Raw genomic sequence first — 57671 nt, 5'->3', positions numbered from 1 at the left:
AGGCGTCGTGGGTGCCCGGTTCACAGGCGCACGGCGGGTAGGTCTCGGCCCAGTCGTACGGGCGCAGGGTGTGCTCCAGGACGTCCTCGGAGACCTCGTCCCAGAGCTCCAGGGCGCGCTCCAGCATCCGCAGTTGCTCGGCGAAGGCGTTCCGGCGGCGGGCGGCCCGGGCGGCTTCCAGGGCGGCCGGCAGGGCCCGGGCCGGGTCGTGCGCGTGGTACCAGTAGTTGGCCAGCCGGGCGGGCCGCGCGTCGCAGCCGACCAGCGACGGGTCCTCTTCCAGCACGGCGGCGAAGCGGCGGTTGATCCGGTGCCGCTCGCCCGGCAGCAGGTCGTCGGAGACCGCCTCGCGGACCAGGGCGTGCCGGAAGCAGTAGCCCTCGCCGTCCGGGTCCGGCCGCAGGATGTTGGCGCCGACGGCGGTGCGCAGGGCCTCGATCAGCGGCTCCTCGCCCTCGTCCAGGACGGCCGCCAGCAGCTCGTGCTCGATGCAGGAGCCGCCCTCGGCGGCGAATCTGATCACCTGCTGGGCCTCGTCGGGCAGCGCCTCGACCCGGACCAGCAGGATGTCCCGCAGCGAGTCGGTCATCCCGGCCGGACAGCCCTGCTGGTGGGCGGTGGCGAGCTCCTCGACGAAGAACGGGTTGCCCTCGGAGCGGCGGTGGATCCGGTCCACCAGCGCGCGGTCCGGCGCCCCGGTGCCGAGGATGCCGGCCAGCTGGGCGGCCACCTCGCCCTGCCCGAAGCGGTCCAGCTCCAGCCGCTGGACGGTGCGCAGCCGGTCGAGCTCGGCCAGGAAGGGGCGCAGCGGATGGCGGCGGTGCAGGTCGTCGCTGCGGTAGGTGGTGACGATCAGGACCCGGGAGCGGTGCAGGGTGCGGATCAGGTAGGCGAGCAGCTCCCGGGTGGAGCGGTCGGACCAGTGCAGGTCCTCCACCGCGAGCACCAACGTCCGTTCGGCGCCCAGCCGTTCGAAGAGCCGGGCGGTGTGCTCGAAGAGCCTGGCCCGGCCGAACTCGTCGTTCGGCTCGCCGTCGACCTCGCCGAAGCCCGGCAGCAGGCGCGCCAGATGGCCTTCCATTCCGGCCGCCGCCTGCTCCAACTCCCGCCCCAGCAGCCGGTGCAGGCGCCGCAGCGCGGTGGCCAGCGGGGCGTACGGCAGGCCCTCGGCGCCGATCTCCAGGCACCCGCCGAGCGTGGTGACCGCGCCCTGTGCGGCCGCACTGCCGAGGAACTCCTCCACCAGCCGGGTCTTGCCCACCCCGGCCTCTCCCCCGATCAGCACGGTCTGCGGCGCACCGGCCTCGGCGCGGCGCAGGGCCGCGGCCAGAAGGTCGGTCTCGCTGCTGCGCCCGACGAAGACCGGGCTGACCGATATCTGCTCCATGTCGGCGAGCATGCCACAGGGCGGCGACCCCGGCCGAGGCGTTATCCGGGGGTCCGGACGGCCCGAAGGGGAGGCGCCCGAGGCGTCCTCCCCTTCTGTCCCGGTACCGGCACCCGGGATGTGCCGCTCTGTCAGCATTCGCCGAGGCGCGCGGCCCGGACGGTGCCGGCGCCGGCCACGGCGCCGTCGGTGCGGCGTACGCTGCGGGCGAACCGCGCCCGCAGCCCGGAGCGGGCGGCCGGCGCCGCCGCGGCCCGGGCCTCGCGGACCAGCCGGGCGTGCTCGGCGTCCTGCTGGAGCTGCTGCTGGCGCTGGCGGATGAGCTCGTACTCGAACATGGTGGTGGTGTCCCCCTGGTCAGGACGCTTCCCGGCCTCGGTCGGCCGGTCCGTCGTCCGAGGTCCACCATTCCGTCCCAGCCGGGGCCGGGGCATCGGCAGCATGCCTGATCTTCCGGGGCCCGAGTGCCTTAGAGACCTTCCCTTCGAAGCCGTCAGGCCCGCCCGCACCCCATGAGCAGGGGTAGGGACGGGCCTGACGGTCTAAGGCGGCCCGAAGGCGCCTAAGGGGTCCTCAGGACAGCCGGGCCAGCAGCAGGTCCTTGACCTTGGCCGCGTCGGCCTGGCCGCGGGTGGTCTTCATGACCGCGCCGACCAGCGCGCCGATCGCCTGGACCTTGCCGTCGCGGATCTTGGCGGCGATGGCCGGGTTGTCGGCGATGGCCTGGTCGACGGCCGCACCGAGCGCGGAGTCGTCCGAGACCACGGCGAGGCCGCGCCGCTCGACGACCGCGTCCGGCTCACCCTCGCCGGCCAGCACGCCCTCGATCACCTGGCGGGCCAGCTTGTCGTTCAGCTTGCCCTCGGCGACCAGCGCGCACACCCGGGCCACCTGGGCCGGGGTGATCGGCTGCTCGGCCAGTTCGGTGCCGGTCTCGTTGGCCCGGCGGGCCAGCTCGCCCAGCCACCACTTGCGGGCCTGGTCGGCCGGCGCACCGGCGGCGATGGTCTGCTCCAGCAGCTCGACCGCGCCGGCGTTCAGCACCGACTGCATGTCCTGGTCGGACAGCGCCCACTCGGCCTGCAGCCGGGCCCGGCGCACCCGGGGCAGCTCGGGCAGCGCGGCCCGCAGCTCCTCGACCCACGCGCGGGCGGGGGCGACCGGCACCAGGTCCGGCTCCGGGAAGTAGCGGTAGTCCTCGGCGTTGTCCTTGATCCGGCCCGCCGTGGTGCTGCCGTTGTCCTCGTGGAAGTGCCGGGTCTCCTGGACGATCGTCCCGCCGTCGGTCAGCACCGTGGCATGGCGCTGGATCTCGAACCGGGCCGCCCGCTCGACGCTGCGCAGCGAGTTGACGTTCTTGGTCTCCGAGCGGGTGCCGAACGTCGAGGTGCCGTTCGGGCGCAGCGACAGGTTGACGTCGCAGCGCATCTGGCCCTTGTCCATCCGGGCCTCGGAGACGCCCAGCGCCCGGATCAGCTCGCGCAGCTCGGCCACGTACGCCTTGGCGACCTCGGGGGCCCGCTCGCCGGCGCCCTCGATCGGCTTGGTGACGATCTCGATCAGCGGGATGCCGGCCCGGTTGTAGTCCAGCAGCGAGTGCGAGGCGCCGTGGATGCGGCCGGTCGCGCCACCGATGTGCGAGGACTTGCCGGTGTCCTCCTCCATGTGGGCGCGCTCGATCTCGACCCGGAAGGTCGAGCCGTCCTCCAGCTGCACGTCGAGGTAGCCGTTGAAGGCGATCGGCTCGTCGTACTGCGAGGTCTGGAAGTTCTTCGGCATGTCCGGGTAGAAGTAGTTCTTCCGGGCGAACCGGCACCACTCGGCGATCTCGCAGTTCAGCGCCAGGCCGATCTTGATCGCGGACTCCACGCCGATCGCGTTGACCACCGGCAGCGAGCCGGGCAGGCCGAGGCAGGTCGGGCAGGTCTGCGAGTTGGGCTCGGCGCCCAGCTCGGTCGAGCAGCCGCAGAACATCTTGGTCTTCGTACCCAGCTCGACGTGGACCTCAAGGCCCATCACCGGGTCGTACGAGGCGAGAGCGTCCTCGTACGAGACCAGACTGATGACGCTCACAGCGTCCCCTTCACTTGAGTCTTGGAGGTCCGTCAGCCCAGCAGCACGTCGTCGTCCCCGAGCCGCTTGAGCTCACGGACGAGGAGCGCGGTGCCGGTGATCAGCGCGGCGGCGCCGACCAGGGCGTTGATCAGCTTGAGGGTGTCGTTGTCGCCACGCGCCTTCTTGACGTCCTTGACGATCGAGACCGCGCCGAAGGCGCTCGTCCCGATGGACAGCCACAGGCCGGGCTTGGAGTGCCTGAACCCTTTTGCCTTCGCAACGGTGCTCACAGTGCCGGTGCCTCCTCCAGCAGGGGGTGTCCCCACTTGTCGTTGAGTGCGGCCTCGACGGCGCCGCCCACCCGGTACAGGCGGTCGTCCGCCATCGCGGGAGCGATGATCTGCAGGCCGACCGGGAGATTGTCCTCCGGGGCCAGGCCGCAGGGCAGCGACATGGCCGCGTTGCCCGCCAGGTTCGACGGGATGGTGCACAGGTCGGCCAGGTACATCGCCATCGGGTCGTCGGCGCGCTCGCCGATCGGGAAGGCGGTGGTCGGCGTGGTCGGCGAGATCAGCACGTCGACCCCGGCGAAGGCGGCGTCGAAGTCGCGCGAGATCAGGGTGCGGACCTTCTGGGCCGAGCCGTAGTAGGCGTCGTAGTAGCCCGAGGACAGCGCGTAGGTGCCCAGGATGATCCGACGCTTGACCTCGTCGCCGAAGCCGGCCTCGCGGGTGAGCGCGGTGACCTCCTCGGCCGAGCGGGTGCCGTCGTCGCCGACCCGCAGGCCGTAGCGCATGGCGTCGAAGCGGGCCAGGTTGGAGGAGGCCTCGCTCGGCGCGATCAGGTAGTACGCCGGCAGCGCCAGGGTGAACGACGGGCAGGAGACCTCGACGACCTCGGCGCCCAGCTCGCGCAGCAGCTCCACCGACTCGTCGAAGCGCTGCATCACGCCGGCCTGGTAGCCCTCACCGGCGAACTCCTTGACCACGCCGATCCGCATGCCGCGGATGTCGCGCATCGTGGCCGCCGCGACCACGGCCGGCACCGGCGCGTCGATCGAGGTGGAGTCCAGCGGGTCGTGGCCGGCGATCGCCTCGTGCAGCAGGGCCGCGTCCAGCACCGTACGGGCGCACGGGCCGCCCTGGTCCAGCGAGGAGGAGAAGGCGACCAGGCCGTAGCGGGAGACCGAGCCGTAGGTCGGCTTCACGCCGACCGTGCCGGTCACGGCGCCGGGCTGGCGGATCGAGCCACCGGTGTCGGTGCCGATCGCCAGCGGGGCCTCGTACGCGGCCAGGGCCGCCGCCGAGCCGCCGCCGGAACCACCGGGGATCCGGCTGAGGTCCCAGGGGTTGCCGGTCGGGCCGTAGGCGGAGTTCTCGGTGGAGGACCCCATGGCGAACTCGTCCATGTTGGTCTTGCCGAGGATGACCACGCCGGCGTCCTTCAGACGCTTGGTCAGGGTCGCGTCGTAGGGCGGGATCCAGCCTTCGAGGATCTTCGAGCCGCAGGTGGTCGGGATGCCCTCGGTGGTGAAGACGTCCTTCAGCGCGAGCGGGACGCCGGCCAGCGGGCCCAGCTCCTCGCCCTTGGCGCGCTTGTCGTCGACCGCGCGGGCGGCCCGCAGCGCACCCTCGGTGTCGACGTGCAGGAAGGCGTTGACCTTCTTGTCGACGGCGTCGATCCGGTCCAGGTGGGCCTGGGCGACCTCGACGGCGGACACCTGGCCGCCGGCGATCGCGGCGGCGGTCTCGGCGGCGGTGTAGCGGATGAGCTCGGTCACGGGTCAGTCCTCCCCGAGGATCTGGGGCACGCGGAAACGCTGCTCCTCGCTGGCCGGGGCGCCGGACAGCGCCTGCTCCGGGGTGAGCGAGGGCCGCACCTCGTCCGCGCGCATGACATTGGTCAGCGGCAGCGGGTGGGAGGTCGGCGGGACGTCCTGTCCGGCGACCTCGGAAACGCGGGCGACCGCGCCGATGATCACGTCGAGCTGCTCGGCGAAGTGGTCCAGCTCTTCGGCCTGCAACTCAAGACGCGACAGCCGGGCGAGGTGGGCGACCTCCTCGCGCGTGATGCCAGGCATGCAGCGATCCTCAAGGTGAGTTCTGGTGAGGCCGGAACGCGCTGTCGCGGTGCCCGGCCCGGACGGGCGGGCGCCGGGCGCACCCCGTCCTCATGGTCTGTGGCCCCATCCTATGGGGCGCGGCCCGGCCACCGGCCACGCCGATCGGGCGACCGGGGGGAAAGCGGGCCGCCGGGCGCGCGCGAACGCCGCGCCCCGCCCACCCGATCGAGGGGTGGACGGGGCGCGGCGGGCGGGTCACTGCTGGCTGGTCGGGGCCCCCAGCTCCGGCTTGGCCTTCGCCCCCGGGCGGATCTGCGGCGCCGGGCGCACCTGGGTCGCCGTCAGCCGCTCGACCGACGGCGCGCCGGTGCTGTGCACCATCAGCCAGGCGGTGGCCTGGTCGGCCGGCAGCGCGGCCGACACCAGCCAGCCCTGGACGGCGTCCACCCCCATGTCCTGCAACCGCTCCCAGGTCTCGTCGTCCTCCACGCCCTCGGCGACCACGGTCAGCCCCAGCGAGTGCGCCAGCTCGACCGAGCAGCGCACCACCGCGGCGTCGTGGTCGTCGGCGACCATCCGGGAGACGAAGGACCGGTCGATCTTCAGCTCACCGACCGGCAGGCTGCGCAGCCGCACCAGCGAGGAGTGCCCGGTGCCGAAGTCGTCCAGCGACATCCGCACGCCGTAGCGGCGCAGCTCGTCCAGCGTGTCGGCGGCCCGGCGGGAGTCGTCCAGCAGCAGCCGTTCGGTGATCTCCAGCTGGAGCGCGTCGGCCGGCACCTGGTTCCGGTCGAGGTGGCCGGCCACCCGGGCGGCGAAGCCCGGGTTGAGCACGTCCCGGGGCGAGACGTTGACCGCCACCGGCACCTTGAGGCCCTGGGCCCGCCAGATCGCCAGCTGGCCGACGGCCGACTCCAGCACGTAGTCGGTGAGCCGGGGCATCAGCCCGCTGGACTCGGCCAGGCTGATGAACTCGTCCGGCGCGACCCGGCCCTGGCCGGCCCGCTCCCAGCGCAGCAGCGCCTCCAGGCCGACCACCCGGCCGTCGAAGGCCACCTTCGGCTGGTAATGGAGCTTGACCTCGGAGGTCTCCAGCGCCCGCCGCAGATCGCCGAGCAGTCCGATCCGGTACGGGGTGTCGATGTCCCGTGCCTCGTCGTACTGCTCGACCCCGCTGCGGCTGCGCTGGGCGTGGGCCATCGCCACGTCGGCCCGGCGGAGCAACGATTCGGCGTCCTGCGCGTGGGTCGGGTAGACGCAGACCCCGGCGCTGGCCTCCAGGACCAGCAGCAGCCCGTCCAGGCGGATCGGCGCGGCGAGCTCCACGATCAGGGCCTTGGCCACCCGCTCCATGGTCTCCGGGCTGCCCACCCCGGGCAGCAGGACGGCGAACTCGTCGCCGCCCATCCGGGCCACCACGGCCTGCCCGCTGCGCTGCACCGACGGGGGCAGGGCGGCGAACACGTCCTCGGAGGTGTCCGGGGCGCCGGGGCGCACCGGGGCGGACTGCGGCGCCGGTCCGGAGCGCAGCGCGCGGTTCAGCCGGCGGGCGATGTGCACCAGCAGCCGGTCGCCCGCGGTGTGGCCGAGGGCGTCGTTGAGCGAGCGGAACCGGTCGAGGTCGAGCAGGATCAGCCCGACGCTGTAGCCGTCCTCCCCGTCGTGCTGGGCGATCGCCTCCTGGGCCGCGAGCAGCAGGGCCTGTCGGTTGGGCAGGTCGGTGAGCGGGTCGGTGAGCTGGTCCCTGGCCCGGTCGCGGGCGATCCGCCAGGCCGCCACCAGGACGGCCAGCGGGACCGCGAACAGCGGCAGCAGCTCGGGTTCGTAGCGGTAGACCAGGACGGCGAGCGGGATGAGCGGCGCGGCCCCGGCCAGCACAACGCCGAGCAGCAGGACCGCACCTGCCACCCCCTGCGGCGGGCGTGTGGGCGCACCGCCGGTCGTACGATCCATAAGCCCTGTCCTCCGTCGGGCCCGCCCCGTCAGGCCGCCTTACGGTGAGGCACCGTACTGGTGCCGATGGACGTCAGGCGACGGGGTGTCCCCACGGGCGCCGGCCGAGACCGGAGCCACCCACCCCTGCTGACTCTCTGTTGCGCTCCAGGGTATGCCGGGGCCGACCGGGAGGGCAGACTTTCGGACATCCCTGAGCGCGCCACCGGCCGGACTTCCCCGCCAGGAGAGGCCGACACTGCCGCACAGTGACAGAATGCCCGAATTCCTGCGGGTGGACCCCGGTGACGCCGCATCAGGAGCATAACGACCGAGGGGTGGACAGCCCGTCACCGGTCGGCGGTGCTCTCCTGCCCGGTGTCCGCGGCGGGTGCGGCGACCGGCTCCGGGGGAAGGCCGAGGTGCGCCCTGGCCGCTTCGGGGCCCTGCTCCAGCAGCACGGTGAAGCCCGCGTCGTCCAGCACCGGCAGGCCGAGCTGGACGGCCTTGTCGTACTTGGAGCCCGGGTTGTCGCCGGCCACCACGAAGTGGGTCTTCTTCGACACCGAGCCGGTCACCTTGGCTCCGCGCGAGGTCAGCGCCTCCTTGGCGCCGTCCCGGGTGTGGCCGGCGAGCGTGCCGGTGACCACCACGGTCAGGCCCTCCAGCGGCCGGGGGCCCTGCTCCTCGGCGCCCTCCTCGACGAAGCGGACGCCGGCGGCGCGCCACTTCTCCAGGACCTCGCGGTGCCACTCCTCCTCGTACCACTCCTTGACGGAGCGGGCGATGGTCGGGCCGACGCCCTCGGCGGCGGCCAGCTCCTCCTCGGTGGCGGCGAAGATCCTGTCCAGATCGCGGAACTCCCGGGCGAGTGCCTGGGCGGCGACCGGGCCGACGTGACGGATCGACAGACCGTTGACGAACCGCCAGAGCGGACGGTCGCGGACGGCCGCGAGGTTGTCCAGCAGGAGGGTCAGGGACTTCTTCGGCTCGCCCCGCAGATTGGCGAAGAAGGCGACCACCTTCTCCTCGCCGGTGCGGTCGTCCAGCTTCGGCATGCCGGTCTTCGGCTCGCGCACCAGCACCTTGATGGGGAGCAGCTGCTCGACGGTGAGGCCGAAGATGTCCCCCTCGTTCTTGACCGGCGGATCGGCCGGCTCCAGCGGCTGGGTGAGCGCGGTGGCCGCGACGTAGCCGAGGCCGTCGATGTCCAGCGACTCGCGGCCGCCGAGGTAGGCGATCCGCTCGCGCACCTGGGCCGGGCAGAACTGCGCGTTGGGGCAGCGCAGGTCGATGTCGCCCTCGGACATCGGCCGCAGCTCGGTGCCGCACTCGTGGCAGTGCGAGGGCATCACGAACTCCTGCTCGGTGCCGTCGCGCAGGTCCTCGACCGGGCCGAGGATCTCCGGGATGACGTCACCGGCCTTGCGCAGCACCACCGTGTCGCCCAGCAGCACGCCCTTGGCCTTGACCACCTGCTGGTTGTGCAGCGTGGCGTACTGGACCATCGAGCCGGCCACCTTCACCGGCTCGGCCAGCACCGCGTACGGCGTGGCCCGGCCGGTGCGGCCGATCCCGACCTTGATGCTGGCCAGCCTGGCGGTGACCTCCTCCGGCGGGTACTTCCAGGCGATCGCCCAGCGCGGGGACTTGGAGGTGGCGCCGAGCCGGCCCTGGAGCGCGATCTCGTCCACCTTGACGACCACGCCGTCGATCTCGTGCTCGACCGAGTGCCGCTGCTCGCCGAACTGCCGGATGAAATCCCGCACTTCGTCCAGCGTCCCGACCACCCGGTTGTGCCGGGCGGTGGGCAGACCCCAGTCGCGCAGCAGCTGGTAGGCGTGCGACTGGCAGTCGATGTCGAAGCCGACCCGGGCGCCGATGCCGTGCACCACCATGTGCAGCGGGCGGGAGGCGGTGACCTGGGTGTCCTTCTGCCGCAGCGAACCGGCCGCGGCGTTGCGCGGGTTGGCGAACAGCTTCAGCAGCGCCTGCGGGCGCTTGCCCGTCTTCTCCCGCTCGGCGTTCTCCGCCTTGCGGCGCTCGTTCTCCGCGGCCAGCGAGGCGTTCAGCTCGGCGAAGGCCTCGGTGGGCAGGTACACCTCGCCGCGGATCTCCACCAGCTCGGGGATGTGCTCGCCCTGCAGCTGGTGCGGGATCTCCTTGATGGTGCGGACGTTGGCGGTGATGTCCTCACCGATCCGGCCGGTGCCCCGGGTGGCGGCCAGCACCAGCCGGCCGCGCTCGTAGGTGAGGTTGACGGCCAGTCCGTCGACCTTCAGCTCGCACAGGTAGTGGTAGTCGATCCCGGAGAGCTCGCCGGCGACCCGCTCGGCCCAGGCGGCCAGCTCCTCGTCGTCCATCGCGTTGTCCAGGCTGAGCAGCCGCTCCCGGTGCTCGACCTTGGCGAAGCCCTCGGTGGCGGTGCCGCCGACCTTCTGGGTGGGCGAGTCGGGGGTGACCAGGGCCGGGTGCTCGGCCTCCAGGGCCTCCAACTGCCGCATCAGCCGGTCGAACTCGGCGTCGCTGACGGTCGGGGCGTCCTGGTCGTAGTACCGGACCCGGTGCTCCTCGATCTCGGCCGCCAGCTCGGCGTGCCGCGTCCGCACCTCGGCCGGGATCTCCTCCCAGCCCTCAACACCCGCCACCCTGGGCCCTCCTGCCGTGCTACTCCGGGTTGTCCACCAGGCTCTGCGCCGCCTTCACGCTCAGTGACAGCGCCCGCTTGGCGTAGTCGGGGGAAGCCCCCGCCAGCCCGCAGCTCGGCGTCACCAGCACCCGGCGGCCCAGCAACTCCGGGTCCAGCCCGAGCCTGCGCCACAACGTCCTGACACCCTGGACACTACCGGCAGGGTCGGACATTCCCTCGTCGGTGGAGGGCACCACACCGGCCAGGATCACGGTGCCGCCCTCGACCGCCTCGCCCAGGTCCTCGTCGTCACGCTCCGTCAGGAAGGAGAAGTCCAGCGACACTCCCGCCACCCCGGCCCGGCGCAGCAGCCCGAGCGGCACCCCGGGGGCGCAACTGTGCACCACCACCGGCACGTCCAGGGCCTGCACCACCCCGCGCAGCGCCTCCTCCGCGACCTGCCGGTCGACGGCGCGCAGCCGCTGGAAGCCGCTGGCGGTCTTCACCGAGCCGGTCAGCACGGCCGGCAGCGAGGGCTCGTCGAGCTGCAGGACCGGCTGCGCGCCGGGGATCCGGGCCCGGACGTCGGCGAGGTGGCGGCGCAGCCCCTCGGTCAGCGAGCCGGCGATGTCCCGGCAGGCGCCCGGATCGGCGAGCGCCTTCTCGCCGTGCCGCAGCTCGATCGAGGCGGCCAGCGTCCACGGGCCGACCGCCTGGAGCTTGAGCGGCCCCCGGTAGCCCTGGGTGAACTCCTCCAGCGCGTCCAGATCCTCGCCCAGCCAGGAGCGGGCCCGCCGGCTGTCCCGCCCGGGGCGGTCGGCGAACCGCCAGCCGCTCGGCTCGACCTGGGCGAACAGCTCGACCAGCAGCCCCGCGCCACGGCCGATCATGTCCGCGCCGGGCCCGCGCGCCGGGAGCTCCGCCAGGTGCGGCAGCAGCTCCAGCGAGCCCGTCACGGTCTTCGCGGCCTCGCGGGCGTCGGTGCCGGGCATGGACCCGACGCCGGTCGCGGCTCCGGGCAGGGTCTGCAGGGGGTTCTCGGTGCTCTCGGTGCTCACGGGCCCGAGCCTAGTGCGCCGGCGCCGCTGCGATCGGCCCCGGGCCCGGAGCCCGGCTCAGCCGCCGGGGCGGACGGTGATCTCGGTGATCGCCGCGTCGCGGGGCAGGTCGAGCGCGGTGAGGACGGCCGTGGCGACCGAGCCCGGGTCGATCCAGCGGCTCGGGTCGTACTCCTTGCCCTCCTGGTGGTGCACCTTGAGCTGCATCGGGGTGGCGGTGCGGCCCGGGTAGACCGTGGTGACCCGGACCCCGTTGGCCTGCTCCTCGACGCGCAGCGCGTCGGCGAGCGCCCGGACGGCGAACTTGCTGGCCGCGTACGCGCTCCAGTTGGCGTCCGCGCGCAGCCCGGCGCCGGAGTTGACGAAGAGCACCTGGCCGCGGGCCTGCCGGAGCGAGGGCAGGAAGAGCCTGGTCAGCTCGGCGGGGGCGACGGCGTTGACGTTCAGCTGGTGCTGCCAGGCCTTCACCGGCAGGTCGCCGACCGTCCCCAGCTCGACCACCCCCGCGATGTGCAGCAGGGCGTCGATCTCGACCGGCATCTCCTGGTGGCCGAGCGCCCAGGAGAGCTTGGCGGGGTCGGCGAGGTCGCCGACCAGGGTCCGGGCGCCGGGGTAGCGCGAGCGCAGCACGGCGGCGCGCTTGGCGTCGCGGGCCAGCAGCCACAGCTCCTCGCCGCGGGCGGCGAGCCGCTCGGTGACGGCCGCGCCGATGCCGGAGCCGGCGCCGGTGATCAGGTGTACACCCATGATGTCCCTCGGGTCGTGGTCGCGTGGTCGGGCGGCGGCGGGGCCGCTCAGGAGGCCCGGTCGAGCTGCGCGAGCGCCTCGGCGGGCGTCCGCGCGAAGGTGATCAGCTCGGCGAGCGGACGGGGCAGGAAGCCCTCGGCGTCCATCCGCTCCAGCTGGGTGCGCAGTCCGCCGTAGAAGCCCTCGGTGTCCAGCACCACGACCGGCTTGTCGTGCAGGGCGTGCTTCTTCAGCTCCAGCACCTCGGTGACCTCGTCCAGCGTGCCGAGCCCGCCGACCAGCACCACCACGGCGTCCGCCCGGGCCAGCAGCTGCGCCTTGCGGGCGGCCAGGTCGACCGTCATCACCAGCTCGTCGGCGCCCTCGTAGGTCTTGTGGGCGAGCAGCTCGACCGAGATGCCGACCAGCCGGCCTCCGGCCTCCTTCACCCCGTCGGCGAGCAGGCCCATCAGGCCGGCGTGCGAGCCGCCCCAGACCAGGGTGTGGCCGCCGGCCCCGAGCAGCCGGGCGAACTCGGCGGCGGGGGCAGTGTAGCGGTCGTCCAGCGAGTACGCGGAGCAGAAGACGGTGATGTTCATGATGGCCCCAGGTCTACCACGGACGGCGGCCCACCCGGGAACCCGTTCCCGGGGCCGGTCAGGCCGGGACGCTCCGGCGCTCGGTGGTCGCGATGGTGGCCGAGCCGACCACCCGGGTGCCGTCGTAGAGGACCACGGCCTGCCCGGGCGCGATGCCCCGGACCGGGCTCGCCAGCCGGACCACCAGCTCGCCGCCGACCACGGCGGCGGTGACCGCCACCTCCTCGCCGTGCGCCCGCAGCTGCGCGGTGTACGCGGCTTCGCCGACCGGCTCGGCCCCGCACCAGCGCGGCCGGATCGCGGTCAGCCCCAGCACGTCAAGACCCTCGGCCGGGCCGACCGTGACGGTGTTGTCCACCGGCGAGATGTCCAGCACGTAGCGCGGCTTGCCGTCGGCGGCCGGGCGGCCGATCCGCAGGCCCTTGCGCTGGCCGATGGTGAAGCCGTACGCGCCGTCGTGCTCGCCCAGCTTGCTGCCGTCCACGTCGACGATGTCGCCGGTGGCGGTGCCCAGGTGCTTGGCCAGGAAGCCCTGGGTGTCACCGTCGGCGATGAAGCAGATGTCGTGGCTGTCGGGCTTCTTGGCGACGGCCAGGCCGCGCCGCTCGGCCTCCGCGCGGATGGCGTCCTTGGTGGTGTCGCCGAGCGGGAACATCGAGTGCGCGAGCTGCTCGGCGTCCAGCACCCCGAGCACGTAGGACTGGTCCTTGGCCGGGTCGACGGCCCGGTGCAGCGCGCGCCCACCGCCCGGCAGCTCGACGATCCGGGCGTAGTGGCCGGTGCAGACCGCGTCGAAGCCGAGCGCGACGGCCTTGTCCAGCAGCGCGGCGAACTTGATCTTCTCGTTGCAGCGCAGGCAGGGGTTGGGGGTGCGGCCGGCTGCGTACTCGGCGACGAAGTCGTCGATCACGTCCTCGCGGAAGCGCTCGGCGAGGTCCCAGACGTAGAACGGGATGCCGATCACGTCGGCGGCCCGGCGGGCGTCCCGGGAGTCCTCCAGGGTGCAGCAGCCGCGCGCGCCGGTCCGGAAGGACTGCGGGTTGGCGGACAGCGCCAGGTGCACCCCGGTCACCTCGTGGCCGGCCTCGGCGGCGCGGGCGGCGGCGACGGCGGAGTCGACCCCGCCGGACATCGCGGCCAGCACGCGCAGACGGCGGCCATCGGACGGAGCGGTCGGGGCACCGGGGAAGTCACTCATGATGCGACCAGCGTACGTGCTCCGGCCGGACCGGCGGTAAGGGATCGCCCCCCGGCGCTCAGCGCCGGGCCGCCGCCGCCAGGCCCGCGTTGCGGGCCCGCTCGACGGCCGGGGTGATCGCCGCGGTGAGCGCCTCGACATCGGCCCGGGTGGAGGTGTGGCCGAGCGAGAACCGCAGCGAGGCCCGGGCCAGCAGCGGGTCGGCGCCCATCGCCAGCAGCACGTGGCTGGGCTGCGGCACCCCGGCCGAGCAGGCCGAGCCGGTGGAGCACTCGACGCCCTGGGCGTCCAGCAGCATCAGCAGCGCGTCCCCCTCGCAACCGGGGAAGGAGAAGTGCGCGTTGGCGGCCAGCCGGCCGGCCGGCGCGGGGTCGCCGTTGAGCACGGCGTCCGGCACGGCGGCGCGGACGGCGGCGACCAGCTCGTCGCGCAGCGCGCCCACGCCGGCGGCGTACGGCTCGCGGCGCGCCACGGCGAGGCCGGCGGCGGTGGCGAAGGCGGCGGCGCCGGGCACGTCCAGGGTGCCGGAGCGCACGTCGCGCTCCTGGCCGCCGCCGTGCAACAACGGCACCGGGTGGGCCTGGCGGGCCAGCACCAGCGCGCCGACCCCGTACGGGCCGCCGATCTTGTGGCCGGTGACGGTGAGCGCGGTCAGCCCGGACTCCGCGAAGGAGACCGGCACCTGACCGAGCGCCTGCACCGCGTCGGCATGCATCGGGATGCCGAACTCCGCTGCCACGGCGGCGAGTTCGGCGACCGGCTGGAGGGTGCCGACCTCGTTGTTGGCCCACATCACGGTGACCAGCGCGACCGAGCCGGGATCGCGCTCGATCGCCGCGCGCAGCGCCTCGGGGTGCACCCGGCCGAAGCCGTCCACCGGCAGGTAGTCGACCAGCGCGCCCTCGTGCTCGGCGAGCCAGTGCACCGCGTCCAGCACCGCGTGGTGCTCGACCGGGCTGCACAGCACCCGACGGCGGGCCGGGTCGGCGCCCCGGCGGGCCCAGTACAGGCCCTTCACCGCGAGGTTGTCCGACTCGGTGCCGCCACCGGTCAGCACGATCTCGCTCGGGCGGGCGCCCAGCGACTCGGCGAGGGACTCCCGGGACTCCTCGACCACCCGGCGGGCCCGGCGGCCGGCCGCGTGCAGGGAGGAGGCGTTGCCGACGACGCCGAGCTGCGCCGTCATGGCGGCGACAGCCTCGGGCAGCATCGGAGTGGTCGCGGCGTGGTCGAGGTAAGCCATAGCGGGACCAAGTGTAGGCGTCGCCGGGGGGCCGACCGGCCGAACACCGGGCCTGGGTCACGATTTGGCCATTGCACCCCCTGCAACGCGCGATTAGCCTCCTGGCTCACTGCCGGGCGTGGAGGGGTGGACGCGATGTCCCAGACGGTGGACCGGGCGCTGACCATCCTGGTGGCCCTCGGCGAGGGCCCGAGCTCGCTGGAGCAGGCGGCGAACCGGATCGGCGTGCACAAGTCGACGGCCCTGCGCCTGCTGCGCACGCTGCAGGAACACGGCTTCGTGACCCGCCAGCCCGACCACCGCTACCGCCTGGGCGGCCGGCTGTTCTCGCTCGCCCAGCAGGCGCTGGAGACCATCGACATCCGGCAGGTGGCCGCGCCCTACCTGGCCTCGCTGAACGAGCGGTACGGGCACACCGTGCACCTGTCGGTGCTGGAGGACGGCAAGGTGCTGCACCTGGACAAGGCGCAGAGCCGCTACCCGGACCGGCCGGGCTCCCGGCTCGGCCCGGACGGCCGGTTCGGCCACCGCGCCCCGGCCGTGGCCAGCGCGATCGGCAAGGTGCTGCTGGCCGACCTGCCGGACGACCAGCTGACGGCCTTTCTGGCCGCCCAGCAGACCGGCGGCCAGGACATCGGCTCGGCGGCGGACTTCCGGGCCGAGCTGGCCGCCGTGCGGCGCCAGGGCTGGTCGATGGACCAGGCCGACGCCCCGGCGACGGCCGGTCTGATCGCCGCGCCGATCGCCGGCACCGAGGGCCGGGCGATCGCCGCCTGTTCGATCTCCGCGCCCGCGCACGAGGCCTCGACGGCCGAGCTGAGCCGGCTGGTGCCGGAGCTGCTGTGCACGGTGGAGGCGATCTCGCTGGCCTACGGCGGGACGCCTACTCCTCGCTGGTGCGAGAACCGTTGCGGTGCCAAGCACGCGGAGCGCGCCAGCCGTACCTGAGCGCCAGCATCCGGATCACGAAGGCGCAGAGCGCGGCGGCCGAGGCGTTCAGCGAGGTGAGGCGGTCGGTGGCGATCAGCACCGCGACCACGGTGGAGCCGATCAGGGCGGGCACCGCGTAGATCTCACGGTCCCAGCGCAGCAGCGAGGGCTGCTCGGTGGCCAGCACGTCGCGGATCACGCCGCCGCCGGCCGCGGTCAGCATCCCGAGGGCCACCGAGGCGACCGAGCCCAGCCCGTAGTCGTGCGCCTTGATGGTGCCGCTGACGCAGAACAGGCCGAGACCGGCCGCGTCCAGGGTCTGCACCGCGGTGTTGATCCGCTCCACCTGCGGGTGCAGGAAGAACACCACCACCCCGGCGGCCAGCGGGGTGGAGAAGTACCCGAGGTTGGTGAAGGCCGCCACCGGCGTGGCACCGATCACCAGGTCACGCATCACCCCGCCGCCCAGCGCGGTCGCCTCGGCGAGCACGCAGATACCGAAGATGTCCATGTTCTTGCGGACGGCCAGCAGGCCGCCGGACAGGGCGAAGACGAAGATGCCGATCAGGTCCAGGGCCTGCTGCACCCCGGGCGAAAAGATTTGCGATGTCACCGGCTCAGTGTCCATGCCTGCTCCGCGGGCCGACGAATCGGCCGGCCGGCCGCCGGGCGGGGTCAGACGAAGGACTCACGCGGCGGCGGGCCGCCCAGGGCGTCCAGCCGGTCGGGCATCCGCAGGGTGGTCATCCGGTGCCGGCCGCCGATCAGCTCGTAGGCGAACACGCCGTGGATCCCGGCCGCCAGCACGGCCGACTTGGCGGTCGGCCAGCGCAGGATCCGGCCCATGTGCGACATCACCGCCAGGCTGACGTCACGGTAGGTACGGATCTCGGCCCGGGCCGTCTCCTGGAGGGTCTGCAGGATCCGCCGACCGTGCCCGGCGGCCGCCAGCCGGAGCAACTCCTCGTGGCAGTAGGCGAGATGGTTGTCCTCGTCGTTGGAGATCATGCGCACGGCCCGGCCGATCTCCGGGTGCTGCCCGAACACCTTGCGCAGCAGCCGCATCTGCTCGGAGGCGCGCTGCTCGGTGACCCGGCTGTGCGCCAGGTAGGTGATCACGTCCGCCTCGCCGAGCGGCTCGTCCCGGCGCAGCCGGGTGTGCGCCAGGCCGATCCCCTGGCGCTCCAGGAGCATCGTGTAGTCGGTGTCGTCCGGCACCTCGACCGGCGAGAGCCCGCGCTTGTGCAGCAGGGCGTTGAAGATCCGGCCGTGCTTGTCCTCGTCCGCGCCGTGCCGGGCGATCCTGGGCGCGAGCCACTGGTCCTCGACCAGCCGGGCGATCCGGCCGTTCTCCCAGCCGCCCTGGTCCTCGCCCTTGGCCGCGATGGAGCAGAACAGCCGGAACGCCTCGTCGTGGTCATGGATCTCCTGGAACAGACTGCGTGCGGACAGCACCGGACAGGCCTCCCAGCTGCCCGGCCGGGGTCGGGCGTCGATCGGATCACAACACCGATCAGTGAACGCACCGGGCCGCCCCACCCGCAACACGTGGGGCCGCCGCCTGCTCCGTACGGAGGACCGGCCGTCCGGCAGAAGGCCTACACCCGGGTGCCGACCGCGACCAGCGCCGCCGCCGGGAAGCCGTCGCGGTAGCGCGCGGCCAGCCGGCCGTAGGCCGCCCGGATCCGCTCGACCTCCTGCGGCGGCCGGCCCTCGATCAGCGCGGCGGTCAGCACCGTCCCGTCCAGCACGTCCTGCCACCAGCGGTCGGCGTCGACCCGGTGGGTCCAGCCGGCCCGCTCGACCCGGACCTCGGCGAGGCCGGCCGCGCGCAGCAGCCCGGCCAGCGCCTCGGGGCCCGCGTACCGGGCGAACGGCGATCCGGCGGGCACGCCCGGCGGGCGGGCGGCGCCGGCCTCGGCGACCGCGTCGAAGAACACCCCCTGGGCGCGGTTGCGCTCGGCGGTGTCCCAGCAGGAGAGCACCAGCCGGCCGCCCGGCCGCAGCACCCGGCCCAGGTCGGCCACGGCGGCCGGCGGGTCCGGCACGTGATTGATCACGAAGGCGCCGATCGCCGCGTCGAACTCCGCCCCGGCGAACGGCAGTCCGGGCAGCCGGGCGGTGCGGACCAGGGCGCCGGGCAGCGCCGCGGCGGCGGCCCCGGCCATCCGCCGGTCCGCGTCGGTGGCCACCACCCGCGCGCCGCGGGCCAGCGCCCGCGCGGCGAGCCGGCCGGTGCCGCAGCCGACCTCCAGCAGCCGAATGCCGGCGCCCACCGCGGCCGCGTCCAGCAGGGCTTCGTGCAGGCCGGCGGTCATCGCGCCGAAGCCGTCGTGGTAGGTCGCGCTGCGCCGGGCCCAGCCGCGCCGCTCGAACGCGGCGAACTCCTCGTCGTCAGCCGTAACCGCCATGTCGCTGTCTCCTCGGCCCTCGGGCCGTGCCGCGGCCCAGTCTGGCACGGCCGCCGGACGCCCCCGCCCTCCCCGGCTGCCCCGGCCGTCCGGACGTGCGAGGGCCCGGGCGCGCGCACGCGCCCGGGCCCTCGGGACGACCGGACGGTCAGTCGGTCGCCGGGTTCTCCGGGAAGTGGCAGGCCACCTGGTGGCCGGACTTCGCCGCGACCAGCGGCGGCTCCTGGCCGGCGCAGATGTCCTGCGCCTTCCAGCAGCGGGTCCGGAACCGGCAGCCGCTCGGCGGGTTGAGCGGCGAGGGCACGTCGCCGGTGAGCAGGATCCGCTCGCGGCGCTCCTTGCGGCGCGGGTCCGGCACCGGCACCGCCGACATCAGCGCGTTGGTGTACGGGTGCATCGGCGCCCGGTACAGCGAGTCCCGGTCGGCGATCTCGACGATCTTGCCGAGGTACATCACCGCGACCCGGTCCGAGACGTGCCGGACCACCGAGAGGTCGTGCGCGATGATCAGGTAGGTCAGGCCGAGCTCCTTCTGGAGGTCGTCCAGCAGGTTGACCACCTGCGCCTGGATGGAGACGTCCAGCGCGGAGACCGGCTCGTCCGCCACGATCATCTTCGGCCGCAGGGCCAGCGCGCGGGCGATGCCGATGCGCTGGCGCTGCCCGCCGGAGAACTCGTGCGGGTAGCGGTTGTAGTGCTCGGGGTTGAGACCGCACAGCTCCAGCAGGTCCTGGACCTGGCGCTTCAGCCCGTGCTCGCTCGGCACCTTCTGGAGCCGGAACGGGGCTCCCACGATGGTGCCCACGGTCTGCCTCGGGTTCAGCGAGGAGTACGGGTCCTGGAAGATCATCTGGATGTCGCGGCGCAGCGGCCGCATCGCCCCGACGCCCAGGTGGGTGATGTCGGTGCCCTCGAACTCGATCTTCCCGCCGGTCGGTTCGTCCAGCCGCGTGATCAGCCGGCCCATGGTCGACTTGCCGCAGCCGGACTCGCCGACCACGCCGAGGGTCTCGCCCGCGTTGACCGTGAAGTCGATCCCGTCCACCGCGCGGACCGCGCCGGTCTGCCGGCGCAGCAGCCCCTTGGCGATCGGGAAGTGCCTGGTCAGACCGGTCACCCGAAGCAGCGGCTCCCGGTCGCCGGCGGGCGCGGGTGCGGGGATCGTCGCCGTCGATGAGTCCGTCATCGGTTCTCTCCAAAGGGGTGGTACGTGCTCACAGCCGGGGCGCGATCTCTTCGGCGAAGATCCGGTGGCGTTCGGCGGTCGGCAGGTGGCAGGCGGCGAAGTGCCGCTCGGCGGCCTCGGCCAGCACCGGGCGCTCGGTGGTCGAGCGGCCGACGGTCCGGTCCGCGTACGGGCAGCGCGGGTGGAAGGCGCAGCCGCTCGGCACGTTGATCAGGCTGGGCGGGGAGCCCTTGACCGGGATCAGCCGGTCCTGGAGCTCGCGGTCCAGGCGCGGCATCGAGCCGAGCAGGCCCCAGGTGTAGGGGTGCTCGGGCGACTCGAACAGGGTCGCGGCGGGGCCGCGCTCCACGCACCGGCCGCCGTACATCACCAGGATGTCGTCGGCGAGCTCGGCGACCACCCCGAGGTCGTGGGTGATGATGATGACGGCCGAGCCGAACTCCTGCTGGAGGTCGCGGATCAGGTCCAGGATCTGGGCCTGCACGGTGACGTCGAGCGCCGTGGTGGGCTCGTCGGCGATCAGCAGCGAGGGGTCGTTGACCAGCGCCATGGCGATCATGGCGCGCTGGCGCATACCGCCGGAGAACTCGTGCGGGAAGGCGTCCACCCGCTTGTCCGGCTGCGGGATGCCGACCCGGTCGAGCATCTCGATCGCCCGCTTGCGGGCGTCCTTCTTGCTCGCCTGCGGGTGGTGCGCCCGGTAGGCCTCCACGATCTGGGCACCGATCGTGTAGTACGGGTGCATCGCGGTCAGCGGGTCCTGGAAGATCATGGCCATCTTCTGGCCACGCAGCTGCCGGACCCGGTCGGGGTCGGCGGAGATCAGCTCCTCGCCGTCCAGCCGCACCTCGCCGCTGATCTGCGGGGCACCGCGCTTGGTGCCCATCCGGTGCAGACCCATGATGGACAGCGAGGTGACCGACTTGCCGGAGCCGGACTCGCCGACGATGCCGAGGGTCTTGCCCTGCTCCAGGTCGAAGGTCAGCCCGTCGACGGACTTCACCAGGCCGTCGTCGGTGGGGAAGTGCACCTTGAGGTCACGGACCGAGAGGAAGGCCGAGGAGGTCTTCCCGGCGCCGGTGTCCACCGGCGTGATGGTCTTCTCGGTGTTGCTCATGCCAGCCTCACCCGGGGATCGACAACGGCGTACAAGACGTCAACCAGCAGGTTGGCCAGGATGATGAAGAAGCCGGCGAAGAGGGTGACACCCATGATCACCGGAAGGTCGCTGGCGCTGATCGCGGCGACCGCCTCGTAGCCGAGGCCACGGAAGTTGAAGGTCGTCTCGGTGAGCACCGCGCCACCGATCAGACCGCCGAGGTCCATGCCGAAGACGGTGAGGATCGGGGTCAGCGTGGAGCGCATCGCGTGCTTGCCGATGACGGTCCGCTCGGTCAGGCCCTTGGCCCGTGCCGTGCGGATGTAGTCCTCGCCGAGCACGTCCAGCAGGGTGGCCCGGGTGAGCCGGGCGTAGGTGGCGGCGTACAGGAACGCGAGCGTGATCCAGGGCAGCACCAGGTTCTGGAACCACATCAGCGGGTCGACGCCGAGTTCCACGTAGTCGTGCGGGAACCAGCCCAGCTGGTAGACGAAGATCGCGCTGGCCAGCATGCCGGTGAAGTAGATCGGCAGCGAGACGCCCGCCAGGGCGGTGGTCATCGCGAAGCGGTCCAGCAGGCTGCGCCGGCGCAGCGCGGAGACGACACCGGCCAGGGTGCCGAAGACCAGCCAGAGCACCGAGGCGCCGGCCGCGAGCGAGGCGGTCACGCCCAGTCGGTCGAGCAGGACGGGCCACACCTCCTGCTCGGTCTTGAACGAGTAGCCGAAGCAGGGGGCCGCGCAGTGGGTGACGTCGACGCCGGTGCTGTAGTCCCGGCCCGCGAACAACCCCTTCAGGAAGAGGAAGTACTGCTCGACGATCGACTTGTCGAGGCCCATCTTGTGGCGGATGCCCTCGACCGCCGCCTTGTCGGCGATCTTGCCGACGTACAGCAGGGCCGGGTCGCTGCCGGTGAGCTTCGGCACCATGAAGAAGATGCCGAAAGTGACCGCGGAGACCACCAGCAGCATGGCGACGACGTTGATGAGCCGTCGGATGAAATACACGAGCACTGCGGTCGGCCCCGCCCCCGGCCGGCCGGGAACTCCGGTGGGAGTTCCCGGCCGACCCGGGCGGAGCCTTCACCTGCCCTTCGGACTAGCTGTGCGAACTACGGGAGCGGGCGGGGCAGGTCACTTGCCGTCGGAGACACCGAGCGCCTGGAAGTCGACCTCGCCGAAGGCCTGGTTGACGAAGACGTTGGTGAGCCGCGGGTTGCGGTAGTTCAGCGCCTTGTCGGCCACGATCGGCAGGTAGACCGCGGAGTCGGTCACCTTGTGGTTGATCTTCTTGTAGAGCTCGGCGGCCTTGGCCGGGTCGGTCTCCGCCGCGGCCTGGTCGAACCAGGCGTTGACCTCCGGGTCGTCCGTCTCGGCGTAGTTGCTGTTGCCGTTCTTGACGATGAAGCGGCCGTCCATGAGCGGCTGCATGTAGCCGGCGCCGTTCGGGTAGTCGGCGCCCCAGCCGACGACCAGCAGACCGTAGTTCTTGCTGTGCACGACGTCCGGCGCACCGGCCACCGAGGCCAGCAGCTTGCCGTCGTACTGGTCGACGGTGACGTCGACGTTGATGGCCTTCAGCGCGGTCTGGAGGGCAACCGCGGAGTTGACCTCCTTCTCCTTGTTGCCACGGACCGCGATGGTGGTCTTGAAGCCGTCCGGCTTGCCGCAGGCGGCCAGCTCCTCCTTGGCCTTGGCCAGGTCGGGCTTGCCCTTGGTCAGACCGAACGGGTCGTAGTCGTCCGAGCCCAGGATGTTCGGGGGCAGCATCGAGCCGTAGGTCGAGCCGGCCACCGAGCCGCCGCGGGCGGTCTGCAGCGCGGTGGTGTCGGCCGCGTACATGACGGCCTTGCGGCAGTGCTCGTTGTCGAAGGGGGCGACCTTCGGGACGACCGTGATGTAGCGGATGAAGCCGTTGTACGGGTCGTCCGTGTTGGCCTTGAGCGCCGGGTCCTGCAGCACCTTGACCTGGGCGGCCTGGGAGAGGCCGGTCTGGCTGAAGTCGATGTCCGCGCTGCCCTCGAGCAGACGGGCGTCCATGTCGTCGGCGTTGGTGGTGATGGTCAGCTTGACGGTGTCCGGCAGCGCCTTGCGGAACGGGTCGGTGGCCGCGTCCCAGCTCTCGTTGCGGACCAGCTCGACCGACTTGCCCGGGTCGATGGTCTTGAACTTGTACGGACCGGAGGAGACCGGGTGGTCACCGTACTTGCTGCCGGTGTCCAGCTTCTGCGGGACCGGCGAGGCCGAGCCCATCGCCAGCAGGTACGGGAAGGAGGAGTCCGCCTTGTCCAGGTGGAAGACGATCGTGCTGTCGTCCGGGGTCTCCACCGTCTTCAGACCCAGCTTGTTGGGGTCGGTGTCGGTGTAGGGGCCCTTGTAGTTCTGGCCCTGGTCCAGCGAGTTGATCAGGTAGGTCGGGCCGCCGGAGACGACGTCCTGGGCGAAGATGCGCTCGATGCCGTACTTGATGTCCTTCGAGGTGATGGCCGAGCCGTCCTCGAACTTCACGCCGGGCTTGAGCTTGAAGGTGTAGGTCTTGCCGTCGGCCGCGATGGTCGGCTGGTCGGCGGCCAGGTCGGGAACGAGCTTCAGGCCGTCCTTGCCCGGCTTGGCGTCGAAGGCCAGCAGGGTGCGGGCGTAGAAGCGCTCGAAGTTCCAGACCGAGGCGTAGTAGGCGCGGCCCGGGTCCCAGGAGTCGGCATCCGTGCTGGTCCAGAGGTTGAGGGTGCCGCCCTTCTTGTCGGACGGGTTCACCACCTTCTCGGCAGCGGCGTTGAAGCCCGCGCTGGCGGCCTTGGTGGCGCCGCCGTCGCCGGTGCCGCCGCCCTTGCTGCCGCCGCACGCGGCGGTGGTGAGGGCCAGCGAGGCCACCAGGGCTGCGGCGGCGAGCGTCCTGTTACGCGTCATGGGAACTGAATCCTCCTGGAGATGTGCGGGCCCGGACGGTCCGCCGGGGCTGACGCCCCGTGGGGGTGTGGCAGGAACAGACAGGCCCTGCCGGGACTGTGGACTGTGCGGGCTCAGGTGCCCTTGGGGTCGAGCGCGTCACGCAGGCCGTCACCGAAGAGGTTGAAGGCGAGCACGGTGACGAAGATGGCCACACCGGGGACGACCATGTAGGTCGGGTCGGCCTGGTAGATCTTGGTCGCGGCGGACAGCATCTGACCCCAGGACGGCGTGGGCGGCTTGACGCCGGCGCCGAGGAAGCTGAGTGCGGCCTCGCTGAGGATGTTGGTGGGGATGATCAGGGTCGCGTAGACCAGGATCGGCGCCACCAGGTTGGGCAGCAGCTCGCGGAAGAGGATGTGCGCCCGGCCGGCGCCCAGGCTGCGCGCCGCGTCCACGAATTCGCGGTGCCGCAGCGACATCGCCTGCCCCCGGACGATGCGCCCGATGTACGGCCAGCCGAAGAATCCGATCACCAGGACCAGGATGCCCATCCGCAGCAGGCTGCCGTCCACTCCCAGCAGGGAGTTGGGCATCACCGAGACCAGCGCGATGCTGAACAGCAGCTGCGGGAAGGCGAGCAGGACATCCATCACCCGGCTGATCACCGAGTCGACCCAGCCGCCGAAGTAGCCGGCCGCGATGCCCATCACCACGCCGATCACCACGGAGACGATCGCCGCGGAGAAGGCCACGCCGAGCGAGATCCGGGCGCCGTAGATGATCCGGCTGAAGACGTCCCGACCGAAGGTCGGGTCCACGCCCAGCAGGAAGTCGCCGCTCATCCCACCGAAGGGGTGGTTGGGCAGGCCCAGGTCGGGGTTGATCTGATCCGGGTGCGGCTCGTCGACCGGGTGGCCGAACATCGCGGTGAGGACCGGGGCGAAGAGTGCCACCAGGATCAGCAGGATCACCACGACGCCGCCGGTCAGGGCGACCTTGTCACGCTTCAGTCGGTCCCAGGCGATCCGGCCGGGAGACCGTCCTTCGATCTTCTTGGACGGGCCGGCGACCGCGGCGGGCGTCGCCTCGGCCTCGGTACCGGTGGTCTCGGTGGGTGTGCTCATGAGTCAGTTCGTTCCCCTCGCCGACGGTGGCCGGCCCACGGTGTCGCGCCCCCGGCCGGGCCCGGGCCCGGTCCGGGCCTGGCCCCGGGTGGCCCGGGATCGTGACAGGTGCGTGTGCAGAGCGGTGCGGTGGTACCGAAAACCGTTGCGGCGGTGCAGAGTTCGTTTTCAGGGGGAGCCGACCGCTGACTCGGCGTGGGGGTCGGGTCAGTGGAGGCTGGACTTCAGGGATGGTGCTGAGTGGTGCGGGCGGTGCAGATGTGCGCGGTGCGGTCCGGGCGGAATGCTCATCGCACGGACCTGTGACTTTCGGCTGGCGCGCTCGCCTTCGTGGGGCTCGTTCACGCGCTCTGCATTGCGCAGAACTCTGTGTCATTCGGACAGCTTTGCGCCAGACCTCACAAGGGAAGGATGCCCAACCGTGATCTGCCTGCATGCACGACTGTTTCCGCCGCATATCGCTCTTCACACAGGTGTTACTCGCCTGTCAAGACGCATGCTGACGGAAGGTCGCCAATGGCGGAGAACTGCCAGGTGGTCGCCGCCACGGCAGGCCGGAGCACCCGCCCGGGAAAAACCCGTCGGGTGCTCAGGGAAATGGTGTACGAACCTGTTTCAGCGGCCGGGGTAACCGGGCCACGGCTGCTGCTGCCAGCCCGCCACGGACTGCCCGTGCTGCGGCGGCGGATAGCCGTACCCCGGATACGGCGGGGGCGCGGCCTGCGAGTGGCCGTAGTGGCCCTCGCGGTCGAAGATCGGCCGCCCGTTGGCCAGCAGCCACATCGCGACCGGGTCGAACTCGTCGGCCAGCATCACCGTGGACACCGCCGTGCCGTCCGGCACGTGCGCGACCGCGCGCTGGACCAGCGCCCGGGCCGCCTCCACCGCGGGCGGCGAGGTGTCGTACAGGTCGAGGCCGATCGCCAGGTAGGGCTCGCCCAGCGCCGGGCGGACCCAGACCTGCCGCAGCGAGCGCAGCGGGCGGACCTCGGCCGCCTGCCGGACCAGCACCTCGTAGAACTGCGGCGCCTGCAGCTGCGGCTCGCTCAGCCGGAGCGGACCGGCCGGCAGCCGGTCCAGGCCGACCGCGATCCGGCGCAGGTCCGCCCAGGGCACGCCGACCCCGCCGCCGGGCACGTGCGGATCCAGCCACAGGCCCCAGCGGGTGCGGTAGAGCGCGGCCGCGATCTCCAGCCCGGAGATCACCTCGTGGCCGCGGGCCCAGCCGCTGGCGGTGAGCTGCCCGGGAGACGTGACGGCCGGCGCGTAGCCGTGGCCGCCGATGTCCATGTTCCCGTACTGGGCGTCCGGGCTGCCGGGCTGCCCGTGCCAGAGCAGCATCCAGACCTGGCCCTCGGCGAGCGCGCGCAGCAGTGCCTCGTACGCCTCGTACCGCTCGGGCGCGACCTGGCCCAGGGCGCGCTCGATCGCGCCCGGGTCACCACCGGGACGCGCCGCGGCAGCCGGGCCCCACTGGCCCGGCGCGCCGCCGCCTGCCGCTCCCGCGCTCACGCGCCCACCTCGCTCTCGCCCGTCCCGTCGCCTCCGCGCCCCCGCCGCGCGGGGCTGTCGGCAGCAACCCTATTGGGCCGGGCCGACAGCCGTCATACCGCCATCCCCTACCGGGGGGTTCGTCCTTGGGGCGGCCGCACCGCCGCGGGCCCGCGGCGCCCGGCCCACTGCGGCCCGGCCTCGGACCGCTTCAGCCCCGGACGTAGAACGGCCGGACCCGGGCCAGCAGCCAGTCGACCACCGGGTCGGCGGCCAGGTCGAGCAGCACCAGGTGGACGCCCCAGGCCGGAGCGGCGGTTCCGAGCGCGCGGCCGAGCGCCTCGCCCACCCGGGCCGGGTCGGCCGGCAGCCCCGGGTCGAGCTGGATGCCCAGGTAGAGCAGCGTGGCCTCGCCCTCCACCTTGGCCAGTGCCCGACGGGCCGTCAACACTTCCGGCAGCAACGAGAGTTCCGCACCGGCGGCGGCCAGGAAGGCGTACGGCTCCTGGTGCGGCTCGGGCTCCTTGAGGGCCACCCGGGCGCCCTCCTGGACGGCCTCGCCGCGCTCCCCCTGCGGGCCGCGGCGCAGCTCGCCCACCCCCTCCGGCGGCACCGGGATGCCCACCGGCGCCTCGGGGTTGACCGCGATCCCGATCCCCAGCGGCAGCCCGCGGGCGAACTCCCACATCGGGGCGATCGCGAAGGCCATCCCCGGCGCCTGGCGCAGGAACTCCTCCTGCGAGGAGAACACCGGCACGTACGGGGCGCCGGCCAGCTCGATGGTGGGCAGGTCGAGCGACTCGCCCTGCCGGTCGGCGCCGGCCGGCAGCGGGATCCAGACCTGGCTGCGGGCCAGCACCTCGATCACCCGGGGTGTGGCGCCCGGATCGCCCAGGGCCGCGGTGAGCACCTGTTCCAGCTCGTTGACCGGCCAGCTCCCGCCCTCGGGAGCCGAGCCCGGCTCCGTCCAAGGCTGTGCCTCGCCCGCCGGGTACCCCATCCGCTTCTGCCCCTTCCAGCTTGGCCGGGCGAGCCACGCGCCGCGCGGCCCGTGCGCCGGCCGAAGAACCGTCCCGCAGAGCGTATCGCCCGGCCCCCCTCCCCCCGGGCCGCCCGGGCATGCCATGATGGCCCCGATCGAACTTCATACTGGCCGCTCGAACCCGCGCGGGAGAGTCCGGATTGCCTTCTGAAGGCTGGGCCGGCGCCGAAGGAGCAAGTCCTCCCCGGAATCTCTCAGGCCACCCATACCGCCCGGGCTAGGCACATCTGGAAAGTGGACACGGCCGCGCCGTGCGCCCACCCACGGTGCAAGCCGCCATTCTTATGTGCGGTGAAGCTCTCAGGTTGTGACGACAGACGGGGAGACTCCGCCCCCGCATGCCCGCGTCCAGACGCGGGTGCGCTCCTGTCAGTGCCAGCCGAGGAGTCCCGCCCCCATGTCCCTGCGCCACACCGCACTCGACGCCCTGCACCGCTCGCTCGGCGCCACCATGACCGACTTCGCCGGCTGGGACATGCCGCTGCGCTACGGCTCGGAGCGCGAGGAGCACCTCGCGGTCCGGACCAGGGCCGGCCTGTTCGACCTCTCGCACATGGGCGAGATCACCGTCACCGGCCCGCAGGCCGGTGAGCTGCTGGACCACGCACTGGTCGGCTTCATCTCGGCGCTCGGCGTGCTGCGCGCCCGCTACACCATGATCTGCCGCGAGGACGGCGGCATCCTGGACGACCTGATCGTCTACCGCACCGGCGAGACCGAGTACATGGTGGTCGCCAACGCCTCCAACGCCCAGGTGGTGCTGGACGCGCTGACCGAGCGGGCCGAGGGCTTCGACGCGGTGGTCCGCGACGACCGCGACGCCTACGCGCTGCTGGCCGTCCAGGGCCCCGAGGCGAACGGCATCCTGGCCTCGGTGACCGACGCCGACCTGCCGGGTCTGAAGTACTACGCGCTGCTGCCCGCCACGGTGGCCGGCCGGCAGGTCTGGCTGGCCCGCACCGGCTACACCGGCGAGGACGGCTTCGAGATCTTCTCCGCCCCCGCCGACGCCGAGCACCTGTGGCAGGCGCTGACCGAGGCCGGCGCCGACAAGGGCCTGGTCCCGTGCGGCCTGTCCTGCCGCGACACGCTGCGCCTGGAGGCCGGCATGCCGCTGTACGGGCACGAGCTCTCCACCGACCTGACCCCGTTCGACGCGGGGCTGGGCCGGGTGGTCCGCTTCGACAAGACCACCAACGACGGCGAGTTCGTCGGCCGCAAGGCGCTGGAGCAGGCCGCCGCGGCGGCCGGGACCAACCCGCCGCAGGTGCTGGTCGGCCTGGTCTCCGAGGGCAAGCGCGTCCCGCGCGCCGAGTACGCGGTGGTCTCCGCCGACGGCACCCCGATCGGCCGGATCACCTCCGGCTCCCCCTCGCCCACCCTGGGCAAGCCGATCGCCATCGCGTACGTGGACGCGGCGCACGCCGCCCCCGGCACCGCGGTCGCGGTCGACGTGCGCGGCAAGCACGAGCCGGTCGAGGTCGTCGCGCTGCCGTTCTACAAGCGCGCCCGCTGAGGCGTCCGTACGAACCCCTGGTCCGGTCCGCTCAGCGGACGGCTTCGCCCTACCCTCTTGCGATCCTGGAGAATGACCTCATGAGCAACCCCACGCACCTGCAGTACACCAAGGAGCACGAGTGGCTGACCGCGGCTGACGCGGACGGCGTCTCCACCGTCGGCATCACCAAGCACGCCGCCGACGCGCTCGGCGACATCGTGTACGTCCAGCTCCCGGAGGTCGGGGAGAGCGTCACCGCCGGCGAGACCTGTGGTGAGCTCGAGTCCACCAAGTCGGTCAGCGACCTGTACTCGCCGGCCACCGGCGAGATCGTCGAGATCAACCAGGCCGTCATCGACGACCCGGCGCTGGTCAACGGCGAGCCCTTCGAGGGTGCCTGGCTGTTCAAGCTCAAGGTCGAGGCGACCGACGAGCTGCTCGACGCCGAGGCCTACACCGCCTTCACCACCGGCGGCTGAACCACCGCGTGAAAGGGGGCCGGCCGCAGCGCGGCGGACGGCCCCTTCCCCTCAGGTAACCCGCCCAGCCCCACGGGAAGACCCACTCATGACGGTTCTCAACCAGTCCCTGCACGCACTCGACCCGGAGATCGCGACCGCGGTCGACGCCGAGCTGCACCGCCAGCAGACCACCCTCGAAATGATCGCCTCCGAGAACTTCGCCCCCGTGGCGGTCATGGAGGCCCAGGGTTCGGTCCTGACCAACAAGTACGCCGAGGGCTACCCCGGCAAGCGTTACTACGGCGGCTGCGAGCACGTCGACGTGGTGGAGCAGATCGCGATCGACCGGATCAAGGAGCTGTTCGGCGCCGAGCACGCCAACGTGCAGCCGCACTCCGGCGCGCAGGCCAACGCCGCCGCGATGTTCGCGCTGATCCAGCCGGGTGACACCATCCTGGGCCTGAGCCTGGCCCACGGCGGCCACCTCACCCACGGCATGAAGATCAACTTCTCCGGCAAGCTCTACAACGTGGCCGCGTACCACGTCGACGAGAAGACCGGCCTGGTGGACATGGTCGAGGTCGAGCGCCTGGCCAAGGAGCACCAGCCCAAGCTGATCATCGCCGGCTGGTCCGCCTACCCGCGCCAGCTGGACTTCGCCGAGTTCCGCCGGATCGCGGACGAGGTCGGCGCCCTGCTGATGGTCGACATGGCGCACTTCGCCGGTCTGGTCGCCGCGGGCCTGCACCCGTCCCCGGTGCCGTACGCGGACGTGGTCACCACCACCACCCACAAGACCCTGGGCGGCCCGCGCGGTGGCGTGATCCTCTCCAAGGCCGAGTGGGCCAAGAAGATCAACTCCGCGGTCTTCCCCGGCCAGCAGGGCGGCCCGCTGGAGCACGTGATCGCCGCCAAGGCGGTCTCCTTCAAGGTCGCCGCCTCGGAGGAGTTCAAGGAGCGCCAGCAGCGCACCCTGGAAGGCGCCAAGATCCTCGCCGAGCGCCTGCTGCAGGCCGACGCGACCGGCGCCGGCGTCTCGGTGCTCTCCGGCGGCACCGACGTGCACCTGGTCCTGGTGGACCTGCGGCACAGCGAGCTGGACGGCCAGCAGGCCGAGGACCGCCTGCACGAGGTCGGCATCACGGTCAACCGCAACGCCGTCCCGAACGACCCGCGGCCGCCGATGGTCACCTCCGGCCTGCGGATCGGCACCCCGGCCCTGGCCACCCGCGGCTTCCAGGCGGAGGACTTCCGCGAGGTCGCCGACATCATCGCCGAGGCGCTGCTGCCCGCCTTCGACGAGGCCAAGGCCACCGCGCTGAAGGCCCGCGTCACCGCGCTGGCCGAGAAGTACCCGCTCTACCCGAACCTGTAGTTCACCCCGGGGTACGGCGGGCGACCCCCGCCGTACCTCCCGGTTCTCCGGGGCACCGCGCACACTGGAACGTGGTCGCGGTGCCCCGCGCCGTGTCCGCACGCCCCCCAGCACGTCTCCACGAGACCAGACAAGGACGTCCCCCGTGGCCATCAGCGTCTTCGACCTCTTCTCCATCGGCATCGGCCCGTCCAGCTCGCACACCGTCGGCCCGATGCGGGCGGCCCGGATGTTCGCCCGCCGCCTGAAGTCCGAGGGGATGCTGGCCCAGGTCACCACCGTTCGGGCCGAGCTGTTCGGCTCGCTCGGCGCGACCGGCCACGGCCACGGCACCCCGAAGGCCGTCCTGCTCGGTCTGGAGGGCAACTCGCCGCGGACCGTCGACGTCGACCAGGCCGACCTGGACGTGGACCGGATCAAGGCCGACAAGCGGCTGCGTCTGCTGGGCATGCACGAGATCGCCTTCGACGCCGACACCCAGCTGGTCCTGCACCGCCGCAAGTCGCTGCCCTACCACGCCAACGGCATGACCCTCTGGGCCTTCGACGCCGAGGGCGCCACGGTGCTGGAGAAGACCTACTACTCCGTCGGCGGCGGCTTCGTGGTCGACGAGGACGCGATCGGCGCCGACCGGGTGGTGCCGGACGACACCGTGCTGCGCTACCCGTTCCGCACCGGCGAGGAGCTGCTGCGGCTCACCCGGGAGACCGGGCTGTCGATCTCCGGCCTGATGCTGGAGAACGAGAAGGCCTGGCGGACCGAGGCCGAGATCCGCACCGGGCTGCTGGAGATCTGGGGCGTGATGCGCGAGTGCGTCAGCGCCGGCATGTCCCGCGAGGGCATCCTGCCCGGCGGCCTCAAGGTCCGCCGCCGCGCTGCCTCCGGCGCCCGGGCGCTGCGCGCCGAGGGCATCGGCCCGGCCAACGCGATGGAGTGGGTCACCCTCTACGCGATGGCCGTCAACGAGGAGAACGCCTCCGGCCAGCGGGTGGTCACCGCCCCGACCAACGGCGCGGCGGGCATCATCCCGGCCGTCCTGCACTACTTCCAGAACTTCATCCCCGGTGCCGACGACGACGGCATCGTCCGCTTCCTGCTGGCGGCCGGCGCGATCGGCATGCTCTTCAAGGAGAACGCCTCGATCTCCGGCGCCGAGGTCGGCTGCCAGGGCGAGGTCGGCTCCGCCTGCTCGATGGCCGCCGGCGGCCTCGCCGAGGTCCTCGGCGGCAGCCCGGAGCAGGTCGAGAACGCGGCGGAGATCGGCATCGAGCACAACCTCGGCCTGACCTGCGACCCGGTCGGCGGCCTGGTCCAGATCCCGTGCATCGAGCGCAACGGCATGGCCTCCGTGAAGGCCGTCACCGCGGCCCGGATGGCCCTGCGCGGCGACGGCCGGCACCACGTCTCCCTCGACAAGGCGATCAAGACCATGAAGGAGACCGGCGCCGATATGAAGATCAAGTACAAGGAGACCTCGCGGGGAGGACTCGCGGTCAACGTCATCGAGTGCTGACCCCCCGCCCCGCACGGACCCCCTGACGAGCCCCCGGCCAGCACCAACCCCGGCCGGGGGTTCGCCCGTCCCCGACGGGGCAGCGCGGGGGGCAGTGCTGCCAGGCGCGCGTAGCACACCATGGCACGGTGTGGCACACCCGGATATGCTGGAGCCGTGCCAGCCCAACCGGAGATCACACAGCGGGACTTGCGGAGCAGGTCGAAAGAGATCATGGATGCCGTCCAGGCCGGCCAGTCCTTCACGGTGACCCGTGACGGTCATGGGATCGGTGAGCTGATCCCGCTGCGCAGGCGCAGGCGGTTCGTCCCCCGCGGGGAGTTCGCCGCGATGTCGAGAAGCGCGCCCGACATCTCCCTGGAGGCGTTCCGCGCCGACCAGGACATCACCGCCGAGCAGGGGACGGACGATCCCTATGCCCGCTGAGTTCGCGCAGGGCCTGCTGGACACCAACATCATGATCCTGCGCAAGTGGGTGGACCCGGCCGAGCTCCCCGCCGAGATGGCCATCAGCGCCATCACGCTGGCCGAGCTGTCCGCCGGTCCGCACGACGTTCGTCGCAACGAGGAGCAGAGCGACTACGACGAGTACGCCGAGCGTGCCCGGCGGCTCGACGTGCTCCAGCGCGCCGAGAACGAGTTCGACCCCATCCCCTTCGGCACCGAGGCCGCGCGGATCTACGGCCGGATCTGCGCGGGGGTGATCGGTGCCGGCCGCAAGCCGAGGCGCCGGGTGGCCGACCTGATGATCGCAGCGATCGCCGTCGCCGAGGAGCTGCCGCTGTTCACGACCAACCCCGACGACTTCAAGGACTTGGAGTCACTCCTCACGGTGGCGCCCGTGACCAGGCCGAGCGTGCTGCACGACCGCTGAGTCCCCGCAGCGCCCGGAGCGAGGTCACCCCTCGGCGCTCTCCAGTCCTCGGGCGAACTCCAGCCAGGTGGTGAAGAGTTCGGGGTCGACCTCGGCCGTCGAGCGGAGCTTGACCGCGGCCATCGCGCGGGCGCCGGGAGCCAGCCGGCCGGAGGGGTCGGGGATCTCCTGGCCGCGCCAGAAGCCGAAGGCGAGGTGACCGGCGTAGGCCTTCAGGTAGCAGACCGGGGCCTTACCCGGCGCGGCGCCCAGGCTCCACACCGGGTGCCCGTGCCAGAGTGCGCCGGTGCCCGGCAGTGCCGCCTCGACGAGCGGCAGCAGCCGGTCGGTGATCTCGCGCTGGGCCTCGGGCAGGGCGTCGACGTACTCGTGCGCGGTGGTGAACTTCGGCATGGTCTCGGTGTCCTTCTCGGGTCGGTCCGTCTCGGTCTCTCGCCGACACGTCGAACGCCGGATGTGACAGGGAATGCCGGAGCGTTCCCTGTCACATCGACCTGTTCGACGTCAGGGCGGAACACCGCATCACCACCAGACGGAGGAGCACCCCATGCGCTACCTGATGACCACCAAGGCATCCGACACCGCCCCCGACGAGGCCCTGTTCGCCGAGATGGCGAAGTTCGTCGAGGAGCTGTCCGCGGCGGGCGTACTGCTCGCCACCGGCGGCCTGGAGCCGGGCGGCCTGCGGGTGAGCTCGGTGGGCGACGAGATCACGGTGACGGACGGGCCGTTCGCCGAGGCCAAGGAGGCCGTGGCCGGCTTCGCGCTGATCGAGGTCCGCTCGAAGGAGGAGGCCGTCGAGCTGGCCCGGCGCTTTCGCCGGATCGTCGGTGACGGCGAGAGCGTGATCCAGCAGGTCTTCGGCCCCTGAGCCGGGCCGCCCGCACCCGCCACGGCTTGCACGCCGGCCGTGGCGGGTGCTGTCATCGTGCGGTGCTGGATCCCCATCGCACCATCGACGCGGTCTGGAAGCTCGAATCGGCCCGGATCATCGCCGCCCTCGCGCGGCTGGTCCACGACGTGGGCCTCGCCGAGGAGTTGGCGCAGGACGCGCTGGTCGCCGCACTGGAGCAGTGGCCCACCTCGGGCGTCCCGGACAACCCCGGCGCCTGGCTGACCGCCATCGCCAAGCGCCGCGCCGTCGACCACATCCGGCGCTCCAAGCGGCTGGAGCGCAAGCAGGAGCAGCTCGCCCAGGAGCTGGAGCGGCAGCCCGAGCCCGAGCCGGACGACCTGCTGCGGCTGATCCTGGTCTCCTGCCACCCGGTGCTGCCGACCGCGGCCCGGGCCGCCCTGACCCTGCGACTGCTCGGCGGCCTGACGGCGGACGAGATCGCCCGGGCGTTCCTGGTCGCCAGCACCGAGATCACCCGGCGCATCGCCGACGCCAAGCGGACCCTGGCCGTGGCGGGGGTCCCGTTCGAGCTGCCGGCGGGGGACGAGCTGGCCGCGCGGCTGGCCTCGGCGCTGGAAGTGATCTACCTGATCTTCAACGAGGGGTACTCGGCCACCTCCGGGGACGACCTGATGCGGCCGGGCCTGTGCCTGGAGGCGCTGCGCCTGGGCCGGCTGCTCGCCGAACTGGCCCCGCAGGAGCCGGAGGTGCACGCCCTGGTCGCGCTGATGGAGATCCAGGCCTCCCGCACACCCGCCCGCACCGGCCCCCGCGGCGAGCCGGTCCGGCTGCACGAGCAGAACCGCGGCCGCTGGGACCAACTGCTGATCCGCCGCGGCTTCACCGCGATGCTGCGGGCCCGGTCGCTCGGCGGCCCGCCCGGCCCGTACGTGCTCCAGGCGGCGATCGCCGTCTGCCACGCGCAGGCGCGGCGGGCCGAGGACACCGACTGGGGGCAGATCGCCGGGCTGTACGAGGCCCTGGTACGGCTGCTCCCGACGCCGGTCGTCCGGCTCAACCGCGCGGTGGCGGTCGGCATGGCCCGCGGGCCCCGGGCGGGGCTCGCGCTGGCCGACGAGCTGACCGCGGACCCGGCCCTGCGCGACTACCACCTGCTCCCGAGCGTCCGCGGCGACCTGCTGCTCCGGGACGGTCAACTCGCCGACGCCCGGCGGGAGTTCGAGCGGGCCGCGGCGCTCACCAGGAACGCCGCCGAGTGCGCCTTCCTGCTCCGCCGGGCGGACGGCATCGCCGTCGGCGCGGACCCGGCCACCCTCGGCGCGGCCGCACGCGGCTTCCTGGCCCGCGACGACCTGGACGCCGCCACGCTCCGCTCCTACGGGCAGACCCTGCGCCGGCTGTGCCTGGCCTTGGGCGAGCGGCTGCCGCTGGCCTCGCTGACCGCCGAGCAGGTGGCCGGGGTGTGCGCGGCGGCCTGGGGCGGGGCGGCCGCGAAGACCTGGAACCGGCACCGGTCCGCCGTCCGCTCCTTCGCGACCTGGGCCGGAGCGCAGGACCTCGCCACCGGGCTGGAACGCCGGGCCGAGACCCGGCCCCGCACCGCCCCCGTCGACGCCCGGCACCTCGACGCCCTGTGGGCGCGAACCGACCTGCCCGTAAGGGAGTTGACGCTGTGGCACCTGCTGCACGAGTCGGCGGCCGGGATCCGGACCGTGCTCGCGCTGAACGTCGAGGACCTGGACCTGGACGACCGCCGGGCCCGCACCGGCGGCGGCCGGGTGAACTGGCGCTCGGGGACCGCCCGGCTGCTCCCCGCCCTGCTGGCCGGCCGGACCAGCGGCCCGCTCTTCCTCACCGACCGCCGCCCGGGCCCGGCCCGGAGGCCGCCGGCGGCGGACCGCTGCCCGACCACCGGGCGCGGCCGGCTGTCCTACGAGCGCGCCGAGTACCTCTTCAAGCAGGCGACCAGGCCGCTGGACCCGGCCGGCGAGGGCTTCACCCTCAGTCGCCTGAAGCCACCGAATCCACACATCAGATGACCAGGACCTGAATAATCACAGGCATGTGCGCGAATCCATTCACACACCTAAGGTGAAGTGGGTTACATACCTTCCAATCCAATTTGCTCACATGCTGAGACCGTGCAATAGTCGAACAAGTCGGGCGTTACGCACGCCCGGCGCGATCCACGGCCTCCCTGACCCGGCACGGCCGTCACCACTGCGCGGCATGCACCCCCATTGGCCTGCGCGGTGACCTGCAGGGGCCCCCGGACCACGTACACCCGTGGACGGGGGGCCCCGCAATGGTTTTCGCCGCCGGTCAGGTCAACCGGCGACGCGCTCGCGGACCTTCAGCTCGAACCAGACCCCTTTGCCGCGCGGCAGCAGATCCGCGCCCCAGCGGTCGGAGACCTCCGAGACCACCCGCAGGCCGTGCCCGCTCTCGTGCAGCGGCTCGGTGGACATGATCAGGCAGGGCAGCGCCCGCGAGGAGTCCCGCACCTCGATCCGCACCCAACCGGGTCTGCGGACCATCCGTAACCCCACTGTGCGCCCGCCGGCGTGCCGCACCGCGTTGGCGACCAGCTCGCCGGTGAGCAACTCCCCCGCCTCCAGGTGCTGGTGGAGACCCCAGTCGGACAGGACGGCGAGCACCACCCGCCGGGCGATGCCACCGGCCGACGGACGGGACGGCAGCCGGGCCTCCTCGGCCGCGGTGTGGTCGCGGAGCAGCCGGTGGGCGGCCCGCTCCAACTCCTCGGGCGTCCGCCGTTCCAGCTCCGACAGCGCCAGCACGCTGCACACCGCCAGGCCCTGATCGGCCGGCGCGGCCAAGGAATGTGATGCCTGGTCTGCTTCGCCCCATCCTGCCATGCGCCAATCATTGCGGAACGCATGCGGGCGCGTACGGACAATGACCAAACGATCACTAGTCACTTGGCATATGCCCGCCGCAACCGAACGTCCGCCCGCCAGGACCGTTCGGGGGCCTACCAGTTGGCCCAGGCGAGGTTCCAACCGCTCAGACCGTTGTCCGCCTCGACCGACTTGCCCTTGGAGTTGACCACGGTGACGACATCGCCGATCAGCGAGGAGGCGTAGAACTTCCCGGCCCGCGAACTCGCGCTGCCGCCCTTGCCGTCGGCCAGGCCGATGCAGCCGTGGCTGGCGTTGTAGGAGCCGAACGCGCTGCTCCAGTAGTTGCCGTGGACGTAGGTGCCGGAGTCGGTCAGCCGCATCGCGTGCGGCACGTCGGAGATGTCGTACTCCTCGCCCGAGCCGACCCCCGCGACGCCCTGGGAGGTCATCCGGGTGGTCTCCGCCATGTCCTCGACCACCATGGTGCCGTTCCAGGTGTCGAAGCCCGCCTTGCCGGCCGTGAACGGCACGCTGTCGACCTCCTGGCCGTCGCGGACCACCTTCATCTGGTGGGTGGCCACGTCCGCCGTGCTGACCTGGGAGCGGCCGATGGTGAACGGCTCGTCCCGGTCCACCCCGCCGTAGACGCCGGGCGCGACCTCGACGCTCTTCAGCCGGTAGTGGACGTTGACCTTGGTGCCCGGCTTCCAGTACTCGGCCGGGCGGAAGTCGATCCGCTGGCTGCCGAACCAGTGGCCCTTGACCACGGTGCCGTCGGAGGTCTCGAAGGTGACCCCCTTCTCCACCGCCGCCTTGTCCTTGACCGGCCGCTCGAAGGTGAGCGAGACGATCATGCCGACCCCGTAGCCCGCGTTGTCGGAGATGTTGTCGTGCGCGCCGGCCTCCTTGGTGGGGGTGAGCGTGCTGAACGCGCTGGTGGCCGCGGTCTCGACGCCGTTGGCGTCGGTCGCCCGCGCCGCCACCTTGTACTGCGCGGAGACCGCCAGGTTGCCGCTCGGCACCCAGCTGAGGCCGTCCGCGGCGAGGGCGCCGGGCACCGCCTGGCCGTCCGGCCCGGTGACCGAGACGGTGGTCAGCTTCCCCCCGGCCACGCCGACCTTGAGCGCCCCCGCGGGCTTCACGTCCTTGGCGCCGTCGGCCGGCTCGATGCTCAGCACCGCGGCCGAGGTGGTCGGCTTCGCCGAGCTGGCGGCGGCGGGCGCCGCACCGGCCTGGGAGGGGCCGGCCGCCAGTCGCGCGGCGCTGCTGTCGCCGCCGCCCGAGCTGCAACCGGTCGCCAGCAGTACCAGGGCGCTGCCGAGCGCCCCTGCCGCCAGACCCGTGCGTATCGACTTCACTCTGTTCTCCCGCTCTCCCCGTGGGCCGTCAGCCCTATACACGTGGGGTACCCACCCCAGGTTGCGTGACCAGGGTCGAGATTCGGTCACGAACGGGAAACGGCCCGGCCGTTCCGAGGAACGGCCGGGCCGCACGGGCCGTACGGGGTGGCTACCAGCTGCCCCAGGCGACGTTCCAGCCGCTCAGGCCGTTGTCCGGGGAGACCTGCTTGCCCTTGGAGTTCACGATCTTGACCACGTCACCGACCAGCGAGCCCGACCAGAACTTGCCGGCGGTGGAGGAGTCGTCGCCGCCCTTGCCGTCCTGCATCGAGATGCAGCCGTGGCTGGCGTTGGACTTGCCGAAGGCGCTGCTCCAGTAGTTGCCGTGCACGTAGGTGCCGCTGTTGGTGAGCCGCATCGCGTGCGGGACGTCCGGGACGTCGTACTCGCCACCGACCACGTTGGCGACCGTGGCGGAGTTCATCCGGGTCACCTTCTCCTTGCTGGAGACGACCATGGTGCCGTTCCACGACGGGTTGTCGTCGTTGCCGGCGGTGATCGGGATGGTCTGGGTCGAGCCGTCGCCCTTCTTGACCGTCATCTGGTGGCTGGCCGCGTCCGCGGTGCTCACCTGGTAGCGGCCGATGGTGAAGGGCTCGTCCTTGTCCACGTCGCCGTAGACGCCGGGCGCGACCTCGACACTCTTCAGGCGGTAGTGGATGGTGACCTTGGTGCCCGGCTTCCAGTACTCGGCCGGACGGAAGTCCAGCCGCTGGGTGCCGAACCAGTGACCCTTGACGGTGGTGCCGTCGGAGGCCTCGAAGGTGATGCCCTGGGTCACCGCCTCCTTGTTCTTGATCGGCTTGCTGAAGGCCACCGAGACGATCATCCCGACCCCGTAGGTGCCGTTGTCGGAGATGTTGTCGTTGGTCGCCGCGGTCTTCGCCGGGGTCAGCGTGGTGAAGGTGCTGGTCGACGCGGCCTCCAGGCCGGCGTCGTCCTTGGCCTGCGCGTTCACCTTGTAGACCATGCCGACCGCGAGCGTGTCGGTCGGCTTCCAGCTCAGGCCGTCCGCCGCGATCGCGCCGGCCACCGCCTTGCCGTTCTTGTCCGTCACCTCGACGTTGACCAGCTTGCCGCTGGCCACCGTGACCTGGAGGCCGTTCGGGGCGACGTCGGTGCTGCCGTCCTTGGGCGTGACGGTCAGCTGCGCCGTCGAGACCTTGGCGGGTGCGGCCGCGGTCGTGGACCCGCCGCCCTGCGCCCCGCCGCCGGAGCCGCCGTCGGCCGAACCCCCGCCCGAGCTGCTGCACGCCGAGCCGAGCAGCAGCACGCTGCCCATCAGCACTGCGACCCCGGTCTGCCGGACGGTCCGTCCGGCCGTCCCCGTGTTTCTGCGTATTGCGGCGTCGGCCGCCTGAACCGGCTTCACGTCGGTCTGCTCCCCTCCCGGTAACCCAAGCGATTACACGCGCCGCCACCCGGTCAGGTTGCACCGGGAGGCGAAGTTCTTTCGCGCTGCCCGCTGGGCAGGGACCCCGGATCGGCGCGGGAGGTCAGGATAACTGGCCCGTCCGAGTGAATCTTCGAGGGGCGGTGGGTGCCGGTTCGGTGAATGATCATCCAGTGTTCAGCGCGCTCCCCGCGGTCCACTGCGCCCAGCCGAGGTTCCAGCCGTTCAGGCCGTTGTCCGGCGGCACCCGGTCGCCGGCCGAGCCGCGCACCTCGACCACGTCACCGGTGATGGTGTGCTCGAAGAACCAGCCGGCCGGGGAGTCCGCCGAGCCGCCCTTGGCGTCCGGCAGGCCGATGCAGCCGTGGCTGGTGTTGGCCGTACCGAAGATCGTCCGCGGTGACCAGTAGTTGCCGTGCACGAAGGTGCCGGAGGCGGTCAGCCGCATCGCGTGCGGCACGTCCTTGATGTCGTACTCGTCCCCCAGCCCCACGGTCTGCGAGTTCATCCTGGTGACCTGGAACTTCTCCGAGACCACCAGCGCCCCCAGATAGGTGGTGTGCTCCGGGCTGCCGGCACTGACCTTCAGGGTGCGCAGCACCTGGCCGTCCTGCCGCACGGTCATCGTCCGGCTGTCCAGGTCGACGGTGCTGACCTGGGAGCGGCCGACCGTGAAGCGCACCACCTTGGACTGGGTGCCGACGTACCCCGGCGCGCCCTGCACGCCCTGCAGCCGCAGGGTCAGCACCACCCGGGTGCCGGCCGCCCAGTACTTCTGCGGGCGCAGGTCCAGCCGCCGGGCGCCGAACCAGTGGCCCACCACCGGCACCGGCGGGTCCGCGGTCACCGTCACCGCCCGCTCGACCGCCGCCCGGTCGGTGATCGCCCGGGTGAAGCGCAGCGAGACCGGCATGCCGACCCCGACGGTGGAGCCGTTCTCGGGGGTGAAGAAGGCGACGAAGCTGCGGTCCGGCGTCCGGGTGGCGAAGGCGACGTGCTGGGCCGCCGCCAGTCCGGCGGCGTCCTCGGCCACCGCGTCGAGGGTGTACGGGGTGGCGAGCGCGAGCCGCCCCTGCGGGCTCCAGCTGCGGCCGTCGGCGCTGATCCGGCCCGGCACCTCGGTGCCCTGGTCGTCGGCCAGCCGCACGCTGCGCAGCCGCCCCTCGGACACGGTCACCCGCACCGGCCCCTCGGCCGGGATCTCCTGGGCGCCGTCGCCCGGGGTCACGGCCAGCTGCGCCCGCGAGACCGGCGGCGGCGCGGGCGCCGGGCCCGCCGCGTCACCGGACGGCCGGGCGGCCGGGCCGCCGCACCCGGCCAGCAGGCACAGTCCGAGGGCGGCCGCCCGTCGTGCCCACACCCTTGCTCCGGGATGCATCCCGGCCCTCCCCTGGTCCGCTGCCCGGGCCGCGACCGGCCCGACAGCGGGCATAACGACCGCATCGGGACGGGGACACGTGGGAACGATCCCCTTCACCGGACGCCGCCAGGGCTCACTGCGGGACACAATCGGTCACAGTCCGTCACGGGGCGCTCCGTCACGTGACGGGGGCATCCGATCAGGGAACAAGAGGAGAGCGGGGAAGGGACCCCCGCGCTGGGAGGGTGCGGCGATGACGGCGTGGCAGGAGCTGGACACGGGGACGAGCCCGGGCGCACCGCGCCCGGTGGCCGACCGGCCGAACGGCACGGCGCCCCACCCGGCCCCGCCCGACCCCTGGCCGGGCAGCTGGCAGCCGCTCGGAGCCCGGTTCCGCACCGACCTGGAGGGCGGCCGGGGCACCAACTTCGCCCTCTGGGCGCCCGCCGCCGAGGCCGTGGAGCTCTGCCTCTTCGACGAGCGGGGCCAGGAGAGCAGACACCGCCTGGCCGAGCAGACCTTCCAGACCTGGCACGGCTACCTGCCGGGGGTGCTGCCCGGCACCCGCTACGGCTACCGCGTGCACGGCCGGTGGGACCCGTGGACCGGCGCCCGGTGGAACCCGGCGAAGCTGCTGCTGGACCCCTACGCACGGGCCGTGGACGGCCACTACACCGCCCACGACGCCACCTGCGCCGCCGTGCGCAACTGGCCCGAGCGCGAGGTCGCCGACACCGTCCGGGACAACCGCGACTCGGCGCCGTACGTCCCCCGCGGGGTGGTGGTGCACGACGACGACGACTGGTACGACGACCACCGGCCCAAGACCCCGTGGGCCGAGACGGTCCTCTACGAGCTGCACGTACGCGGCTTCACCATGCGCCACCCCGAGATCCCGCCGGAGCTGCGCGGCACCTACGCGGGCCTGGCGCACCCGGCCGCGATCGCCCACCTGACCGGCCTCGGCGTCACCGCGGTGGAGCTGCTGCCGGTCCACCACCACGTCAGCGAGGACCACCTCCAGCAGCGCGGCCTGGTCAACTACTGGGGCTACAACACCCTCGGCTACTTCGCCCCGCACGCCGGGTACTCCTCCGCCGGCAGCCGGGGCCAGCAGGTCGGCGAGTTCAAGCGGATGGTGCGGGCCCTGCACGCGGCCGGCATCGAGGTGATCCTCGACGTGGTCTACAACCACACCGCCGAGAGCGGGATCATGGGCCCGGCCCTCTCGCTGCGCGGCATCGACAACGGCGGCTACTACCGCCTCGACCGCAGCCGCCGCGGCTACGCCGACTACACCGGCTGCGGCAACACCCTGGACACCCGGCAGCCGCACACCGTCCGGCTGATCACCGACTCGCTGCGCTACTGGGTCACCGAGATGGGCGTGGACGGTTTCCGCTTCGACCTGGCCTCCGCGCTCACCCGGGGCAGCGACGGGGTCGAGATGCACCACCCGTTCCTCGGCGCCGTCTCGCAGGACCCGCTGCTCAGCCGGGTCAAGCTGATCGCCGAGCCCTGGGACGTCGGCGCCGGCGGGTACCAGGTCGGCGGCTTCCCGCCGCTGTGGGCGGAGTGGAACGACAAGTACCGCGACACCGTCCGGGACTTCTGGCGCGGCGCCCGGCCGGACGTCCGCGAGCTCGGCTACCGGCTCTCCGGCTCCTCCGACCTCTACCAGCGCGGCGGGCGCCGCCCGTACGCCTCGGTCAACTACGTCACCGCCCACGACGGCTTCACCCTGCGCGACCTGGTCTCGTACAACCAGAAGCACAACGAGGCCAACGGCGAGGACAACCGGGACGGCACCGAGGACAACCGGTCCTGGAACTGCGGCGCCGAGGGCGGGAGCACCGACCCCGAGGTGCTGGCGCTGCGCGCCCGCCAGTTGCGCAACCTGCTGACCACCCTGCTGCTGTCCACCGGCGTCCCGATGCTCACCGCCGGGGACGAACTCGGCCGCACCCAGCTCGGCAACAACAACGCCTACTGCCAGGACGACGCGACCAGCTGGCTGGACTGGTCGCTGCTGGAGCAGCCCGAGTGGCGTTCGCTCGCGGAGCTGACCGGCCGGCTGATCGGGCTGCGGCGCCGGCACCCGGTGCTGCGGCAGCGGGCCTTCTTCTCCGGCCGGGCCGCCGTCCCCGGCGGGCAGCGGGACCTCGCCTGGTTCACCGGCACCGGCCGGGAGATGACCGAGGCCGACTGGTTCACCCCCACCGCCGCGCTCGGGATGCTGCTGTCCGGCTCCGCGATGTCCGAGCGCGACCAGCACGGCTGCCCGCTGCGCGACGACAGCTTCCTGCTGCTGCTGAACGCGGGGCCGCAGGCGGTCTCCTTCACCCTCCCGGGCGAGCCCTGGGCCTCGGCCTACCGGACGGAGGTGGACACCGCCCGGGACGACCTGCCCGAGGACCCGCACCCCGCGCTGACCTCGGTCACGCTGGCCGGGCGCTCCTGCCGGCTGCTGCGGGCCGTGGACGACCTTGGCCGGTTCCCGCCGACAGGCGCGTAAAACCGGATGAGAAATGTCAGGGTCACGGCCTACCCTCTCCGCGATGGCCGAGAACGAGCAGACCGCGCAGACCACCGACGGCCCTGACGAACCGTCGGTGAGCAGACCCGACCCCGCCGCAGGGCCACCGCACCGGTCCACGGCGCGCTCCCTGCTGCGCCTGTGGCCGTACGCCCGCCCGGCCCGCTGGCAGCTGGCCGGGGCGGTGGTCGCCGCGCTGGTCGCCTCGGTCAGCGTGCTGGGCGTCCCGATCGTGCTGCGCCGGATCGTCGACGGGCCGATCGCCCACCGCGACCTGGCCGGCCTGTGGGCGCCGGCCGGGGTGCTGCTGCTGCTCGGGCTGGTCGAGGCGGGCCTGTTCGGCGTCCGCCGGGTGATCGTGGCCCGGCCGCTGGCCCGGGTCGAGACGGCGATGCGCGGCGACCTCTACGCCCGGCTGCAGCGGCTGCCGGTCTCCTTCCACGACCGGTGGTCCTCCGGCCAGCTGCTGTCGCGGGCCACCTCCGACATGTTCACCATGCGGCTGTTCCTGGCCTTCCCGCTGGTCTTCCTGATCGTCAACACGATGGTCTTCCTGACCGGCACCGTGCTGATGTTCACGCTGAGCTGGCAGCTGGCGCTGATCACCCTGGTGCCCGCGGTGCCGCTGATGGTGCTCACCCGGTACTTCGAGAGCCGGTACGCCGCCTCCGCCCGGCTCGCCCAGGACCAGAACGGCGACCTGGCCACCGTGGTCGAGGAGTCCATCCTCGGCATCCGGATCCTCAAGGCCTTCGGCCGCCACCGCGCGATGGCCGAGGAGTTCGGCGGGCACAGCCACCGGCTGCGTACCACCGAGCTGCGCAAGGCCGACCTGCTGGCCAACCTCTGGGCAGTGATCGTCGGCCTGCCCGAGCTGGCGCTCGGCTGCGCGCTGGCCGTCGGCGCCGTCCAGGTCGCGCACGACGACCTGTCCGCGGGCACCCTGGTCGCCTTCCTGTCCACCGCCCTCGCCCTGCGCTGGCCGGTCGAGTCGCTCGGCTGGCTGCTCGCGTACGCCAACGAGGCGGCCACCGCCACCGACCGCTACTTCGAGGTGATGGACGAGCCGGAGCCGTTCGAGCACGCCTCGGGCCTGGCCCCGGTGGCCGACCGGGGCATCCGGTTCAGCGGGGTCCGGTTCCGCTACCCCGACGCCCCCGCCGACACCCCCGACCTGCTGGCCGGCATCGACCTGCACATCCGGCAGGGCGAGACGCTCGCCCTGGTCGGCGCCACCGGCAGCGGCAAGACCACCCTCACCGCGCTGCTCCCCCGGCTGTACGAGACCAGCGGCGGCTCGATCACCCTGGACGGCCGGGACATCCGGGACATCCCCCGCGAGCAGCTGCGCCGGATGGTCTCGATCGCCTTCGAGGAGCCGACCCTGTTCTCCGCCTCGGTCCGCGACAACGTGCTGATGGGCGCCCCCGGGGCCGGCCCCGAGCAGCTCGCCACCGCGTTGGCCACCGCCCAGGCCGGGTTCGTCGACCGGCTGCCGGGCGGCGCCGACACCCAGGTCGGCGAGCAGGGCCTGAGCCTGTCCGGCGGCCAGCGCCAGCGCCTGGCGCTGGCCCGCGCCGTGGTCGGCGATCCGGCCTTCCTGGTCCTGGACGACCCGCTGTCGGCGCTGGACGTGCACACCGAGGCCCTGGTCGAGCGGGCGCTGCGCGAGGTGCTCGCGGGCACCACCGCGCTGGTGGTCGCCCACCGCCCGAGCACCGTGCTGCTGGCCGACCGGGTCGCGCTGCTCGCCGACGGGCGGATCGCCGCCGTCGGCACCCACCAGGAGCTGCTGAAGAGCTCCCCCGCCTACCGCGAGCTGATGTCCGGCACGGCCGCCGAGGAGCTCGATGCCCAGGAGCTCGAAGGGAGTGTCCGGCGATGACCACCACCCTGGAGCCGACCGAGGAGCTGGAGGAGCTACCGCCCCCGGCACAGGACGAGGAGGACATCCCCGTCCCGCCCGGCGCGGCCCGCGCCCTGCTCGGCGCCCTGCTCGGCCCGCACCGCCGTCGGATCGTGCTGGCCATGCTGGTGATCCTGATCCAGCAGGCGGCGCTGCAGAGCGGCCCGCTGCTGGTGGCGCTGGCGATGGACCGCGGCATCCCGGCGCTGCGCGAGAACGACGGCGGCCCGCTGATCGCGGTCATCTCCGCGTACCTGGGCTGCGCCCTGCTCTCCACCTACCTGCAGCGGCTGTTCATCCGGTACAGCGCCCGGATCAACCAGGACGTCCTGCTCGACCTGCGCGGCCGGATCTTCCGGCACGCCCAGCGGCTCAGCCTGGACTTCCACGAGCGCTACACCTCGGGGCGGATCATCTCCCGGGCCACCAGCGACGTGGACGCGCTGCGCGAGCTGCTGAACGAGGGCCTGCAGGAGCTGCTCTCGGTGGCGCTGTCGGTCAGCTTCATCTCGGTGGTGCTGATGGTGATGGACTGGCGCCTGGGCCTGGCCGCGCTGGCCTCCTTCCTGCCGATGTACCTGATCGTCCGCTCCTTCCGGCGGCGCTCGCTGCGGGTCTACCGGCGCTCCCGGACGGCCGTCGCCTCGGTGATCGTGAAGTTCACCGAGACCATGAACGGCATCCGCCCGGTGCAGGCCTTCCGCCGCGAGGAGGCCAACGACGAGGCCTTCGACGCCGTCAACCGGCAGTCCGCGGCCGCCACCGCCGACGGCCTGCTGGAGATGGCCCGCTACGTCGGCTTCTCCCGGGCCACCGCCAACACCTGGATCACCGGCGTCGTGGTGCTCGGCGCGTACCTGGTCACCGAGGGCAGTCTGGAGCTGGGCGTGCTCACCGCCTTCGTGCTCTACCTGCGCCGGCTCTACGACCCGATCGACCAGCTGGCGATGTTCCTGAACAGCTACCAGTCGGCGGCCGCCGCCCTGGAGAAGATGGCCGGGCTGCTGGCCCACGAGCCGTCCGTGTCCGAGCCCGCCGCCCCGCTGGCGCTGCCGGCCGCGGTCGGCACCGGCCGCGAGGTGGCCTTCCGGGAGGTCAGGTTCGCCTACCGGACGGGCAAGGAGGTGCTGCCGGTCTTCGACCTGGTGCTGCCCGCCGGGCGGACCACGGCCGTGGTCGGCGCGACCGGTGCGGGCAAGTCCACCCTGGCCAAGCTGCTGGCCCGGTTCTACGACCCGACCGACGGCCGGATCACCCTGGACGGCACCGACCTGCGCGAGCTGGCCACCGCCGACCTGCGGCGCAATGTGGTGATGGTGACCCAGGAGTCCTTCCTGTTCTCCGGCACGGTCGCCGAGAACATCGCGGTCGGCCGCCCGGACGCCACCCGCGCCGAGGTCGAGGAGGCCGCCCGGGCGATCGGCGCGCACGAGTTCATCGCCGCCCTGCCGGACGGCTACGACACCGACGTGCGCAAGCGCGGCGGCCGGATCTCGGCCGGCCAGCGCCAGCTGGTGGCGTTCGCCCGGGCGCTGCTGGCCGACCCGGCGGTGCTGATCCTGGACGAGGCGACCAGCTCGCTGGACGTGCCGGGCGAGCAGGCGGTGCAGCGCGCCATGCGGACGGTCCTGGCCGGCCGCACCGCCGTGATCATCGCGCACCGCCTCTCCACGGTGGAGATCGCCGACCGGGTCCTGGTGATGGAGCAGGGCCGGATCGTCGAGGACGGCGCCCCCGCCGACCTGATCACCGACCGCGGCCGCTTCGCCGACCTCCACCGGACCTGGCAGGACAGCCTGGTGTGACCCGGGGCCGCGCGGAGCGCGCGGTACGGCGCCCGGGCCAGGTCCGACCGGCCCTAGCCCGGTGGGTCGGCCAGGGGGACGCCCTCGGCGAGCAGACGGTCGACCGCGGCCAGGGCGAGGCGCAGGCGCTCCTCGCGGTCGCCGGTCAGTTCCAGCCAGGGGGTGGTACCGGCCGCCAGGGTCTCCCGGAAGCGGCCGGTCATCCAGGGCCGCAGGTGCTCGCCGTCGCGCAGCCCGTCGTCGTGGAACGGCACGCCCTGGTCCGAGGTCAGCAGGTACAGCGCCCGGGGCGACAGCCCGGCGGCCAGGGTGCGCACGGGTTCGGTGACCGCCCCCCGGTAGCGCTCCTGCCAGACCGTGGTGGCGAGCGCGTCGGTGTCGCAGACCAGCACCGGCCCGCCGGCCCGGGCGGCCCGCTCCTCCGCCTCGCCCTGCCGCCGGCAGACCAGCTCGAAGTCGGCGTCGTCCCACTCCAGGTCGAAGACGGTCGGCGCCGGCCGGCCGGGCGCGGCCGTCGCCCGGGCCACGGCCAGCTTGGCCGCGGTCAACTCCCTGCCGTACTCCGGCACCCAGCCGGTCGAGGCGTGCGGGCCGCCCCGGGCGCGCAGCGCAGCGGCGAGGTCCCGGGAGAGCGTGGTGGTGCCGGTGGACTCGGCGCCCAGCACCACCACCCGCCGGGCGAACCAGGCCCGCACCGGCGGCTCCAGCTCCGGCCAGTGGCCGGCCGGGTCGGCCCGCACCGCGGTGCCCGAGACCGGGAAGGTCTCCCTCGCCCGGTCCAGCACCACCGGCGCGGCCCCGAACCGCCGGGCCAGCTCCACCCCGTACGGCTCCGAGCTGAACACCGCCGTCACCGGCCCGGCGGCCGGCGCCTGGGCCACGCCCGCGCGCATCAGCGCGACCTGCGCGGCCCAGACCTCCGCGCTCTCGTAGTCGACCGGCAGGTTGTCCACCACGCCGGTCACCCGGACCCGCGGCTCGCCGGCCCAGGCCTCGGCCACCCAGGCGAGGCGGGCGGCCAGCGGTATCGACTCCCGGTCGGCGGCCATCACCACCACGGTGACCAGCTCGCAGGCGTCGGCCGCGGCCCGGATCAGGAAGTGGTGGCCGGCGTGCGGCGGGTAGAACTTGCCGATCACCAGGCCGTGTCCGAAGCGCGCGCTCATGCCGGCACCACCGGCAGGCGCGGGGCGGCCAGGTCGCGGTGCCAGGCCCGCAGGCCGAGCCCGCACATGGCCAGGAAGAGCAGGTAGACCAGCGCCGTGAGGTCCAGCGACCGGCTCAGGTAGAGCGGCACGTAGACCAGGTCGGCGGCGATCCAGAAGTACCAGGTCTCGATCCGCCGGGTGTTCAGCAGCCACTGCGCCGCCAGCGAGAGGGCGGTGGTGAGGGCGTCCCAGAACGGCGCGCTGTCACCGGCCCGGGTGAGCAGCACGGTGAGCCCCCAGGTGGCCGGCGCCAGCAGCGCGGCCAGGGTCAGCACGGTCCCGGCCCCGGCCCGCCGGAAGGCCGGACCGGCGGCGCCGTCCGGGCGGCCGCGCAGCCACTGCCACCAGCCGTGCGCGCCGAGCGCCAGGAAGACCAGTTGCAGGGCGGCGTCGGCGTAGAGCCGGGCGCCCGCGAAGAGCACCAGGAAGAAGAGGTTGTTGGCGATGCCGACCGGGAAGTTCCAGATCCTCGCCCGCACGGTGAGCCAGACGCCGGCCGCGCCGGTGGCGAAGCCGAGCAGCTCCGCCCAGGTCACCTCGTCCTGGCCCACGTGGCAGAGCACGGTGGTGAGCGGCGCGGTGAGCTCGCTCAGGTAGTCGCTGATGGGCACGGTCCCTCCCGGTCATTGCGTCAGAGTGACGATAATGACCGCGGAGGGACCGCGCAACCATGATTCAGCCGGTGGTCACCGCAGGATGCCCGCATCCATACCGACCGCCTCCGCCGGGAGGGCGATCAGTCCGAGCTCGGCCGGGGAGGCCAGCCGCGGGTGGGCCGGCAGGACCCGGACGGTGTAGCCGAACGGGCCCGTCCGGGACAGCTCCAGCGAGCCCTCGTAGCGGCGCCGCCCGTCCAGGTCGGGGCCGCCGGCCGGCTTGAGGGCGAGCGCGACCGCGTCGGAGATGCCGTCGCTCTCGTCGACCTTGCCGGAGACCACCTGCACCTCGACGTCGGTGGGCTGGAGCGGCCCGAGCGAGACCTGCACCCGCAGGGCCAGCGTGCTGCCGAGTTCCTGGGCCTCGTCCGGGCCGTCGGCCTCGACGTGCTCGACCCGGACGGCCGGCCAGGCCTGCCGCACCCGCGCCTTCCACTCGGCGAGCTCCCGTGCACCGGGGTACGAGGGCCCGTCGGGCTCGGCCGCGGCCAGCTCGCGCTGGGCGTCGGCCGCCGGGGCGTAGAGCCGCTCGACGTACTCGCGGACCATCCGGCCGGCCAGCACCTTCGGGCCGAGGGTGACCAGGGTGTGCCGGACCATCGAGATCCACCGGTGCGGCAGCCCGTCCGCACCCCGGTCGTAGAACCGGGCGGCGACCTGGTGCTCGATCAGGTCGTAGAGCGCGGCGGCCTCGATGTCGTCCCGCTTCTCCGCCTCGGCGCTCTCCGGGTCGAGCCGGCCGAGCCCCGAGCTGTCGGCGGTGGGGATCGCCCAGCCGTTCTGACCGTCGTACCACTCGTCCCACCAGCCGTCCAGGATGGACAGGTTGAGGCAGCCGTTCAGGGCCGCCTTCATTCCGGAGGTGCCACAGGCCTCCAGCGGGCGCAGCGGGTTGTTCAGCCAGACGTCGCAGCCCGGGTAGAGGTGGGTCGCCATCGCCATGTCGTAGTCCGGCAGGAAGACGATGCGGTGCCGGACCGCCGGGTCGTCGGCGAAGGCCACCAGCTGCTGGATCAGCCGCTTGCCGCCGTCGTCCGCCGGGTGCGCCTTGCCCGCCACCACGATCTGCACCGGCCTGGTCGGGTGCAGCAGCAGCGACCGCAGCCGCTGCTGGTCGCGCAGCATCAGGGTCAGCCGCTTGTACGAGGGGACCCGCCGGGCGAAGCCGATGGTGAGCACGTCCGGGTCGAGCGCGGCCGAGACCCAGCCGAGCTCGGCCTCACCGGCGCCGCGCTGGCGCCAGGAGGCGCGCACCCGGCTCCGGGCCTCCTCCACCAGCTGGGCCCGCAGGCTGCGGCGGAGCTCCCAGATCTCGGCGTTGGCGATCCGCTCCAGCCCCGTCCAGCGCTTCTCCTCGCCGATGGTCATCGCGTCCTCGGCCCGCTGCAGGCCGATCTCGCCGGCACCGAGCCGGACCACCGCCGGGTCGATCCAGGTCGGCGCGTGCACCCCGTTGGTGACCGAGGTGATCGGCACCTCGGCGGCGTCGAAGCCCGGCCACAGGCCGTTGAACATCGCCCGGCTGACCTCGCCGTGCAGGGTGGAGACGCCGTTGGCCCGCTGGGCCAGCCGCAGGCCCATGGCGGCCATGTTGAACAGCTTGGGATCGCCGTCGGCCCAGGTCTCGGCGCCGAGCGCGAGCACCTGCTCGACCGGCACGCCGGCCAGCGCGGCGTCGCCGCTGAAGTGCCGGGCCACCAAGTCCCGGTCGAAGCGGTCGATGCCGGCCGGGACGGGGGTGTGGGTGGTGAACAGAGTGCCGGCCCGGACCGCCTCCAGTGCCGCGGGGAAGTCCAGCTCCGGCTGCCCGGCGGGGGCGCCCTCGACCGGCTTCTCGCCGGCACCGACCAGCTCGCGGATCCGCTCCAGGCCGAGGAAGCCGGCGTGGCCCTCGTTGGTGTGGAAGACCTCGGGGGCGGCGTGCCCGGTCAGCCGGCAGTAGCTGCGCACGGCCCGGACGCCGCCGATGCCCAGCAGTATCTCCTGCATCAGCCGGTGCTCGCTGCCGCCGCCGTACAGCCGGTCGGTGACGTTGCGCTCGGCCGGGCCGTTGGGCTCGATGTCGGAGTCCAGCAGCAGCAGCGGGACGCGCCCCACCTGGGCCTTCCAGATGTGCGCGGCCAGGCTGCGGCCGGCCGGCAGGGCCAGGTCGACCCGGCAGGGGGTGCCGTCCGGCTCGCGCAGCAGGCTGACGGCCAGCTCGTCCGGGTCGAGCAGCGGGTAGCGCTCCTGCTGCCAGCCGTCCCGGGAGAGCGACTGGCGGAAGTAGCCGTGCCGGTAGAACAGACCGACGCCGATGATCGGCACGCCCAGGTCGCTGGCGGCCTTGAGGTGGTCGCCGGCCAGGATGCCGAGCCCGCCGGAGTACTGCGGCAGCGCGGCGGCGATGCCGTACTCGGGCGAGAAGTAGGCGATGGCGGCCGGCAGCGGGCCCGAGCCGTCGCCGGGCGGCAGGGCGGACTGGTACCAGCGCGGGCCGGTGAGGTAGTCGCGGAGGTCGTCCGCGAGGTCGCCTAGCCTGCGCAGGAACCGCCGGTCGGCGGCGAGCGCGGACAGCCGGGCCGCCGGCACCTCGCCGAGCAACCGGACCGGGTCCTCCCCGACGGCGGCCCAGACCTCCGGGTCGACCGAGCGGAACAGCTCCCTGGTCTCGGGATGCCAGGACCAGCGCAGGTTGAGCGCCAGTTCGTGCAGCGGCTGGAGTTGCTCGGGCAGGACAGTGCGGACGCTGAATCTGCGGATTGCCTTCACGACCTGAAGCGTAGACCCCGAGGCGCGCCTGAAGGAGCGTCAACTACCGTATTGCGCACCCGTTCGGTCCATTGGTGAGATCGCATTGGGCGCACTCCGGCAGACGGGGGGCGCAGGGGGCGCACGGCGGGCGGAGGGCGCGCCCTGGGCGCGTAAACACTTGGGAACAGCTGCATGTCGGCTGTCTGATTTGCCCCCGTTCATCGTCCGAAACCGCATGCATACCGGCTCCTAGGACTTGCCGGTGGTGCGAGGATGCACAAAGGTCGTTGGTGCCGCGGGAAGTGCGAGCCGGTTGGCGCACCCCGCTGCTCCAGGTCCGGGAATGCCTCGTTGGCGAACCGTCATCCTCACCCTCCTTCCTTAGCCCGTTCGGCCCTCAACTGCGGCCTCAGCGCGTGTCCTCGCCCCTGCTCCGCTCGTTTCCGGTTGGGTTGGGTCACCTCGGGGCGTGTCCCGAGTGGCGCGCGCCGGGACGCGCGCGGCCGCTCGGGCGCGGGCCGCGGTCGCGGGCCGGTGGGCAGGTTGCCGGGCGCGTCGGTGCGGGCAGGCTTCCGGTCGCACGTCCTTCCTCAGCCAGCAGTTCCCCCGGCACTCCCCGGCCACCGGCCCGCGGGAGCCGCCGCCGATCTCGGGCAGGAGTTTGGCATGCACGGCGACACGCGGGACCAGTCCATCTCGCCGTCGGGCTCACCCGACACACCGTCAACCACGGAGCCGCCCTTGCCCGCCCCGCGCGGCGGCGGCCCGGGCGCCGCGACCGGCGCCGCCGCCCCGGCCCGCCGGGCGCCGCGCAAGACGGCGGCCGCCGCGGCGGCCCCCACCCGGCCGGTCACCGCGCGCACCACCACGACCAGGACCGGCACCGCGAAGAGCAGCGCCACCGGCACCAGCCCGGCGAAGACCGCCCCGAAGAAGACCGGCACCGCGAAGGCCGCGCCGGCGGGATCCACCCCCCGCCGGGCGGCGGCCCGCAAGACGACAGAGAGCGACACCGTGATCGGCCGCATCCCCGTCCTGGACGTCTCCCCGCTCGTGGACGCCGGTCGCCGCCCGGCCAAGGCGGTGGTCGGGGAACGCTTCCTGGTCAGCGCCACGGTGTTCCGCGAGGGCCACGACGCGGTCAACGCCAACGTGGTGCTGCGCGACCCCCGCGGCCGCAGCGGCCCGTGGACCCCGATGCGCGAGCTGGCCGAGGGCACCGACCGCTGGGGCGCGTACGTCACCCCGACCGCCGAGGGTCGCTGGTCGTACCTGGTCGAGGCGTGGAGCGACCCGGTGGCCACCTGGCGCCGGCACGCCGCGGTGAAGCTGCCGGCCGGGATCGACACCGCGCTCGTCCTGGAGGAGGGCGCACAGTTGCTGGAGCGCGCCGCCGCCGGAGTGCCGAAGAAGGACGGCCGGGCCCATGTGCTGGCCGCCGTGGACGCGCTGCGCGACCCGGGCCTGCCCACCCTCAGCCGCTACGCGGCCGCACTGGCCCCGGAGGTGTCGGCGCTGCTGGCCCGCTTCCCGCTGCGCGAGCTGGTCAGCGCCTCCCGCCCGCTGCCGCTCCAGGTGGACCGGCAGCGCGCGCTGTACGGCGGCTGGTACGAGTTCTTCCCGCGCTCCGAGGGGGCCGTGGTCGACCCGTCCGGGGTCGCGGCGCCGGTCTCCGGCACGCTGCGGACCGCCGCGGAGCGGCTGCCGGCGGTCGCCGCGATGGGCTTCGACGTGGTCTACCTGCCGCCGGTGCACCCGATCGGCCGAGCCTTCCGCAAGGGCCCGGACAACACCCTGACCGCCGGTCAGCACGACGTCGGCTCGCCCTGGGCGATCGGCTCGCCGGAGGGCGGCCACGACGCCGTCCACCCGGACCTGGGCACCATCGAGGACTTCGACCACTTCGTCGCCGAGGCCGGCGCGCTGGGCCTGGAGGTCGCCCTCGACTTCGCCCTCCAGTGCTCGCCCGACCACCCGTGGGTGAACAAGCACCCCGAGTGGTTCTCGCACCGGGCCGACGGCACCATCGCCTACGCCGAGAACCCGCCCAAGAAGTACCAGGACATCTATCCGGTCAACTTCGACCAGGACTTCGACGGGATCGTCAAGGAGACCCTGCGCATCCTGAGGTTCTGGATGACCCACGGGGTGCGGATCTTCCGGGTGGACAACCCGCACACCAAACCGGTCAGCTTCTGGGAGAAGGTGCTCGCCGACATCGCCCGGACCGACCCGGACGTGGTGTTCCTGGCCGAGGCCTTCACCCGCCCGGCGATGATGCACACCCTGGGCAAGGTCGGCTTCCACCAGTCCTACACCTACTTCACCTGGCGCAACACCAAGCAGGAGCTCACCGAGTACCTGACCGAGCTGAGCGGTGAGGCCGCCGCGTACATGCGGCCGAACTTCTTCGCCAACACCCCGGACATCCTGCCCGACTTCCTCCAGCACGGCGGCCCGGCGGCCTTCGCCGTCCGCGCCGTGCTGGCCGCCACGCTGGCTCCCAGCTACGGCGTGTACGCCGGCTTCGAGCACTACGAGAACGATCCGGCCCACCCGGGCTCGGAGGAGTACCTGCACTCCGAGAAGTACGAGCTGCGCCCCCGGGACTGGACCCGGCAGGACACCCTGGCCCCGCTGCTCACCGCACTGAACCGGCTGCGCCGCCGGCACCCCGCCCTGCAGCAGCTGCGCGACCTGCGCTTCCATCCGACCGACAACGACCAGGTCATCGCCTACTCCAAGTCCGCGACCACCGAGGACGGCATCGAGGACCACGTGATCGTGGTGGTCAACCTGGACCCGAGGCATGCCCAGGAGGCGACCGTCACCCTCGACGGCGACCACCCGATCACCGTGCACGACGAGCTCACCGGTGCCACCTACACCTGGGCCCGGCACAACTACGTCCGGCTCGACCCGTCCGCCGGGCCGGCCCACCTCCTCACCGTTCGGAGGCATCCTCAGTGACAGTCAACGAGCCCGTCCCCGACACCTTCGCCGAGACACCGAGCAAGGACCGGGACCCGGACTGGTTCAAACGCGCGGTCTTCTACGAAGTCCTGGTGCGGTCCTTCCAGGACAGCAACGGCGACGGGGTCGGCGACCTCAAGGGGCTCACCGAGAAGCTGGACTACCTGCAGTGGCTGGGCGTGGACTGCCTCTGGTTGCCGCCGTTCTTCGCCTCCCCGCTGCGGGACGGCGGCTACGACGTGGCGGACTACAAGTCGGTGCTGCCCGAGTTCGGCGACCTGGCCGACTTCGTCGAGTTCGTGGACGCCGCCCACCTGCGCGGGATGCGGGTGATCATCGACTTCGTGGTCAACCACACCAGCGACCAGCACCCGTGGTTCCAGGCCTCCCGCAACGACCCGGACGGCCCGTACGGCGACTTCTACATGTGGGCCGACGACGACAAGCAGTACCCGGACGCCCGGATCATCTTCGTCGACACCGAGACCTCCAACTGGACCTACGACCCGGTCCGCAAGCAGTACTTCTGGCACCGGTTCTTCTCCCACCAGCCGGACCTGAACTACGACAACCCGCGGGTCGAGGAGGAGGTGATCGCGGCCCTGCGGTTCTGGCTGGACCTCGGGATCGACGGCTTCCGGCTGGACGCGGTGCCGTACCTGTACGCGCGCGAGGGCACCAACTGCGAGAACCTCCCGGAGACCCACGAGTTCCTGCGCCGGCTGCGCAAGGAGATCGACGCGGACTACCCGGACACCGTGCTGCTGGCCGAGGCCAACCAGTGGCCGGAGGACGTGGTCGACTACTTCGGCGACTTCGCCTCCGGCGGCGACGAGTGCCACATGGCCTTCCACTTCCCGGTGATGCCGCGGATCTTCATGGCGGTCCGCCGGGAGTCCCGCTACCCGGTCTCCGAGATCCTCGCCAAGACCCCGGACATCCCCTCCGGCTGCCAGTGGGGCATCTTCCTGCGCAACCACGACGAGCTGACCCTGGAGATGGTCACCGACGAGGAGCGCGACTACATGTACGCGGAGTACGCGAAGGACCCGCGGATGCGGGCCAACGTGGGCATCCGCCGCCGGCTCGCGCCGCTGCTGGAGAACGACCGCAACCAGATCGAACTGTTCACCGCCCTGCTGCTCTCGCTGCCCGGTTCGCCGGTGCTCTACTACGGCGACGAGATCGGCATGGGCGACAACATCTGGCTGGGCGACCGGGACGGCGTCCGGACCCCGATGCAGTGGACGCCGGACCGCAACGCGGGTTTCTCGTCCGCCGACCCGGGCAGGCTCAGTCTGCCGCCCATCATGGACCCGGTGTACGGCTATCAGGTGACCAACGTCGAGGCACAGCAGAGCAGTTCGAGTTCGCTGCTGCACTGGACGCGTCGCATGATCGAGATCCGCAAGCTCAATCCGGCGTTCGGCCTCGGCAGCTACACCGAGCTGCCCTCCAGCAACCCCGCGGTGCTGGCCTTCGTGCGCGAGTACGAGGGCGACCTGGTCATGTGCGTGAACAACTTCTCGCGGTTCGCGCAGCCGACCGAACTGGACCTGCGGCGGTACGGGGGGCGCTACCCGGTCGAGCTGATCGGCGGCGTGCGCTTCCCGTCCATCGGCGAGTGGCCGTACCTGCTCACCCTGGCCGGCCACGGCTTCTACTGGTTCCAGCTCCGCAAGCCCGGCGCGAAGTAGCACCGCCCTCGAAGTAACGATCCATCAGGCCCCACAGCACCTACCCTCCGGGGGCGCGAGAGCTCCACCCCGCGCCCCCGGAGGCCTCTGCACCACCGCGTACGGAGAACAGCCCAACGGCCACCCACACTATGGCGTGACACCCGAGCCCCGCTCGCGTGCCGTCGCCGCCGCGCCGCCGAAATCCGGAAGACTGACGGACCCGGCCAGGACCCGTCGGGCAGTCCGCCCGCTTCCGGGGAAAGGGAGTCATGTCCGAAACCTCCCGTTCTCAAGCCCAAGTGCACCGCGACACGCCCGACGGCGCCCCCGGGCCCGTCGGTACGCGCGGATCCGGGGCCCGGAGAACAGCCGCGGGGGTCAGCGAGCTGGTCCATGCCGCGCTGCCGCTGATCGCCGACTGGCTCCCCACCCAGCGCTGGTACGCCGGCAAGGGGCGGGCCATCACCGGGCTGACCCCGGTGGTCGGCACCCCCCTGCAGGTCGGTGACCCGGCGCTGCTGCACCTGCTGCTGCGGGTCGAGCAGGGCACCGGGCCGGCCGCCCAGGGCGACATCTACCAACTGCTGCTCGGCATCCGCTCGCACGAGCCGGGCGGCATCCCGCCCGGCGCCGTGCTGGGCCGGCTGCAGGGCACCACCTACGACGGGGCGATGCTCTACGACGCCGTGCACGACCCGGAGCTGACCGGCCGGCTGCTGGAGCACCTGGCCACCGGCGACCGGTTCGGCCCGCTGTCCTTCCGCCGCACCCCCGGCCCCGGCCTGCCCGGCAACCTGCCCGGCCGGGCCTCCACCGCCGAGCAGTCCAACAGCTCGGTGATCTACGGCACCGCCTTCATCCTCAAGCTGTTCCGCCGGATCAGCCCCGGCACCAATCCGGACCTGGAGCTCTCGCTCGCCCTCTCGCGGGCCGGCTCCACCCGCATCCCCCGGGTGGCGGCGTGGTTCGAGAGCCGGCTGGAGCGATCGGAACCGGCCACTCTCGGCCTGCTCCAGCGCTACCTGCCGGACGCCGAGGACGGCTGGGAGCTCGCGCTCGACCAGGTCGCCCGGCTCAAGGGCGACCCCTCCCCCGGTAACTTCGCGATCGAGGCGCACCGGCTCGGCCGGGCCACCGCCGAGGTGCACCGGGTGCTGGCCAGGTCGATGCCCACCGACCGGCTCGACCGGGAGCGGATCGCCCGGCTGGCCGGCGCGATGGCGGACCGGCTGGACAGCGCGGTGGCGGCCGTCCCCGGCCTGCTGCGCTACCGCTCGGCGCTGCGGGCCGCCTTCCAGCAGCTCACCGCCGACCACCTGGACGGCCTGCAGGTCCAGCGGATCCACGGCGACCTGCACCTCGGCCAGGCCATGCGGACCCCGCACGGCTGGGTGCTGCTGGACTTCGAGGGCGAGCCCGCCAAGCCGCTGGCCGAGCGCCGGCTGCCGCAGCCCGCGCTGCGGGACGTGGCGGCGATGCTCCGCTCCTTCGACTACGCGGCCGCCCACCTGCTGGCCGGCGCCC

The 57671-nt window shown here is 72.7% G+C and carries 45 protein-coding genes, 1 pseudogene and 1 riboswitch (2 of these 47 only partly in view); of the genes and pseudogenes, 15 read left to right on the top strand and 31 right to left on the bottom strand.

The features are described 5' to 3' along the window. The 13 genes and pseudogenes from AB0K43_RS12635 to AB0K43_RS12575 form a co-directional block, all read right to left on the bottom strand. Window positions 1-1387, bottom strand: partial view of an AAA family ATPase gene (locus tag AB0K43_RS12635; RefSeq protein ID WP_363638763.1) — the beginning only. It extends 1679 nt beyond the left edge of the window; the window shows 1387 of its 3066 coding nt (coding positions 1-1387); the start codon lies at window positions 1385-1387; the stop codon falls past the left edge of the window. A 131-nt stretch (window positions 1388-1518) separates the two neighbouring features. Then, window positions 1519-1725 (bottom strand): hypothetical protein, encoded by a 207-nt coding sequence (locus AB0K43_RS12630; RefSeq protein WP_363638761.1) that lies wholly within the window; start codon window positions 1723-1725, stop codon window positions 1519-1521. A 235-nt stretch (window positions 1726-1960) separates the two neighbouring features. Continuing rightward, the gene (gene gatB / locus AB0K43_RS12625) at window positions 1961-3460 is read right to left on the bottom strand and encodes an Asp-tRNA(Asn)/Glu-tRNA(Gln) amidotransferase subunit GatB (protein ID WP_363638759.1); all 1500 of its coding nucleotides are present in this window, start codon (window positions 3458-3460) and stop codon (window positions 1961-1963) included. Between the two features lie 32 nt (window positions 3461-3492). Continuing rightward, the gene (locus AB0K43_RS12620; protein ID WP_363638757.1) at window positions 3493-3732 is read right to left on the bottom strand and encodes a hypothetical protein; all 240 of its coding nucleotides are present in this window, start codon (window positions 3730-3732) and stop codon (window positions 3493-3495) included. After that, a complete protein-coding gene (gene gatA, locus AB0K43_RS12615; protein WP_363638755.1) occupies window positions 3729-5222 on the bottom strand; it encodes an Asp-tRNA(Asn)/Glu-tRNA(Gln) amidotransferase subunit GatA in 1494 nt (497 codons plus the stop codon). Before gatA ends, AB0K43_RS12620 begins: the two co-directional genes overlap by 4 nt. A 3-nt stretch (window positions 5223-5225) precedes the next feature. Further along, a complete protein-coding gene (gatC, locus tag AB0K43_RS12610) occupies window positions 5226-5522 on the bottom strand; it encodes an Asp-tRNA(Asn)/Glu-tRNA(Gln) amidotransferase subunit GatC (RefSeq protein ID WP_033820075.1) in 297 nt (98 codons plus the stop codon). A 363-nt stretch (window positions 5523-5885) separates the two neighbouring features. Beyond that, a pseudogene (locus AB0K43_RS12605) lies at window positions 5886-7394 on the bottom strand (bifunctional diguanylate cyclase/phosphodiesterase); the annotation flags it as partial. A 392-nt stretch (window positions 7395-7786) separates the two neighbouring features. After that, a complete protein-coding gene (ligA, locus tag AB0K43_RS12600; protein WP_363638753.1) occupies window positions 7787-10084 on the bottom strand; it encodes an NAD-dependent DNA ligase LigA in 2298 nt (765 codons plus the stop codon). A gap of 19 nt (window positions 10085-10103) precedes the next feature. Beyond that, complete coding sequence (locus tag AB0K43_RS12595; protein ID WP_363638751.1) at window positions 10104-11123, bottom strand: methionine synthase; 1020 nt, start codon at window positions 11121-11123, stop codon at window positions 10104-10106. Between the two features lie 57 nt (window positions 11124-11180). Then, window positions 11181-11870 (bottom strand): SDR family oxidoreductase, encoded by a 690-nt coding sequence (locus tag AB0K43_RS12590; protein WP_363638749.1) that lies wholly within the window; start codon window positions 11868-11870, stop codon window positions 11181-11183. A gap of 47 nt (window positions 11871-11917) precedes the next feature. After that, on the bottom strand, window positions 11918-12448 hold the full coding sequence (locus tag AB0K43_RS12585) for a TIGR00730 family Rossman fold protein (protein ID WP_363638747.1): 531 nt from the start codon (window positions 12446-12448) through the stop codon (window positions 11918-11920). A 58-nt stretch (window positions 12449-12506) separates the two neighbouring features. After that, on the bottom strand, window positions 12507-13646 hold the full coding sequence (gene mnmA, locus AB0K43_RS12580) for a tRNA 2-thiouridine(34) synthase MnmA (protein WP_363638745.1): 1140 nt from the start codon (window positions 13644-13646) through the stop codon (window positions 12507-12509). Between the two features lie 58 nt (window positions 13647-13704). Beyond that, window positions 13705-14889, bottom strand: a complete 1185-nt coding sequence (locus AB0K43_RS12575) for a cysteine desulfurase family protein (protein WP_363638743.1) — start codon at window positions 14887-14889, stop codon at window positions 13705-13707. A gap of 135 nt (window positions 14890-15024) precedes the next feature. On the opposite strand from AB0K43_RS12575, the gene AB0K43_RS12570 reads away from it, so the two are divergent. Further along, complete coding sequence (locus AB0K43_RS12570) at window positions 15025-15837, top strand: IclR family transcriptional regulator (RefSeq protein ID WP_363638741.1); 813 nt, start codon at window positions 15025-15027, stop codon at window positions 15835-15837. On the opposite strand, the gene AB0K43_RS12565 is transcribed toward AB0K43_RS12570, so the two are convergent. The 10 genes from AB0K43_RS12565 to AB0K43_RS12520 form a co-directional block, all read right to left on the bottom strand. Next, window positions 15773-16432: a trimeric intracellular cation channel family protein gene (locus tag AB0K43_RS12565; protein ID WP_363638739.1), complete on the bottom strand. Its 660-nt coding sequence runs from the start codon at window positions 16430-16432 to the stop codon at window positions 15773-15775. The genes AB0K43_RS12570 and AB0K43_RS12565 overlap by 65 nt on opposite strands. Window positions 16433-16494: 62 nt before the next feature. Next, window positions 16495-17274, bottom strand: coding sequence for a ferritin-like domain-containing protein (locus tag AB0K43_RS12560; RefSeq protein WP_363638737.1), 780 nt, complete (start codon window positions 17272-17274; stop codon window positions 16495-16497). Between the two features lie 143 nt (window positions 17275-17417). Further along, window positions 17418-18230 carry a class I SAM-dependent methyltransferase gene (locus tag AB0K43_RS12555; protein WP_363638735.1) on the bottom strand — a complete coding sequence of 271 codons (813 nt, stop codon included), beginning with the start codon at window positions 18228-18230 and terminating at the stop codon, window positions 17418-17420. A 148-nt stretch (window positions 18231-18378) separates the two neighbouring features. Continuing rightward, the gene (locus AB0K43_RS12550; protein ID WP_363638733.1) at window positions 18379-19416 is read right to left on the bottom strand and encodes a dipeptide ABC transporter ATP-binding protein; all 1038 of its coding nucleotides are present in this window, start codon (window positions 19414-19416) and stop codon (window positions 18379-18381) included. Between the two features lie 28 nt (window positions 19417-19444). Further along, window positions 19445-20533, bottom strand: coding sequence for an ABC transporter ATP-binding protein (locus AB0K43_RS12545; RefSeq protein ID WP_363638731.1), 1089 nt, complete (start codon window positions 20531-20533; stop codon window positions 19445-19447). After that, a complete protein-coding gene (locus AB0K43_RS12540) occupies window positions 20530-21528 on the bottom strand; it encodes an ABC transporter permease (protein WP_363638729.1) in 999 nt (332 codons plus the stop codon). The genes AB0K43_RS12545 and AB0K43_RS12540 overlap by 4 nt, the downstream gene beginning before the upstream one ends. A 120-nt stretch (window positions 21529-21648) precedes the next feature. Further along, window positions 21649-23421 carry an ABC transporter substrate-binding protein gene (locus AB0K43_RS12535; protein WP_363638727.1) on the bottom strand — a complete coding sequence of 591 codons (1773 nt, stop codon included), beginning with the start codon at window positions 23419-23421 and terminating at the stop codon, window positions 21649-21651. A gap of 113 nt (window positions 23422-23534) precedes the next feature. Next, complete coding sequence (locus AB0K43_RS12530; RefSeq protein ID WP_363638725.1) at window positions 23535-24527, bottom strand: ABC transporter permease; 993 nt, start codon at window positions 24525-24527, stop codon at window positions 23535-23537. 615 nt (window positions 24528-25142) lie between these two features. Beyond that, complete coding sequence (locus AB0K43_RS12525; protein ID WP_363638799.1) at window positions 25143-25955, bottom strand: enhanced serine sensitivity protein SseB C-terminal domain-containing protein; 813 nt, start codon at window positions 25953-25955, stop codon at window positions 25143-25145. 274 nt (window positions 25956-26229) lie between these two features. Next, complete coding sequence (locus AB0K43_RS12520) at window positions 26230-27018, bottom strand: enhanced serine sensitivity protein SseB (RefSeq protein ID WP_363638723.1); 789 nt, start codon at window positions 27016-27018, stop codon at window positions 26230-26232. Between the two features lie 158 nt (window positions 27019-27176). After that, window positions 27177-27281: riboswitch (glycine riboswitch) on the top strand. 176 nt (window positions 27282-27457) lie between these two features. On the opposite strand from AB0K43_RS12520, the gene gcvT reads away from it, so the two are divergent. The 6 genes from gcvT to AB0K43_RS12490 all read left to right on the top strand — a co-directional run bounded on the left by gcvT (window position 27458) and on the right by AB0K43_RS12490 (window position 32781). After that, complete coding sequence (gcvT, locus tag AB0K43_RS12515) at window positions 27458-28576, top strand: glycine cleavage system aminomethyltransferase GcvT (RefSeq protein ID WP_363638721.1); 1119 nt, start codon at window positions 27458-27460, stop codon at window positions 28574-28576. Window positions 28577-28656: 80 nt separating this feature from the next. After that, window positions 28657-29037 (top strand): glycine cleavage system protein GcvH, encoded by a 381-nt coding sequence (gcvH, locus tag AB0K43_RS12510; protein WP_363638719.1) that lies wholly within the window; start codon window positions 28657-28659, stop codon window positions 29035-29037. A gap of 88 nt (window positions 29038-29125) precedes the next feature. After that, complete coding sequence (gene glyA, locus AB0K43_RS12505) at window positions 29126-30394, top strand: serine hydroxymethyltransferase (protein ID WP_363638718.1); 1269 nt, start codon at window positions 29126-29128, stop codon at window positions 30392-30394. A 145-nt stretch (window positions 30395-30539) separates the two neighbouring features. Continuing rightward, a complete protein-coding gene (locus tag AB0K43_RS12500; RefSeq protein WP_363638716.1) occupies window positions 30540-31907 on the top strand; it encodes an L-serine ammonia-lyase in 1368 nt (455 codons plus the stop codon). Between the two features lie 156 nt (window positions 31908-32063). After that, a complete protein-coding gene (locus AB0K43_RS12495) occupies window positions 32064-32333 on the top strand; it encodes a type II toxin-antitoxin system prevent-host-death family antitoxin (RefSeq protein ID WP_363638714.1) in 270 nt (89 codons plus the stop codon). Next, window positions 32323-32781, top strand: coding sequence for a type II toxin-antitoxin system VapC family toxin (locus tag AB0K43_RS12490; RefSeq protein WP_363638712.1), 459 nt, complete (start codon window positions 32323-32325; stop codon window positions 32779-32781). The genes AB0K43_RS12495 and AB0K43_RS12490 overlap by 11 nt, the downstream gene beginning before the upstream one ends. A 24-nt stretch (window positions 32782-32805) precedes the next feature. Here AB0K43_RS12490 and AB0K43_RS12485 read toward each other — a convergent pair whose 3' ends face one another. Next, window positions 32806-33174, bottom strand: a complete 369-nt coding sequence (locus AB0K43_RS12485; protein WP_363638710.1) for a DUF1801 domain-containing protein — start codon at window positions 33172-33174, stop codon at window positions 32806-32808. A gap of 154 nt (window positions 33175-33328) precedes the next feature. Between AB0K43_RS12485 and AB0K43_RS12480 the strand changes: the two genes are divergently transcribed. Both AB0K43_RS12480 and AB0K43_RS12475 read left to right on the top strand, forming a co-directional pair. After that, complete coding sequence (locus tag AB0K43_RS12480) at window positions 33329-33652, top strand: YciI family protein (protein WP_363638708.1); 324 nt, start codon at window positions 33329-33331, stop codon at window positions 33650-33652. Between the two features lie 62 nt (window positions 33653-33714). Beyond that, a complete protein-coding gene (locus AB0K43_RS12475; protein ID WP_363638706.1) occupies window positions 33715-35676 on the top strand; it encodes an RNA polymerase sigma factor in 1962 nt (653 codons plus the stop codon). A 288-nt stretch (window positions 35677-35964) separates the two neighbouring features. Here AB0K43_RS12475 and AB0K43_RS12470 read toward each other — a convergent pair whose 3' ends face one another. From AB0K43_RS12470 to AB0K43_RS12455, 4 genes are all read right to left on the bottom strand, one after another. Beyond that, window positions 35965-36474 carry an ATP-binding protein gene (locus AB0K43_RS12470; RefSeq protein ID WP_363638704.1) on the bottom strand — a complete coding sequence of 170 codons (510 nt, stop codon included), beginning with the start codon at window positions 36472-36474 and terminating at the stop codon, window positions 35965-35967. A 155-nt stretch (window positions 36475-36629) separates the two neighbouring features. After that, window positions 36630-37856 carry an Ig-like domain-containing protein gene (locus tag AB0K43_RS12465; protein WP_363638702.1) on the bottom strand — a complete coding sequence of 409 codons (1227 nt, stop codon included), beginning with the start codon at window positions 37854-37856 and terminating at the stop codon, window positions 36630-36632. 151 nt (window positions 37857-38007) lie between these two features. Next, the gene (locus AB0K43_RS12460) at window positions 38008-39180 is read right to left on the bottom strand and encodes an Ig-like domain-containing protein (RefSeq protein ID WP_363638700.1); all 1173 of its coding nucleotides are present in this window, start codon (window positions 39178-39180) and stop codon (window positions 38008-38010) included. Window positions 39181-39457: 277 nt separating this feature from the next. Further along, the gene (locus AB0K43_RS12455; RefSeq protein WP_363638698.1) at window positions 39458-40651 is read right to left on the bottom strand and encodes an Ig-like domain-containing protein; all 1194 of its coding nucleotides are present in this window, start codon (window positions 40649-40651) and stop codon (window positions 39458-39460) included. Between the two features lie 253 nt (window positions 40652-40904). Here AB0K43_RS12455 and glgX point away from each other — a divergent pair, with 253 nt between their 5' ends. From glgX to AB0K43_RS12440, 3 genes are read left to right on the top strand one after another with little or no spacing between them, the layout of a single operon-like run. Beyond that, window positions 40905-43166 (top strand): glycogen debranching protein GlgX, encoded by a 2262-nt coding sequence (glgX, locus tag AB0K43_RS12450; RefSeq protein WP_363638696.1) that lies wholly within the window; start codon window positions 40905-40907, stop codon window positions 43164-43166. 43 nt (window positions 43167-43209) lie between these two features. Then, entirely contained in the window at window positions 43210-45072 is a 1863-nt protein-coding gene (locus tag AB0K43_RS12445; RefSeq protein ID WP_363638694.1) for an ABC transporter ATP-binding protein, read from the top strand. After that, on the top strand, window positions 45069-46898 hold the full coding sequence (locus tag AB0K43_RS12440; RefSeq protein ID WP_363638692.1) for an ABC transporter ATP-binding protein: 1830 nt from the start codon (window positions 45069-45071) through the stop codon (window positions 46896-46898). Before AB0K43_RS12445 ends, AB0K43_RS12440 begins: the two co-directional genes overlap by 4 nt. A 53-nt stretch (window positions 46899-46951) precedes the next feature. Here the strand turns inward: AB0K43_RS12440 and AB0K43_RS12435 are convergent, their stop codons facing one another. The 3 genes from AB0K43_RS12435 to glgP form a co-directional block, all read right to left on the bottom strand. Next, window positions 46952-48064, bottom strand: a complete 1113-nt coding sequence (locus tag AB0K43_RS12435; RefSeq protein ID WP_363638690.1) for an AAA family ATPase — start codon at window positions 48062-48064, stop codon at window positions 46952-46954. After that, window positions 48061-48717: a nicotinamide riboside transporter PnuC gene (gene pnuC, locus AB0K43_RS12430; protein ID WP_363638688.1), complete on the bottom strand. Its 657-nt coding sequence runs from the start codon at window positions 48715-48717 to the stop codon at window positions 48061-48063. Before pnuC ends, AB0K43_RS12435 begins: the two co-directional genes overlap by 4 nt. Window positions 48718-48792: 75 nt before the next feature. Next, window positions 48793-51513, bottom strand: coding sequence for an alpha-glucan family phosphorylase (glgP, locus tag AB0K43_RS12425; protein WP_363638686.1), 2721 nt, complete (start codon window positions 51511-51513; stop codon window positions 48793-48795). A 996-nt stretch (window positions 51514-52509) separates the two neighbouring features. Here glgP and AB0K43_RS12420 point away from each other — a divergent pair. The 3 genes from AB0K43_RS12420 to AB0K43_RS12410 all read left to right on the top strand — a co-directional run. Next, window positions 52510-54465, top strand: coding sequence for an alpha-1,4-glucan--maltose-1-phosphate maltosyltransferase (locus AB0K43_RS12420; protein WP_363638797.1), 1956 nt, complete (start codon window positions 52510-52512; stop codon window positions 54463-54465). Further along, window positions 54462-56165, top strand: a complete 1704-nt coding sequence (gene treS, locus AB0K43_RS12415) for a maltose alpha-D-glucosyltransferase (protein ID WP_350638035.1) — start codon at window positions 54462-54464, stop codon at window positions 56163-56165. The genes AB0K43_RS12420 and treS overlap by 4 nt, the downstream gene beginning before the upstream one ends. A gap of 281 nt (window positions 56166-56446) precedes the next feature. Then, window positions 56447-57671, top strand: the 5' portion of a protein-coding gene (locus tag AB0K43_RS12410; RefSeq protein WP_363638684.1) for a maltokinase. 236 nt of this gene lie beyond the right edge of the window; the window shows 1225 of its 1461 coding nt (coding positions 1-1225); its start codon is at window positions 56447-56449; its stop codon lies off the right edge, out of view.

The sequence above is a fragment of the Kitasatospora sp. NPDC049258 genome, from assembly GCF_040678895.1.
Classification (GTDB): domain Bacteria; phylum Actinomycetota; class Actinomycetes; order Streptomycetales; family Streptomycetaceae; genus Kitasatospora.
This window is presented reverse-complemented; position numbering and strand designations above follow the sequence as displayed.

What these genes read in the sequence shown, in the direction of transcription:
- AB0K43_RS12630 (WP_363638761.1), bottom strand. Translation starts at nt 1,725, where the DNA reads ATGTTCGAGTACGAGCTCATCCGCCAGCGCCAGCAGCAGCTCCAGCAG.
- gatC (WP_033820075.1), bottom strand. Translation starts at nt 5,522, where the DNA reads ATGCCTGGCATCACGCGCGAGGAGGTCGCCCACCTCGCCCGGCTGTCG.
- AB0K43_RS12590 (WP_363638749.1), bottom strand. Translation starts at nt 11,870, where the DNA reads ATGGGTGTACACCTGATCACCGGCGCCGGCTCCGGCATCGGCGCGGCC.
- AB0K43_RS12585 (WP_363638747.1), bottom strand. Translation starts at nt 12,448, where the DNA reads ATGAACATCACCGTCTTCTGCTCCGCGTACTCGCTGGACGACCGCTAC.
- mnmA (WP_363638745.1), bottom strand. Translation starts at nt 13,646, where the DNA reads ATGAGTGACTTCCCCGGTGCCCCGACCGCTCCGTCCGATGGCCGCCGT.
- AB0K43_RS12575 (WP_363638743.1), bottom strand. Translation starts at nt 14,889, where the DNA reads ATGGCTTACCTCGACCACGCCGCGACCACTCCGATGCTGCCCGAGGCT.
- AB0K43_RS12570 (WP_363638741.1), top strand. Translation starts at nt 15,025, where the DNA reads ATGTCCCAGACGGTGGACCGGGCGCTGACCATCCTGGTGGCCCTCGGC.
- AB0K43_RS12555 (WP_363638735.1), bottom strand. Translation starts at nt 18,230, where the DNA reads ATGGCGGTTACGGCTGACGACGAGGAGTTCGCCGCGTTCGAGCGGCGC.
- AB0K43_RS12550 (WP_363638733.1), bottom strand. Translation starts at nt 19,416, where the DNA reads ATGACGGACTCATCGACGGCGACGATCCCCGCACCCGCGCCCGCCGGC.
- AB0K43_RS12545 (WP_363638731.1), bottom strand. Translation starts at nt 20,533, where the DNA reads ATGAGCAACACCGAGAAGACCATCACGCCGGTGGACACCGGCGCCGGG.
- AB0K43_RS12535 (WP_363638727.1), bottom strand. Translation starts at nt 23,421, where the DNA reads ATGACGCGTAACAGGACGCTCGCCGCCGCAGCCCTGGTGGCCTCGCTG.
- AB0K43_RS12530 (WP_363638725.1), bottom strand. Translation starts at nt 24,527, where the DNA reads ATGAGCACACCCACCGAGACCACCGGTACCGAGGCCGAGGCGACGCCC.
- AB0K43_RS12520 (WP_363638723.1), bottom strand. Translation starts at nt 27,018, where the DNA reads ATGGGGTACCCGGCGGGCGAGGCACAGCCTTGGACGGAGCCGGGCTCG.
- gcvT (WP_363638721.1), top strand. Translation starts at nt 27,458, where the DNA reads ATGTCCCTGCGCCACACCGCACTCGACGCCCTGCACCGCTCGCTCGGC.
- gcvH (WP_363638719.1), top strand. Translation starts at nt 28,657, where the DNA reads ATGAGCAACCCCACGCACCTGCAGTACACCAAGGAGCACGAGTGGCTG.
- glyA (WP_363638718.1), top strand. Translation starts at nt 29,126, where the DNA reads ATGACGGTTCTCAACCAGTCCCTGCACGCACTCGACCCGGAGATCGCG.
- AB0K43_RS12490 (WP_363638712.1), top strand. Translation starts at nt 32,323, where the DNA reads ATGCCCGCTGAGTTCGCGCAGGGCCTGCTGGACACCAACATCATGATC.
- AB0K43_RS12485 (WP_363638710.1), bottom strand. Translation starts at nt 33,174, where the DNA reads ATGCCGAAGTTCACCACCGCGCACGAGTACGTCGACGCCCTGCCCGAG.
- AB0K43_RS12480 (WP_363638708.1), top strand. Translation starts at nt 33,329, where the DNA reads ATGCGCTACCTGATGACCACCAAGGCATCCGACACCGCCCCCGACGAG.
- AB0K43_RS12460 (WP_363638700.1), bottom strand. Translation starts at nt 39,180, where the DNA reads ATGGGCAGCGTGCTGCTGCTCGGCTCGGCGTGCAGCAGCTCGGGCGGG.
- glgX (WP_363638696.1), top strand. Translation starts at nt 40,905, where the DNA reads ATGACGGCGTGGCAGGAGCTGGACACGGGGACGAGCCCGGGCGCACCG.
- AB0K43_RS12445 (WP_363638694.1), top strand. Translation starts at nt 43,210, where the DNA reads ATGGCCGAGAACGAGCAGACCGCGCAGACCACCGACGGCCCTGACGAA.
- AB0K43_RS12440 (WP_363638692.1), top strand. Translation starts at nt 45,069, where the DNA reads ATGACCACCACCCTGGAGCCGACCGAGGAGCTGGAGGAGCTACCGCCC.
- AB0K43_RS12435 (WP_363638690.1), bottom strand. Translation starts at nt 48,064, where the DNA reads ATGAGCGCGCGCTTCGGACACGGCCTGGTGATCGGCAAGTTCTACCCG.